The 41,102-nt window shown below is 67.4% G+C and carries 36 protein-coding genes and 1 pseudogene; 14 read left to right on the forward strand and 23 right to left on the reverse strand.

Features of this window, described 5'->3' with window-relative positions:
• Positions 1 to 38 precede the first annotated feature (38 nt).
• The 12 genes from ATO4_RS24335 to ATO4_RS24385 form a co-directional block, all read right to left on the reverse strand.
• On the reverse strand, positions 39 to 317 hold the full coding sequence (locus ATO4_RS24335) for an HK97 family phage prohead protease (RefSeq protein WP_083594376.1): 279 nt from the start codon (positions 315 to 317) through the stop codon (positions 39 to 41).
• A complete protein-coding gene (locus tag ATO4_RS24340) occupies positions 317 to 1,588 on the reverse strand; it encodes a phage major capsid protein (protein ID WP_083594377.1) in 1,272 nt (423 codons plus the stop codon). Before ATO4_RS24340 ends, ATO4_RS24335 begins: the two co-directional genes overlap by 1 nt.
• Positions 1,581 to 1,916, reverse strand: a complete 336-nt coding sequence (locus tag ATO4_RS24345) for an HNH endonuclease signature motif containing protein (RefSeq protein ID WP_083594378.1) — start codon at positions 1,914 to 1,916, stop codon at positions 1,581 to 1,583. Before ATO4_RS24345 ends, ATO4_RS24340 begins: the two co-directional genes overlap by 8 nt.
• Positions 1,907 to 3,487: a terminase large subunit gene (locus ATO4_RS24350; protein ID WP_176223150.1), complete on the reverse strand. Its 1,581-nt coding sequence runs from the start codon at positions 3,485 to 3,487 to the stop codon at positions 1,907 to 1,909. The genes ATO4_RS24345 and ATO4_RS24350 overlap by 10 nt, the downstream gene beginning before the upstream one ends.
• A 17-nt stretch (positions 3,488 to 3,504) precedes the next feature.
• Complete coding sequence (locus tag ATO4_RS24355) at positions 3,505 to 3,861, reverse strand: hypothetical protein (protein ID WP_083594379.1); 357 nt, start codon at positions 3,859 to 3,861, stop codon at positions 3,505 to 3,507.
• Positions 3,862 to 3,906: 45 nt separating this feature from the next.
• The gene (locus ATO4_RS24360; RefSeq protein WP_083594380.1) at positions 3,907 to 4,116 is read right to left on the reverse strand and encodes a hypothetical protein; all 210 of its coding nucleotides are present in this window, start codon (positions 4,114 to 4,116) and stop codon (positions 3,907 to 3,909) included.
• Positions 4,117 to 4,126: 10 nt separating this feature from the next.
• Positions 4,127 to 4,756: a DUF1376 domain-containing protein gene (locus ATO4_RS24365; protein WP_176223151.1), complete on the reverse strand. Its 630-nt coding sequence runs from the start codon at positions 4,754 to 4,756 to the stop codon at positions 4,127 to 4,129.
• A 14-nt stretch (positions 4,757 to 4,770) separates the two neighbouring features.
• Positions 4,771 to 5,013 (reverse strand): hypothetical protein, encoded by a 243-nt coding sequence (locus ATO4_RS24370; RefSeq protein WP_083594382.1) that lies wholly within the window; start codon positions 5,011 to 5,013, stop codon positions 4,771 to 4,773.
• Positions 5,010 to 5,324, reverse strand: a complete 315-nt coding sequence (locus ATO4_RS24375; RefSeq protein ID WP_083594383.1) for a hypothetical protein — start codon at positions 5,322 to 5,324, stop codon at positions 5,010 to 5,012. The genes ATO4_RS24370 and ATO4_RS24375 overlap by 4 nt, the downstream gene beginning before the upstream one ends.
• Positions 5,324 to 5,527 (reverse strand): AlpA family phage regulatory protein, encoded by a 204-nt coding sequence (locus tag ATO4_RS24380; protein WP_083594406.1) that lies wholly within the window; start codon positions 5,525 to 5,527, stop codon positions 5,324 to 5,326. The genes ATO4_RS24375 and ATO4_RS24380 overlap by 1 nt, the downstream gene beginning before the upstream one ends.
• 122 nt (positions 5,528 to 5,649) lie before the next feature.
• Positions 5,650 to 6,417: a hypothetical protein gene (locus ATO4_RS27445; protein WP_139802672.1), complete on the reverse strand. Its 768-nt coding sequence runs from the start codon at positions 6,415 to 6,417 to the stop codon at positions 5,650 to 5,652.
• Complete coding sequence (locus ATO4_RS24385) at positions 6,417 to 7,634, reverse strand: site-specific integrase (RefSeq protein ID WP_083594384.1); 1,218 nt, start codon at positions 7,632 to 7,634, stop codon at positions 6,417 to 6,419. Before ATO4_RS24385 ends, ATO4_RS27445 begins: the two co-directional genes overlap by 1 nt.
• A gap of 492 nt (positions 7,635 to 8,126) precedes the next feature.
• Between ATO4_RS24385 and ATO4_RS27450 the strand changes: the two genes are divergently transcribed.
• From ATO4_RS27450 to ATO4_RS24445, 12 genes are all read left to right on the forward strand, one after another.
• Positions 8,127 to 10,583 (forward strand): calcium-binding protein, encoded by a 2,457-nt coding sequence (locus tag ATO4_RS27450; protein WP_139802673.1) that lies wholly within the window; start codon positions 8,127 to 8,129, stop codon positions 10,581 to 10,583.
• Between the two features lie 126 nt (positions 10,584 to 10,709).
• Positions 10,710 to 11,192, forward strand: coding sequence for a low molecular weight protein-tyrosine-phosphatase (locus ATO4_RS24395; RefSeq protein WP_083594385.1), 483 nt, complete (start codon positions 10,710 to 10,712; stop codon positions 11,190 to 11,192).
• Positions 11,189 to 11,995: a fructosamine kinase family protein gene (locus ATO4_RS24400; protein ID WP_083594386.1), complete on the forward strand. Its 807-nt coding sequence runs from the start codon at positions 11,189 to 11,191 to the stop codon at positions 11,993 to 11,995. The genes ATO4_RS24395 and ATO4_RS24400 overlap by 4 nt, the downstream gene beginning before the upstream one ends.
• 85 nt (positions 11,996 to 12,080) lie before the next feature.
• Positions 12,081 to 12,911 carry a 3-keto-5-aminohexanoate cleavage protein gene (locus ATO4_RS24405; protein WP_083594387.1) on the forward strand — a complete coding sequence of 277 codons (831 nt, stop codon included), beginning with the start codon at positions 12,081 to 12,083 and terminating at the stop codon, positions 12,909 to 12,911.
• A gap of 53 nt (positions 12,912 to 12,964) precedes the next feature.
• On the forward strand, positions 12,965 to 13,732 hold the full coding sequence (locus tag ATO4_RS24410) for a phosphatase PAP2 family protein (protein WP_083594388.1): 768 nt from the start codon (positions 12,965 to 12,967) through the stop codon (positions 13,730 to 13,732).
• 264 nt (positions 13,733 to 13,996) lie between these two features.
• Entirely contained in the window at positions 13,997 to 14,485 is a 489-nt protein-coding gene (locus ATO4_RS24415) for a MarR family winged helix-turn-helix transcriptional regulator (protein WP_083594389.1), read from the forward strand.
• Positions 14,485 to 16,563: an FUSC family protein gene (locus ATO4_RS24420; RefSeq protein ID WP_083594390.1), complete on the forward strand. Its 2,079-nt coding sequence runs from the start codon at positions 14,485 to 14,487 to the stop codon at positions 16,561 to 16,563. The genes ATO4_RS24415 and ATO4_RS24420 overlap by 1 nt, the downstream gene beginning before the upstream one ends.
• Before the next feature lie 9 nt (positions 16,564 to 16,572).
• The gene (locus ATO4_RS24425) at positions 16,573 to 16,782 is read left to right on the forward strand and encodes a DUF1656 domain-containing protein (protein ID WP_083594391.1); all 210 of its coding nucleotides are present in this window, start codon (positions 16,573 to 16,575) and stop codon (positions 16,780 to 16,782) included.
• Positions 16,779 to 17,744, forward strand: coding sequence for an HlyD family secretion protein (locus ATO4_RS24430; protein WP_083594392.1), 966 nt, complete (start codon positions 16,779 to 16,781; stop codon positions 17,742 to 17,744). The genes ATO4_RS24425 and ATO4_RS24430 overlap by 4 nt, the downstream gene beginning before the upstream one ends.
• A gap of 155 nt (positions 17,745 to 17,899) precedes the next feature.
• A complete protein-coding gene (gene ispG, locus ATO4_RS24435) occupies positions 17,900 to 19,168 on the forward strand; it encodes a flavodoxin-dependent (E)-4-hydroxy-3-methylbut-2-enyl-diphosphate synthase (protein ID WP_083594407.1) in 1,269 nt (422 codons plus the stop codon).
• A complete protein-coding gene (locus ATO4_RS24440; protein WP_083594393.1) occupies positions 19,165 to 20,220 on the forward strand; it encodes a lytic transglycosylase domain-containing protein in 1,056 nt (351 codons plus the stop codon). The genes ispG and ATO4_RS24440 overlap by 4 nt, the downstream gene beginning before the upstream one ends.
• Positions 20,221 to 20,358: 138 nt before the next feature.
• Positions 20,359 to 21,405 carry an NAD(P)-dependent alcohol dehydrogenase gene (locus ATO4_RS24445; RefSeq protein ID WP_083594408.1) on the forward strand — a complete coding sequence of 349 codons (1,047 nt, stop codon included), beginning with the start codon at positions 20,359 to 20,361 and terminating at the stop codon, positions 21,403 to 21,405.
• A gap of 91 nt (positions 21,406 to 21,496) precedes the next feature.
• Here ATO4_RS24445 and ATO4_RS24450 read toward each other — a convergent pair whose 3' ends face one another.
• From ATO4_RS24450 to rfbC, 6 genes are all read right to left on the reverse strand, one after another.
• On the reverse strand, positions 21,497 to 22,786 hold the full coding sequence (locus tag ATO4_RS24450) for an amidohydrolase family protein (RefSeq protein WP_083594394.1): 1,290 nt from the start codon (positions 22,784 to 22,786) through the stop codon (positions 21,497 to 21,499).
• A gap of 146 nt (positions 22,787 to 22,932) precedes the next feature.
• The gene (locus ATO4_RS24455; protein WP_176223152.1) at positions 22,933 to 26,820 is read right to left on the reverse strand and encodes a glycosyltransferase; all 3,888 of its coding nucleotides are present in this window, start codon (positions 26,818 to 26,820) and stop codon (positions 22,933 to 22,935) included.
• 28 nt (positions 26,821 to 26,848) lie between these two features.
• Positions 26,849 to 29,281: a glycosyltransferase gene (locus ATO4_RS24460; RefSeq protein WP_083594396.1), complete on the reverse strand. Its 2,433-nt coding sequence runs from the start codon at positions 29,279 to 29,281 to the stop codon at positions 26,849 to 26,851.
• A gap of 681 nt (positions 29,282 to 29,962) precedes the next feature.
• Complete coding sequence (gene rfbD / locus ATO4_RS24465; protein WP_083594397.1) at positions 29,963 to 30,838, reverse strand: dTDP-4-dehydrorhamnose reductase; 876 nt, start codon at positions 30,836 to 30,838, stop codon at positions 29,963 to 29,965.
• Positions 30,839 to 30,860: 22 nt separating this feature from the next.
• Positions 30,861 to 31,913: a dTDP-glucose 4,6-dehydratase gene (rfbB, locus tag ATO4_RS24470; RefSeq protein ID WP_083594398.1), complete on the reverse strand. Its 1,053-nt coding sequence runs from the start codon at positions 31,911 to 31,913 to the stop codon at positions 30,861 to 30,863.
• 11 nt (positions 31,914 to 31,924) lie between these two features.
• Entirely contained in the window at positions 31,925 to 32,491 is a 567-nt protein-coding gene (rfbC, locus tag ATO4_RS24475) for a dTDP-4-dehydrorhamnose 3,5-epimerase (RefSeq protein ID WP_176223153.1), read from the reverse strand.
• 131 nt (positions 32,492 to 32,622) lie between these two features.
• On the opposite strand from rfbC, the gene rfbA reads away from it, so the two are divergent.
• Entirely contained in the window at positions 32,623 to 33,495 is an 873-nt protein-coding gene (rfbA, locus tag ATO4_RS24480; protein WP_083594410.1) for a glucose-1-phosphate thymidylyltransferase RfbA, read from the forward strand.
• Between the two features lie 220 nt (positions 33,496 to 33,715).
• Complete coding sequence (locus ATO4_RS24485) at positions 33,716 to 34,624, forward strand: formate/nitrite transporter family protein (RefSeq protein ID WP_083594399.1); 909 nt, start codon at positions 33,716 to 33,718, stop codon at positions 34,622 to 34,624.
• Between the two features lie 892 nt (positions 34,625 to 35,516).
• On the opposite strand, the gene eno is transcribed toward ATO4_RS24485, so the two are convergent.
• The 5 genes and pseudogenes from eno to ATO4_RS27920 all read right to left on the reverse strand — a co-directional run.
• On the reverse strand, positions 35,517 to 36,791 hold the full coding sequence (eno, locus tag ATO4_RS24490) for a phosphopyruvate hydratase (protein ID WP_083594400.1): 1,275 nt from the start codon (positions 36,789 to 36,791) through the stop codon (positions 35,517 to 35,519).
• A 353-nt stretch (positions 36,792 to 37,144) separates the two neighbouring features.
• Positions 37,145 to 37,969 (reverse strand): 3-deoxy-8-phosphooctulonate synthase, encoded by an 825-nt coding sequence (kdsA, locus tag ATO4_RS24495; RefSeq protein ID WP_083594401.1) that lies wholly within the window; start codon positions 37,967 to 37,969, stop codon positions 37,145 to 37,147.
• The gene (locus ATO4_RS24500) at positions 37,966 to 38,802 is read right to left on the reverse strand and encodes a VOC family protein (RefSeq protein ID WP_083594402.1); all 837 of its coding nucleotides are present in this window, start codon (positions 38,800 to 38,802) and stop codon (positions 37,966 to 37,968) included. Before ATO4_RS24500 ends, kdsA begins: the two co-directional genes overlap by 4 nt.
• Before the next feature lie 53 nt (positions 38,803 to 38,855).
• Positions 38,856 to 40,484, reverse strand: coding sequence for a CTP synthase (locus ATO4_RS24505; protein WP_083594403.1), 1,629 nt, complete (start codon positions 40,482 to 40,484; stop codon positions 38,856 to 38,858).
• A gap of 248 nt (positions 40,485 to 40,732) precedes the next feature.
• Positions 40,733 to 41,102, reverse strand: a pseudogene (locus ATO4_RS27920) (hypothetical protein); the annotation flags it as partial.

The following is a 41,102-nucleotide window of genomic DNA, read 5'->3' on the forward strand; positions in this document are numbered from 1 at the left end:
GGCGCGTTGGAATCCCCAAAGGGATGCTTTTGTCTCGGTTAATCCACTAGTGTGTCGCTGAACGTCAGAGTGCCGTTGTTCTTCGACGCCAGCGGACGGTCGAAGGAATGGCCGACCAGCAGGTGAATTTCGGCTGGAGATTCTAGCGAATAGCTGAAGGCTCCCGGCGCGAATTGCTCTTTGCGCGGCCGTCCGGTTTTGCCGCCGTCCGAAAGCGTTGCCTTGCTCCTGTACGGAAAGCGCCCGCGGATGCGGCGCCCCCCTTTCCGGGAGGCCCGCAGTTCAAGCGTCGATCCTTCGAGGCCGCCGAAGAGCATCAGGAAGCCTCGATCTCAAGGCCGGTGATCAGTTCAAGCTGACCGGGCCGCGCTACGGTGACGTCTGCCGTAGTGAGAGCGGTGATCCGCAAGCCGCCCGACTGCGCATCGGTGTACGGATCGCGGATAAGGTCCACGCCGCCCCACACGCCAACGAAAATCGGCGCCACGCCACCGGCTCCGGTGGTGAGCAGCGCTTGTGTTTCAAGCGGATCGCCGGACGGCGCCGCCAGCGCATTGCTCGACATGGCGATGTTGCCGGCCGGAATGTTCTTGAGCAGGCGATCCCACTCGCTAACGGCCGTGCCTTCGATCAGGGTATCGTCGAGCAGCGCCCATAGTTCCGGCCGGATCAGGCCCCTCACTGCGGCGGGGGAGCCAGCCGCATTCGCGGTCATGAAGCGCACCACAGCGGCGCGAAGCGCCGACCAGGACGCCAGCGCGGCAGCATCCGTGCTCGTGATGCCGTAGGTGCCGGCCCCGGTGATGACGCCAAGCGGCTGGCCGTTGGCGCCCGTGCCCTGGAAAATCGCCTTGTCGAGCGCGGCGGCGATTGCCGAATTCATGTCCCGGCGCACCGCCTGCTCCAGCGCCGCGCCCGACTGTTTCATCGTCTTGCGGGTAATGCGCATGGTGATGCCGAGATTCTGTTCCGGCTTCAGGGCTCGGTCGGTCGTGGCGAAGGCGGTTGGCCCCGCGACGTTGGCGGTTTCGCCATCGGCCCAGCCTGCCGACACGCTGGAGGTGACGACTGGCCACTCGGTCGCGCCACTGTCGATCGTGATCATTTGCGCGCCCATGCGAGACGCCACGCTATCGGGAAACAACCTGTCGATGATCGGGCGCGTGGTGATTGGATCAGGCGCTCCGCTGGCGACGGTCTCTCCAGCGCGACGCTCCAGCGCCATCCACGGCACCGGGATGCCGCGATAGCCGCCATGTGATCGCATCTCCGCGACCACTTCGGCTGTTGCGCCGTCGAGCTGCCGGCCCTCGTCGAGCGCGAGCGCGACCTGACGAAGCTCGAACTTGCCGATCATCTCTGAGAAATCGCGTTCGGAACGAGTTTCCAACTCGCCCTTGGCATCTCGGCGTTCTGCATCCTCGGCGACAAGAGCCGCGCGATAGCGGGTCTCGTTGGTCCGGTATTCCGCATCGAGGGTTTCCATCGAGCGGGTTTCGTCATCGGTCGGGCTGTCCTTCCCGACAACGCCGGCGAGCGCCTGGCGAATCTCGCTTTGGCGCCGCTGGATTCGCACGGAATCAAGCATTGGGTTTCTCCATAGGTGCTTGGGGTTGCGGCGCGTTTCGCACCAGATCGCGCCATGCGCGGCGCTTCGGGTCGATCTCGGCGAGACCGACCTCGATTCGGGTTTTGCGGGCGTGACACGCACCGCAGAGCGTTTGAAGGTTCGATAGATCGAAGGCGAGTTCTGGCGCGTCGCGCACCGGCTTGACGTGATCGACTTCGAGCCGGCCGTTACCGCCACACTGGACGCATTTCCAGCAATCCCGGCGCTTCGCGAGGAAGCGAACCGACTTCCAGCGCGGCGAGCGATATATGGCCGCTCCGGCCCTGTCGTAGCGTCTCAGGCCCATGTCGCAGCCCTTTTCGGTCGGGCCGGTCTCGCGACCTGACGGGCGCCCTCGGCGACGGCGAGGACGGTGGCCGCCGCCGCGTCGATCCGGCCGAGGGAACGGGCCTTCGCCAGCTTGTGATTGCCGGCGGGATCGACCAGCGTGATTGCATCGGAGAAAGCCGAGCGTAGAAGCAGCGAGGGCGTCGTCTTCACGCAACCGTCAAAGAGCGCGCGGCGAAACCGTTCGATGTCCTCGGCGCCGTCCTTCCAGCCGAAGCCCCGCCAGATGAACGGCACGCGAAGGTTTGCCTTTGCCATGGCTTCGGAAAATTCGGCATGGCGGAATCGGTCGCCGACAATGCAAGTGATCGCCGCCCCGTCCGCGATCCTCGCGACCTCGGCGAGCCATGGGCCGGGCGGGACCGTGTTCGAGCCCATCACGGTCAACTCGCCGCGTTCCTGCATTTCCGAGTAGCGCCGTCCAACTCCGTCAGAGGCGCCGCGATCGGCGAGCGATGGAGTCGCGGGGAATGTGCCGAACGCCTCCAGCCGGCCCGTCTGTGGCCAGTAGAATGCCGCTGCCGACATGGACCGGGAACCGCCGAGATCGACACCAAGGATGCACGGCCCGTCACGCTCCGGCATGGCGTCGGGCGCGACCTCGGCGGAAAGCCATTCATCGACGGTGATCAGAACCGACCGATCTTCGGTCGAGACACGTTCGTTGCGATTGAGGTTGCGATAGGATGAGAGCGCCGAGCCGCCGCGTGCGATGGCGCGCCTAGCTTGCGCCTGGAGCCATTCGAGACTCGCACCGATGCCCTCGCTTGCGCCGGGATTGGCAATGAGAAGCGAATCCGCGTCGTCAGCCGGGAGGCCGAAGGGTGGACGATGCTCTTGCACGAAGGTGCCGGCCGGAGGTTCGTCCAGCCATCGGCTGAAGGTGTTCGCATCGTCCGGCGCCGAGGTCGAGATGATCAGCGCCTTGCCGTTCCTCTTGCCGAGGCCCGACAGGATAGCGTTCTCCAGCGTGTCGCCCTTGTCCCGCTCCCACGCCGCCCGCTCGTCCAAGATGGCCAGCGTCGGCGCGCCGCCGAGGATCGAGCGCCCATCGGCCGCAATACAGCGAGCAAGCCCGCCGCCCTTGTCGGGATATTCGACCTCCAGCCGGGAGCCTCGCCGGATGATGAATTTTTCCCGCTTGGCCTTCGGCAGGCTTTCGACGAAACCAACGATGAAGTTGAAGGCGGTCTTCGCCTGATCGCGGTTTCGGGCCGCAAGCAGGATCTCCCGCTTCGGCTGCCGGTCCCATTCGCCGAGAAGCGCGCCGAGAGCGAGGCCCGCCGCCAGCGCCGTCTTGGCATTGCCGCGACCGATCGAGAGCACCGCAACCATGTTCGCCGGATCGAGCGCCCCTTGTACGAACTTGCGCTGGAATCCGGCGAGCTTCAGCCGCTGCCCAGCCTTCGGCCCTTCCGGAATCTTCAGGGTTTCGAGGAACCGGATCGCTTTTTCGGCCGGCGATTTTTCGGGAGAGAGAAAGGAACAGCCCCGCTCCGCGTTGACCGGTTCCCCCCGCGCGCCCGGCATTGGGACCACTCTGGCAGTCATCGGCGCGCCTGGACGATGAAGAGCGCACCCGATGCGTCCCGTGCCGCGGTGATGACCTGATACGTCTCGCCGCCGACGGTGATGGTGTCCTGCTGCGAGGGTATGACGGCAATCGTCGTGACGAGGATCATCACCTTCACGTCGGTGACGCCTACCACTTGCCCGTCACGGTCAGCGTCGGAGTAGAGTTCGATCCATCCACGCCCGGCATAGTCGACAGTCTCGCCCATGTCGTCGGGATCGTAGGGATCGCCCGGCATGGTGCGTGTGACTGTCACGTCGCGCGGGATGTTCGCATCCGTCAGCGCGTCAGTGACGATGGCAGCGAGTTCGCCTTCGAGGATCGAGACCATGCCAACGGTATGCGGGAGCCGGCATGGTTCGTGCCATCGGGAGCTTCAGGCTGCTTTGGGGTTCTTTGGGGTTGCCCGGTTTTCGGCGCTGCGCATCCAGTCCGAAAGCTCGTCTTCGAAGGCGTAGAGCCGGCCGCCGGCCTTGTAGATCGGCGCATCGCTGTCGCGTGCCAGCGCATAGACGCCATCGGTCCCCATTTGCAGGAAACGCGCGATCCCGCCCGCTGTCCAGATGATCGGCAAGGGTGTCGTCATCGCGCTGCCCTCACTGCATCATGATCTGATCGAGGATGGACTGATCGAGCCGACCTTCCATCAGCATGGGCAAGGCCCGTTCAACCTGCCTCGGCTGGAGATCATGGCGGCGAAGGAATGCCCTCGCCTCGCTGTCAGTCTCCGGGATCGAGAAGCATCCGGGCTGGCTTTCGCGCGTGCGCGCGTACGTGCGTGTAGGAGCTAACCTTTCTTCGTAGCGCTCTTCATCTGGCGCTGGTGCTGGTGGCCATTGGTTATCCATTGGTTCTGCCATTGGGGCTGCCATGCGTTTGCTAATGGCATCCGCATTGGTTGTGCCATTGGGTTTGCCATCCTTTGACCATCGCTTGTCGGCGCCCTTCCGTCCGGCTGCGACCTTGCGTTCGCGCTTCTCGGCAGCATCCGCCCTCATCTCGTCGAGCTTCGGCAGACGCCAATGAGGCTCGAATAGATCGCAGATGCCGGAACGAACTTCCTCCCATCGATCGGCACTGACGCCGGTGATCCGCATCAGCCGTGTGTCGTCGTTCGGCAGGCCGCCGTGCTGCCAGTAGTGCCGACGCAGCCGCTCAAAGGCTCCGAACTCCTCGGGAGTGAGGTGGCCCGTCAAGGCCGCCTCGTCTCCGATGTACGTTTTCATCCACGCGAGGTCCGTCATAGCGCCCCCGCATTGAGGCCGATCAGACCTTCGTCAGAGAGTCGGCGCCGTTCGCGGTTCAACGCGCCCTCGGTTTCCACTTGAATCGTTTCAACCGGCTGACCTCGACGGTGAATACTGAGGACGTAGCCCCGGCCGTCCGGCTCGAATGTGAAGTGAGACTTTGCGCCGATCGCCTCGGTTGGGTTGGCGCGCTCGATAGGCTTCCTGCCGCGGGAAAGATCGCGAGGGCCGCTCATTCGCCGTCCTCCGGCTCGCCTTCGTCCTCGACGTTTATCTCGCCGTCAACAATGACGCCGCACGCGTAGCTCGCCGCGCCCTGGTGGATCGTCTCCAGCCGACCGAGCGATGGTTCGTCGTCGGCGTCGTCTCGTTCTAGATCGTGCTGCCACCCGGCGTCAGTGTCGTGGCCATGCCCGCCAAGGTCGGGCTCGTCGTCGGCGCCGTCCTCAAGGTCCGGATCGCCGTCGAGTTCGTCGAGAAGATTGATCAGCGCCTCGATTCGCAATTCGATCTTCTGGCGCTTTTGCTGTCCAAGTCCCGTAACCATCACGCGACCTCACGGTTACGGTCGGCGATGCGGGCAACAATCCAGTCCTCGACCTCGGCCCGGACGAAAGCAACGCGCTTGTCTCCGAGAGGAACAGCCTTCGGGAACTTTCCGAGCCCGCGCCAACGGTTGATGGCGGTTCGGCTCAGCGAGGTCAGCCGGCAAGCGTCATTTAGACTGATCAGGTGGGGGGTGTCGGGCATCTGCCGCTCCATCTTTTGAGCGGCGGGTTTGACTATGCCGCTCGGGTTGAACGGCACTTGTGGTAAGCAGCGACATGCGAGCTGTAGTCAGTCAAATCTCAGGTTTTCAGGCGACTTCTGTACTACTTCCACGTTTGCGGCTCGACTTCTTCGAGAGCGACCCAACGCTTGAAGGCAGACATGGGATCTCCCGTAATCTGAAAGAACTCGAACGCATCGCGGAGGAAGTCGGCAAACGGCGAAGCTGGGTTTAGAGCCCTGCTAGGCGCCGGAGTCTCGGTCATATTTTCCCAGTAGCCTCGCAGGTTACCAACTGCGTGAACAGCTTCCCAGTTGATATTGCGCTGGTCAGGAACGTATTCGGCGGCACTGCGTGCCCAGCCTTCTAAGGCATCCAAGGCTTGAGGAAGGTTTTCATAATGATGTGCCGCATCAGCTATTGTAAGAAGGCAGTAATAAATTGATTTGGCGACACTAGCAGCATCCTCAGGATCGTCGCTCTCCAGATGCAGAGGGACGGTCCCGATACATGCTTTCGTCCCCCATATCGACCAGTCCGAAAGCGCTTCGATCGCTTTGCGAAACCGTTTCAAATCGGCCTCAAAGCTGTTTTTCTTTAGCGTTTCTGGCGGATTAAATTTCAATCCGTCAGTCATTGCTCCATGAACTCTTATTGTCGCATGATCGTTGCCAATTATCCATGGTGCGTAACGTCCAAAAACGGCTTGGAAACGATAAAGCTTTTCGAGATCTTCTAATTTTCTTACATTTGCAAAAGAGTAGATTTTAGAATTTGCTTCCTCAAGCCACCTCCTGCGCGCATTTTCTTCCAGATTTTTTAGCTCTTGAAGCAACTCTGCCTTTCGAGCCTCTTCCGAAGGATCTAGCATCAGACGGCCTTGCTTTGGGTCGAAGTTACATTCTCAATCGGTATGTTTCGACAATATCGTGCCCATGCATCCATCAGCCTGCGGCGCTTCTCCAATGCATCGCCGCGTCGATAGGCGCGCTCCACGGCATCGCCGACCGAATGCGCCAGCGCGGCCTCGGCGACCTCGCGTTGAAAGTTGGTTTCCTCGGCAACCCAATCGCGGAAGCTGGAGCGGAAACCATGGACAGTGAACTCGCCAGCTCCCGCCGATTTGAGCGCCTTGGCAAGAGACATATCGGAGAGCGGACGGCCAGTGCGCTGCCCAGGGAAAACCAGGTCATTGACGGCGGTGGCATTCATCGTCTGGAGGATTTCGAGGACGCGCTCAGAGAGCGGAACGCGGTGCGCCTTGCCGGTCTTCATTCGCTCGGCCGGTACCGTCCAGAGCGCACCCTCTAGATCGATCTCTTGCCATGTTGCGCCCCGCGCCTCGCCGCTGCGAACGGCTGTCAAAACCGTGAACTCCAATGCCCTTGCGCCGACGCCCTGCACGGCGTGTAGCCGCTGGAGAAATGCAGCAACATCGGCGAACGGTATAGCCGCATGATGTCCACGCGATAGCTTTGAAGGCGCTGGAAGGATCTGATCCAGATGTCCCTTCCATTGCGCAGGATTCTCGCCGCTGCGGAGCCCTCGCGCCTTGGCGTGATCGAGGACAAGCTTGGTCCGCTCCCGGACCTTCGTCGCCGTCTCCGGCTTGTCGTGCCAAAGCGGGCGAAGGACACGGAGGACGTCTTCCGTCGTCAGCTTGTCGATCGGCACCATACGAATCGAGGTGACGTAACTCCCGGCGAAGCGCTCCCACGCCGCGACGGTCTTTGCGCCGCGCCACTTCGGGCGCATCGTGGCGATGTATTCGTCCGCGACTTGGCCGAAGGTGATGACGCGAACCGCCGCCTTGCGCTCTGCCATGTCGGTTTTTGGATCGCCGCCGGAGCCGACAATCTCCCGGGCCTCATCTGCTTTCGATCGAGCTGTAGCGAGGGAGACGTGAGCCGTCCCAGAGCCGTAAGGTCCAAGGCCAATTTCACGCCGAGTGCCGAAGCGTCTCCAGATGAAAACCCATGAGCGACGCCCCGTCGCCTGGACGCGCAGAAAGAGCCCATCGCCATCGCCGTAGATGCCCGGCTTGGTTAGACTCCTGATTTTGCTGTCCGTCAGCTTGTGACGTGGCATCCATAACGCCTTTCATAACCGGCTTGGCTGTCACTCGGGATAACCTGTGCGACCACTTTGCCATGGCGGTTATGAAAATCAATATGATGAGTGCAATAAAGTCAGCAGTTTCAGCGGCTTGGATAAGGCCCGGGGAGCCACCGCCCTTCCGACACGAAAAATTCAATCCTCGGCGTCGAGGCCGGATTCTCACGCTTGCGTGACGGCGCGGTGACGCCGGATCGGCCGGTCCTGCAGGGCGATCAGCCTGCCGTCGATCCGGACGCCGGCGCTTCATGACGATCGGATGACGGGCGACCCGCGTCCGGACAAGCCGGTCCGGCCCCCGGCCTGCGGGCCAAACCATCCCGCCGCCATAGTTTCTCCCCGAGCAGCGACACCTGCGGCCAAGCCCGTGCCCGATCCCGCAGGAGACATTCCGCGGCCTGGGGCCTCGGCCTTCGGGCGCCCCGACAGGTCGTCGCATCGTCGCCACCTTCCGGGAGCCGCCCGTTGCAGACGTCCATCCAGTTCTCCACCGCCGCCAGCCTCGACGACGTCGTCCTCCTCAATCGGGCCGTCTATGGCGGCGTCGACGACATGCCCCGCTCGTTCCTGCGCGACTGCGACGAAAGCCGCGATCCCGACGACGTCGGCAATCGCGGCGACCTCAACGTCTACGACCGCTACGACGTCTATCTCGCCCAGTTCGGCTTCGACACGCTCTCCTCGAGCGATCTCGGCTTCGAGGCGTCGGAGATTTCCGCATCCGAGATCACCGACGGCCTCGACCACAATTTCAGCTATGCCGGGGATCTCTGGCGCAACAGCTTCCAGCGGTTCGAGAACGGCACGGAAGTGCCGTTCCCGGCGGCCGGCGCCGTCGCTTTGACCGCGCTGAAGGACAACGACACCGGCAAGACCCTGCATCTCGTCCTGCGCGGCACCGACGCCGACGGCGCGACCGCCGACGGCGAGGCCGGCACGGCCGTCGGCCAGGCCCGCTACTACCGCCAGCTGGAAGCGCTGATCGACCAGATCTACGACTATGTCAGCAATCCCGCCAACGCCGTCACCGAGATCGTCGTCTCCGGCCACAGCCTCGGCGGCTCGATGGTGGATCTCTTCGCCGTCTACGACGCGGCGCGCTTTGCCGCGCTGGAGGGGATCGACCTGCAGCTCGTGGCCCTCGCCTCGGCCGGCATCGATCCCGGCGTCTTCGCCCTGAAGCCGGACTTCGACCGCACCATCGTCTCCCTCGACATCGACGGTAACGGCACCATCAGCCTGCTGCAGACGCCGGACTGGTATATCCAGTACGACCATGCCGACGACATCGTGCGCAATCCATCGCGATACGACTTCCTGCGCCACAGCCAGACCGACCCGGCCCAGGCGCCGATCACCAATTTCGCCATCGGCGCGATCTCCGACCAGCTGCATTTTTCCGGCAACCGCCTGCAGATCGAGGCGCCGCTGGTCGACCAGTACGCGCTCTCGCCGAACTTCGAGACCAACTTCCTCGCCCAGCACTATGCCAGCTTCTACGAGCTCGTCGGCCAGGCCTTCGTGGAGGCCGCGGCGCTTGCCCCCTCCCTCGACTACGACCGCTTCGTCACGCTGCACGGCTTCGACGCCCTCCTTGCGGACACGGTCGGCGACAACAACGTCAATGGCTGGGGCGTGCCGATTGACAATGCGTTCAATGCAGGCGCGTCGAGCGAAGACCTCTTCGTCATGGGCATCGACGGCGACGACCGGATCGTCACCGGCAGCGGAAACGATTTCCTGGCGGGCGGTGAGGGATCGGACAGCCTCTTCGGCGGGGCCGGCGACGACGCGCTGGACGGCGGCGAGGGCAATGACCTCCTTGCCGGCGGCACCGGCGCCGACCGGCTGGCGGGCGGGGGCGGCATCGATGCGGCGAGCTATGCCGGGTCGGTCACCGGCTTTCTCGCCGATCTCGTCGCCGTCGGCCTCAACACCTGGGAAGCGGCCGGGGACGTCTTCGATTCCATCGAGAACCTCATCGGCTCGGCCTTTTCCGACAATCTGCGCGGCGACGACGGGGCGAACGTCCTCACCGGCGGGCTCGGCGACGACCTCCTCTTCGGCCGGGGCGGCAACGACCTCCTGATCGGCGGCGCCGGCGCCGACCTCCTCAACGGCTATTCCGGCAACGATACGGCGAGCTACCGATCCGCCACCGGCGTCCTCGCCGATCTCGCCGTTTGGGCGGTCAACACCGGCGAGGCCGCCGGCGACAGCTATGTCTGGATCGAGAATCTCGAAGGCTCGCGCCTTGCCGACAATCTGCGCGGCGACGATCTCGCCAACCTCCTCGCCGGCGGGGCGGGCGACGACCGCCTGTTCGGCCGCGGCGGCGACGACGTCCTGATCGGCGGCGCCGGCGCCGACCTCCTCAACGGCTATTCCGGCGACGACACCGCCAGCTACCGGACGGCCAGCGCCGGCGTCATCGCCGATCTCGCCGTTTCGACGGTCAACACCGGCGAGGCCGCCGGCGACAGCTATTTGTGGATCGAGAACCTCGAAGGCTCGCGCTTCGCCGACAACCTGCGCGGCGACGATCTCGCCAATGGTCTCGGCGGCGGGGCCGGCGACGACCGGCTGTTCGGCCGGGGCGGCGACGACACGCTCGCCGGCGGCGCCGGCTACGACCTCATCGTCGGCGGAACCGGGAACGACACGCTCACCGGCGGTTTCAACGCCGACGTCTTCGCCTTCGGCAACGGCTTCGGCCAGGACACGATCACCGATTTCGACGCCACCAACGACTTCGAGAAGATCGACCTGACGAACGTCACCGGCATCACCGGCTTCGCCGATCTGGCCGCCAATCATCTCCAGCAGTCCGGCACCGACACGCTGATCGTCGACGGGCCGAACGTCATCACCCTGGCCGGCGTCGCCATCGCCGATCTCGACGCCGCCGACTTCATCTTCTGACAGGGCCGTGCCGGGCGGCAAAGCGCCTCGGCGACGGCGGCGCGAGCCGGCCGGCGGGTCGGAGCGGTTGCGAAGCGAGCATCGTCGCACCATCCTTGGGTCATGTCCAAGCCATCGAGCGATCCCATGACCCGCACCCCCGCCGTCCTGTTCGTCTGTCTCGGCAACATCTGCCGCTCGCCGCTCGCCGAAGCGGCATTCCGGGCGGCGGCGGAACGGGCGGGCCTTGCCGTCCATGTGGAGTCCGCCGGTCTCGGCCGATGGCATCTCGGCTATCCGCCGGATGCCCGGGCACAGGCCGTGGCGCGGCGCAACGGCATCGAGATCGGCGAGCGGCAGGCCCGGCTCGTCACGGCGGAGGACTTCTACCGCTTCGACCATGTCATCGGCCTCGACGCGGAGAACCTTTCGGGGCTCAGACGGCTGGCGCCGGCGGACGGGCGGGCCGAGATCAGCCTGCTGCTCGACCACGTCCCGGGGCGCGAGGGCCAGTCGGTCACCGATCCCTATTACGAGGAGGACGCCGCCTTCGACGACGCCTGGCGCGACGCCTGCGCCGGCGCCGACGCGCTGGTGGAGCGGCTTTCGGCCGAGACCGCCGGCCGATGAGCGGCCTTGGCGAACACGCCGCGCGCCTCCTCGGCTCGCAGGTCGCGCGCTCTTCCCGCTTTGCCGGCGGCTCCCTGTCGGATGTCGATCTGGTGCAGCTCGAGGACGGCCGGGAGATGCTGGTGAAGTCCGGCCCCTCCCCGGTTGCCGAGGCCGCCATGCTGCGGGCGATGAGGGCGGCGGGCGTGCCGGCGCCTGAAGTCCTTGCGGCCGACGAGCACGGGCTCGCCATCGAACGGCTGCCGGACGACGGCGACCTTGCCGCCGCCTGGGGGGATCTGGGGCAGGTGCTGCGGCGACTGCATGGAACGACGGGCGAGCGCTATGGCTGGGACGGCGACTACGCCTTCGGGTCGCTGCGAGTCGCCAACGACTGGAGCTGCGACTGGCCGTGCTTCTTCGGCGAGAGGCGGCTCGCGGTCGCCGCCAAGGGCACGGGTGCGGACGTCGAGCGCCGCGTCGAGGCACTATGCGCGAAACTCCCCGAGATCCTGCCGGGGCAGCCGAAACCTTCGCTCCTCCACGGCGACCTGTGGAGCGGCAACGTCCTCACCTTCGCCGGCAAGGTCTCCGGGCTGATCGATCCGGCCTGCTATTTCGGCGACGGCGAGATCGACATCGCCATGCTCGGCCTGTTCGCCCGGCCGAGCGGCGCGTTCTTCGACGCCTACGGGCCGCTGCCGGCCGGCCACGCCAAGCGGGCGCCGGTCTACGCCCTGTGGCCGGCGCTGGTGCATCTGAACCTCTTCGGCGGCGGCTACCGAGGCATGGTCGAAGGCTATCTCGATCAGGCGGGGTTCTGAGGCGAGGCCTTGCCGCGCCGCTGCTGCAAGCTGTCGCGGCCGGCCAAGCCTTTCCGTCGGCCTTGCGGTGGCCAGATAGGGGAAGATGAGCGAGCCCTGCATCATCACCGTCGCGATCACCGGATCGCTGCCGACGAAGGCCAACAATCCGGCGGTGCCGATCACCGTCGCCGAACAGGTCGAATCCACCCACGCGGCCTTTGAGGCGGGGGCGAGCCTCGTCCACTGCCACGTGCGCAACGACGACGAGACGCCGTCCTCCGACCCGGAGAAGTTCGCCCGGCTGATCGAGGGGGTGCGCAGGCACTGCCCCGGCATGATCGTCCAGTTCTCCACCGGCGGGCGCTCGGGCGCGGGACGCGAGCGCGGCGGCATGCTGGCGCTGAAGCCGGACATGGCGTCGCTATCGACCGGCTCGGTGAACTTCCCGACAAGGATCTACGAGAACGCGCCGGACCTCGTCGACTGGCTGGCCGAGGAGATGCTGCGCCACGGGGTGAAGCCCGAGATCGAGGCCTTCGACCTGTCGATGATCTTCAAGGCCGCCGAAATGGCCGGGGACGGCCGCATCGCCGGGCCGCTGCACGTGCAGTTCGTCATGGGCGTCAAGAACGCCATGCCGGCGGACCGGGAGAGCTTCGGCTTCTTTGCGAGGACCCTGAAGCGCCTCGCCCCCGACGCCACCTTCACCGGCGCCGGGATCGGCCGCAACCAGGCGACGCTCATCGAATGGAGCCTCGAGGAAGGCGGCCACTGCCGCACCGGCCTCGAGGACAACGTCCGCCTGTCGCGAAGCGAGCTTGCCCCCTCCAACGCGGCGCTGGTGCGCCTTGCCGCCGAGGCCTGCCAGAGGCATGGCCGCCATCCGGCGAGCCCGGCGGAGGCACGGCGCCTCCTGTCGCTGCCGCCCGCCTGAGGCGCCGGCCGCCACTTCATCCTCTCTCCTTCCCGTTTCATGGCGTCTCCTGAATGATCGATCCCCGCAAGCTGCCCCCTCGTTTTCAACAGATCCCCCTGCGGCTCTGGCAGATGGTGGAAACCTGGACCCTGGTCGGCGCGCTGGTGACCGCCGGGGCGATCTGGGCGTTCGTCTCCTTGGCCGGCGAGGTGGTCGAGGGCGACACCCAAGGCCTCGACCGCGACATCCTCCTCGCCCTTCGCTCCAGCACCGACGTCTCCGACCCGATCGGCCCGCGCTGGGTGGAGGAGATGGGCCGCGACGTGACGGCGCTCGGCGGCACCGGCATCCTGATCATGATCACCACCTTCGTCGGGCTCTATCTCTGGGTCTCCGGCAAGCGCCGCTCCATGGTGATGGTCGTTGCGGCCATCGGCAGCGGCTTCCTGATGGGCCAGATCCTGAAGCGCAGCTTCGACCGGGCCCGCCCGGACCTCGTGCCGCATGGCGACTACGTCTATACTGCGAGCTTTCCGAGCGGCCACGCGATGATGTCGGCGATCACCTATCTGACGCTGGGGATCCTGCTCGCGAGGGTCGAGCCGCGGCGCCGGGTGCGGGCGTTCCTGCTCGGCCTCGCGGTGTTCCTGACGGTGATCATCGGCGTCAGCCGCGTCTATCTCGGCGTCCACTGGCCGACCGACGTCCTCGCCGGCTGGACGGCGGGCGCCGCCTGGGCGCTGATGTGGTGGCTGCTCGCGACCTGGCTGGAGCGCCGTGGCGCCGTCGAGCCGAGCCCGCAGACCATCGAGGGCGGCTCGGCCCACCCCGGAGACTGAGGCCGCCGCGGCTTCTGCCCGCGCCACTTCCTGCAGCGGACACTCCCTCACGGGAGCGGCTCCGGACGCGGCCGCCCGAGCGGCGGGGGTGTGGCTGCACGCCTGTCGGTGTCGAGTCACGGCACGCCGGGGCGTAGGGCGCGACCCGCCACGAGTGGGCCGCCGGCCGCCCGGCCATTGTCAACGCCTCGTCATCGCAGCGTTCGGAATCCTCAACGGTCATATGCATTGCATCCTATTAGATAGGACACTATCAATAGAGGCATGACACAGGATGCTTCCCTCCAGTTCGACCTGACCACCAACCTGCTGCGCATCGGCCGCGTCTGGCGCAAACAGGCGCGCGCGTCGATCGAGGCTCATGGCGTCTCGGAGGCCTGCGCCCATCCGCTGGTGACGATCGGCCGGCTGGGGGACGGGGTGCGCCAGGGCGCCGTCGCCGAGGAGGTGGGGATCGAGGGACCCTCGCTCGTCCGGCTCCTCGACCAGATGTGCGACTGCGGCCTCGTCGAGCGGCGGGAGGATCCGGCCGATCGCCGCGCCAAGACGCTGTGGCTGACGGAACGCGGCCACGCCGTGATGGCACGCATCGAGGCCGACCTCGTCGCGCTGAGGTCGCGCGTCCTCGCAGACGTTCCCCGCGACGACATCGCCGCGACCCTCCGGGTCTTCGCCGCGTTCGACGCCTACCGGCCCGGCGGGGAGGATGAGCGCGACGACGGCCCGGCGACGCGGTTGCAAGAGACGTCGTGATGTTCGACCTGCCGACGCGGCGGGAGTGGATCTTCGCGGCAAAGACCTTCGCCGCCTCCATGCTCGCCCTCTACATCGCGCTTGCCGCCGGCCTGCCGCGCCCCTACTGGGCGATGGCGACGGTGTTCATCGTCGCCAATCCGCTGGCCGGCGCGACGCGCTCGAAGGCGCTCTACCGGGCGCTGGGCACGGTGATCGGAGCGTCCGCGGCGGTCCTGTTCACGCCGCTCTTCGTCGGCGAGCCGGTGGTGCTCAGCGCCGTCGTGGCGATCTGGACCGGCGGCCTGCTCTTCGTCTCCTTCCTCGACCGGACGCCGCGCTCCTACATGTTCATGCTGTCCGGCTATACGCTGCCGCTGATCGCCCTGCCGACGGTCGGCGATCCGTCCACCATCTTCGACGTCGCCCTCGCGCGGTCGCAGGAGATCATCCTCGGCATCACCTGCGCCAGCCTCGTCAGCGCCCTCGTCCTGCCCCAGAGCCTCGGCGCCGTGGTGGCGGGCCGGGTCGACGGCTGGCTGACCGACGCCAGTTCCTGGATCCGCGACGTCCTCGCCGGAACCGGCGACCGGCTCGCCGAGACGCTGAAGCTCGCGCCGGACGTGAAGGCCGTCGACCAGCTGATCGGCCAGCTGCGCTACGACCCGGACATGGCGGCGGTCGTCGTCCATGCGCGGCAATTGCGCGGCCGGCTGGTGATGCTGCCGGCGCTGCTCTCCTCCCTCGCCGACCGGCTGGCGGCGATCCGCCGCGACGACGGGCGGCTGCCGCCCGAGATCGAGGTGCTGTGCTGGGAGGTCGACGCCTGGATCGCCAGCAGCGGCAGGGCGCAGGAAGACGGCGGCCGGCGGCTGGCGGCGCGGGTCGCCGCGATCCGGGCGGGCCATGCGGGCGCGACGCGGGGCGGCGACTGGACGTCGCTGCTGCAGGACGGCGCCCTGGCGCGGCTTGCCGATCTCGTCGACCTGTGGAGCGACTGCCTCGCCCTGAAGCGCGAGATCCTGGCCGGGCGCAGGGCGCGGCGGACCCTGCCGCTGCGGCTCCAGAGCGTCGCGGCCGAGGTGCCCCACTACGATTTCGGCATGATGGCCTTCGCCGCCCTCTCGGCGATCGGCGGGCTGTTCGTCGCCTCGTTGATCTGGATCCATTCCGGCTGGGACCAGGGCGCGGGCTTCGTGCTGATCGCCGGCGTCGCGGGCTCGTTCTTCGCCTCCCTCGACAATCCGCTGCCGCAGCTGAAGCAGATGGCCGTCCTGACGACGCTCGGCTGCATCGTCGCCGGCATCTACGTCTTCGGCGTGTTGCCGCAGGTGACCACCTTCGCCGGCCTCGTCGTCGTCTTCGCGCCGGTCTATCTCGCTTTGCCGATCCTGATCGGGCGACCGAAGACGATGTTCATCGGCCTGCTGCTGGCCGTCAACAGCGCGACGCTGATGACGCTGCAGGAGGTCTACACGGCCGACTTCACGCAGTTCGTCAACGGCGCCATCGCCGCGGTCCTCGGGGTGATCTTCACCCTGGTCTGGTCCATCCTGACGCGGCCCTTCGGCGCGGCGCTGGCCGCCAGACGACTGGAGAGCCAGGGCTGGCGCGAGATCGCCGACCTTGCCGCCGGGCGGCGGGCGGATGCGGCGCCGGTCTTTGCCGGCCGCTTCTTCGACCGGCTCGGCCAGCTGGTGCCGCGCCTCGGGCAGCAAGGCTCGGACAGCAGCAGCGAAGCCTTCGCGGAGATGCGCGTCGGCCTCAACGTCCTCGACCTCAAGGAGGCGGCAAGGCAGCTCGCCGGACCGCAGCGGGCGTCTGTGGAGGCGGTGCTGGCGGGCGTCGCACGGTTCTACCGGCAGAAGGCCGAGGGGGTCGGCCCGGCCGAGCCCGGCGACGAGCTCCGCGACCGCATCGACGCGGCGATCGCGGCCTGCCGGCAACCCGCAAAGGCGGATGGCCGCGAGCGCGCGATCCAGGGGCTCGTCGGACTGCGGCGGGCGCTCTTCGCCGGCTCGCCGCCGCCGGCCCCGCCGAACGTTCCGGGCGATGTCGCGCCGCCCGCCGAACCCGCCTTCGCCCTCGCGGCGGAATAGGAGTGTCCCATGACCGGTGATCTCGCGATCTTCGGGGTCTTCGTCCCGAAGATCCTCGTCATCCTTCTCGCATCCTACGCGGTGCTGCTGCTTCTCAAGAAAGTCCTCGCCCGCCTCGGCGTCTATCGCGTCGTCTGGCACCCGGCGCTGTTCGACCTGTCGATCTTCATCCTCCTCGCCGCAGCCGCGGCGAATGCCGCCGAATGGTATCTATCATGACCGCCCGTCTCTCCCGGCTCCTCAAGTCAGCCTTCACGCTGACCCTCTTCGCCATCGCCCTCGCCGTCGGCTGGAACCTCTGGCAGGGCTACATGGAGACGCCCTGGACGAGGGACGGCCATGTGCGCGCCGACGTCGTCTCCATCGCCCCCGACATCTCCGGGCCGGTCGCGGAGGTGCTGGTCTCCGACAACCAGACGGTGGCAAAGGGCGAGGTGCTGGTGCGCATCGACCCGGCGCGGTTCCAGATCGCCCTCGCCCTCGCCGACGCCTCGCTGAAGGACCGGGCCGCCGCCCTCACCCAGGCGAGGCGGGAGGCCGAGCGCTATCACCGGCTGGAAAACGGCCCGGCGGTCTCGCAGCAGAACATCGAGCAGGCCGATCTCGCCGTCGAGCAGGCGAGCGCCGCTTATGACGAGGCGAAGGCGAACCGCGACCTCGCCGCCCTCAACCTCGAGCGCACCAGCGTGCGCGCTCCGGCCAACGGCGTGATCAGCAACCTCTCCCTCAATCCCGGCGACTATGTCGCCTCGGGATCCGGCGTGATGGCGCTGATCGACACCGACACGCTCCGGGTCGAGGGCTATTTCGAGGAGAACCAGCTGCCGAGGATCGCCGTCGGCGACGCCGTCTCCGTCGACCTGATGGGGCACGGGCGGAAGCTGCGCGGCCATGTCGAGAGCATCGCCGCCGGCATCGAGGACCGCGAGCGCACCAACGGCTCGAATCTCCTCGCCAATGTCACGCCGACCTTCGCCTGGGTGCGGCTCGCCCAGCGGGTGCCGGTGCGCATCGCCCTCGACGAGGTGCCGGCCGGCACCCGCCTCGTCGCCGGGCTGACCGCCACCGTCACCGTGTATCCCGGCAATGGCCAGGCGGGGACGAACCAAGCCGGCATCGGGCGGGCGGGCCCTTCCGACGAGGCCGCCGCCGAGCCCGTGGCGGGCGCGAGCGGCAGCTGAGCCGTCGCCTTGCGGCGCGGCCCCGGCGTTTCTGCCGGCCGGCTCCGGGCGCCGTCACGGTTGCGTCACGCCGGCAGCCCAGAATTGACAAGCGGCGGCGAACGCGCCACCTCGAAGCCGACATGATGAATTTTCCTCCGACGAGGACCGACGCGATGACCATCCAGACGCCGATCGACACCATCGAGGCAGATCCCGCGCCGCGGCGAGCGACCGTCGGCGTCGATGTCGGCGGCGTGCTGGTGGGCGGCGGCGCGCCGGTGGTCGTCCAGTCGATGACCAACACCGACACCGCCGACGTCGATGCCACCGTGGCGCAGGTCGCAGCGTTGTCGAAGGCCGGCTCGGAAATCGTCCGCATCACCGTCGACCGCGACGAGAGTGCCGCCGCCGTGCCGAAGGTGCGCGAAAGGCTGGAGCGGCTCGGCCTGAACGTGCCGCTGGTCGGCGACTTCCACTATATCGGCCACAAGCTCCTCGCCGACCATCCGGCCTGCGCCGAGGCGCTGGCGAAATATCGCATCAATCCCGGCAATGTCGGCTTCCGGGACAAGCGCGACAAGCAATTCGCGGCGATCGTCGAGATGGCGATCCGCTACGACAAGCCGGTGCGCATCGGCGTCAACTGGGGCTCGCTGGACCAGGAGCTCCTGACCCGGCTGATGGACGCCAACACCGCTCTGGCGCAGCCGCGCTCGGCAAGGGCCGTGACCCGCGAGGCGATCATCCAGTCGGCGCTGATCTCGGCCGAGCTCGCCGAGGAGATCGGCTTGCCGAAGAACCGCATCATCCTGTCGGCCAAGGTCAGCCAGGTGCAGGACCTCATCGCCGTCTATCGCGACCTCTCCCGGCGCACCGACCACGCGCTGCATCTCGGCCTGACCGAGGCGGGCATGGGCTCCAAGGGCATCGTCGCCTCGGCCGCCTCGATGGGCATCCTGCTCCAGGACGGCATCGGCGACACCATCCGCGTGTCCCTCACCCCGGAGCCGAACGGCGACCGCACCCGGGAAGTCCAGGTCGCCCAGGAACTGCTGCAGACCATGGGGTTCCGGCAGTTCCTCCCCGTCGTCGCGGCCTGCCCCGGCTGCGGGCGCACGACCTCGACGGTGTTCCAGGAACTGGCCGAGACGATCCAGAACGACATCCGCGTCAACATGCCGGTGTGGCGGGAGAAATATCCGGGCGTCGAGGCCCTCAACGTCGCGGTGATGGGTTGCATCGTCAACGGGCCGGGCGAATCCAAGCATGCCGACATCGGCATTTCGCTGCCTGGCACCGGCGAGACGCCGGCGGCGCCCGTCTTCGTCGACGGCAAGAAGACGGTGACGCTGCGCGGGCCGAACATCGCCGCGGAGTTCCAGGTGATGGTCGCCGACTATATCGAGAACCGCTTCGGCCGGGGGCGCGCCGCCGCCGAATGAGCTTTTCCGCAACCGCCCCCGCAGCATCGCGACCGCGCCGCCGCCGCGGTGACGCGGCGATCCGCCGGTGGCTGCGGGGCGTGGTCGAAGCCGGGCTCGCCGGGCTCTCGATCGGCGTGCTCGTTGCGGCACTCGCGGGGCCGGCGCCTGCCGACACCATCCGCCCGGCGGGACGGTCCGGCAGCGTCGCGATCGCTTTGCCGGCCCTCCCCTATCCGCCCTCGCCGCCGCGCTTCGAGCCGGCGGGCGACATTCCGGGCCAGGCCGAAGCGGAGGCCGCCGAGGAAGCCCCCGTCGACCGGATCTGCCGGCTGATCGCCGAGAATGCCGACGCCGTCGGCATGCCGCGGGACTTCTTCGCCCGGCTGATCTGGAAGGAAAGCCGCTTCGACGCCAAGGCGGTCTCGCCCGTGGGCGCCCAAGGCATCGCCCAGTTCATGCCCTATACCGCCGCCGAGCGCGGCCTCGACGACCCCTACGACACCGCCGAGGCGATCCGGCATTCGGCGCTCTATCTCGCCGACCTTCGGGCCGAGCTCGGGAACTGGGGCCTTGCGGCCGCCGCCTACAATGGCGGGATCAACCGGGTGAAGCGGTGGATCGCCAATGGCGGGCGCCTGCCCTATGAGACCGAGAGCTACGTGCTTGCCATCGCCTTCCAGCCGGCCGTCTGGTTCCAGGAGGACGGCCGCGAGGTCGGGGAGCGGCCGCTGGAAGACGGCACGGAATTCCGCGACTCCTGCCGCCGCCTGCCGGTCATCGCGACCCGTGCCTTCGCCTCCCTCGACACCGGCGCGCCGGCCAAGCCCTGGGGCGTCCAGGTCGCCGGCAACCCGAACCAGGGCGTCGCGATGGCGGCGTTCCGGCGCGTCCAGGCGGCCTTCCCGGCAATCCTCGGCGACACCAAGCCGCTCGTCCTGCGCGAGCGCGCCCCGGGGATCGGCCGCATCTACGCGGTCAGGATCGGCGCCGACAGCCGGGGCGAGGCGAACCAGCTCTGCGTGAAGCTGAAGCGGGCCGGCGGCTCCTGCATCGTGTTGAAGAACCGCTGAGCGCACCGGCAGATGGCCGGTGACGCCGTCGCCGGCGCTGCCTGCGCCCGAAGATGGCTGTTGCCGCGCTCGTCGATGACGCGCTATCTCCACCGGAACGGGCCCGCCGAAGAGCCCGCAATGAGGGAGAGAACGGCCATGCAAGCCCTGGTGCTCGAAAAGATCCACGAACTCTCGCTGCGCGACTTCCCGCTCGAACGGCAGGAGGAGACGCTCGGACCGAGAGACGTCAGGATCAAGCTCCACACCGTCGGCATCTGCGGCTCGGACGTCCATTATTACACCCATGGCCGCATCGGCCCCTTCGTCGTCGAGGCGCCGATGATCCTCGGCCACGAGGCGTCGGGCACCGTCATCGAGACCGGATCCGAGGTGACGACGCTGAAGGAGGGCGACCGGGTCTGCATGGAGCCGGGAATCCCGGATCCGAATTCGCGGGCGACACGGCTCGGCCTCTACAACATCGATCCGGCCGTGCGCTTCTGGGCGACGCCGCCGGTGCACGGCATCCTGCGGCCGACCTGCGTCCATCCGGAAGCCTTCACCTTCAAGCTGCCGGACAATGTCTCCTTCGCCGAGGCGGCGATGGTCGAGCCGCTGGCCGTCGGCGTCCATGCCGCGACCAAGGCGCAGGTGAAGCCCGGCGACGTCGCCCTCGTCATGGGCGCCGGGCCGATCGGCCTCGTCACCGCGCTGTCGGCGCTGGCCGCCGGCTGCGCGCGGGTCTACGTCTCGGACCTCGACGACGCCAAGCTGGAGATCGCAGCAGGGCTCGGCGCGATCACGCCGATCAACGTCACCCGGGACGACCCGGCCAAGGTGATCCTCGCCGAGACAGAGGGCTGGGGCGCCGAGATCGTCTTCGAGGCGACCGGCAGCCCGAAGGCGGCGGCGAGCGTCTTCGAACCCCTCTCCCCCGGCGGACGCGTGGTGATGATCGGCGGCCAGGCCGAGCCGATCTCCTACGATGCCGGCGCGGCGATGGTGCGCGAGGCGCGGGTCGAGAACATCTTCCGCTACGCCCACGTCTTCCCGCGCTGCGTGAAGATGCTCGCCTCCGGCGCGATCGACGTGAAGCCGCTGATCACCCGGACCTTCGGTTTCGAGGACAGCGTGCGGGCCTTCGAGATCGCCGCCTCGGCGCCGAAGGGCGACGTCAAGATGCAGATCGAGCTGCCGCAGTAGCCGGGCCGCCAGAGCCGGAGGACGTTCCGCCGGCTCCTCCCCGAGGACAGACCTCGGCCGGGCTCCGGCGCCCTGCCCCCGGCGGCGGTTTTCAGTCTCCCGGCGCGTAGGCGGCGGGATCGACCGTCAGCTGGCGGCCCGGCAGGTCGAGCCGGCTCTCGCGGCGGGGCGTGCGGGCGATGATCGTGCCGCCCCTGACGACGAAGAGGCGGGCGGCCTTCAGCCGGATCGCCTCGATCGGGTCGCGGGCCTGCAGCACCACCATGTCCGCCGCCCTGCCGACCTCGAGACCGTAGTCGTCGAGGCCCACGGCCCTCGCGGAGTTCACCGTGACGGCGTCGAAGCACTGGCCGATCGCCGCCCGCGAGGTCATCTGCGCCACATGCACCGCCATGTGGGCCACCTCCAGCATGTCGCCGGAGCCGAGCGAGTACCAGGGGTCCATCACGCAGTCATGGCCGAAGGCGACGTTGACGCCGGCGGCCATCAGCTCCGGCACCCGGGTCATGCCGCGGCGCTTCGGATAGCTGTCGTGGCGGCCCTGCAGCGTGATGTTGATCAGCGGGTTGGGGATGGCGTGCAGGCCCGCCTCGGCGATCAGCGGGATCAGCTTGGAGACGTAGTAGTTGTCCATCGAGTGCATCGAGGTGAGGTGCGAGCCGGCGACCCTCCCCTCGAGCCCGTGCCGCATCGTCTCGGCCGCCAGCGTCTCGACATGGCGGGACAGCGGGTCGTCGCTCTCGTCGCAATGGATGTCGACGCGCAGGCCGCGATCGGCGGCGATCCGGCAGAGGGCCGCGAGCGAGGCGGCGCCGTCGGCCATCGTCCGCTCGAAATGCGGGATGCCGCCGACGACGTCGAGGCCCATGTCGAGCGCCCGCGCCAGCGAGGCGGCGGCACCCTCGCTGCGATAATAGCCGTCCTGGGGGAAGGCGACGAGCTGCAGGTCGATCGTGCCCTTCACGCGGTCGCGGACTTCCAGGAGCGCCTCGGCGGTGACGAGGCGGGGGTCGGAGGTGTCGACATGGCTGCGGATCGCCAGCAGCCCCTGCGAGACGGCGAGATCGCAATAGCGCATCGCCCGCTCGACCACCGCCTCGCGGGTCAGCGTCGGGCGAAGCTCGCCCCACAGCTGGATCCCCTCGAGCAGCGTGCCGGACATGTTCATGCGCGGCAGGCCGAGCGACAGCGTCGCGTCCATGTGGAAATGCGGATCGACGAAGGGCGGCGAGACGAGGCAGCCGGAAGCGTCGATCGTCTCGCCCGCCTCGGCCGCGATACCGGCTTCGATCGCCGCGATGCGCCCCCCGGAGACGGCGATGTCGACGCCTGAGCGACCGTCCGGGAGGTTGGCGTTCCTGACGAGGAGATCATGGCTCATGGGGATGTCCTCATCCTGGCAATCCGTTCGCGCTCGCCCGCCGGCTCACGGGACGCGCCCGCCACGAGGACCCGCCGCCCGACCCGAAGACGTTCGAGCGGTCGCAGGCGCGACCGCTCCGGGCCCGCCTCCGAGCCGCTCCGGGCTCAATCGGCGAGGATCTCGCGGATCCGGGCCGCCTCGGCGTCCGGGATCTGCGACGCAGGCTCGGGCACCGCCTTCATCTGCAGCTCGGGATCGTTCGGGTCCCTCTGGGCCTCGAGGCCCAGCACCTCGCGGTAGATCCCGATCAGATCCTCGGCCTGGTCCGACGCATGCCGGAGCCTCGTCGGCACCTCCGGCGACTTCAGATAGCGCTCCGGATTGCGGTCGATCTCCTGCAGCGCCTTCAGGATGCCCTCCTCGCTGGTGACGTCCACCTTGAAGCCGTTCAGCCCGTCGACCACGTCCTCGCCGACGGCGCCGCGATCGGAGGACAGGACCCAGCAGCCGCACATCAGCGCCTCGCGGGTGACGAGGCCGTAGGCCTCCGGCCAGACCGACGGCGCCACCAGGACGTCGAGTTCGGCATAGAGCTCCGGCACCCGGCTCTGCGACACCTTCGGCCGGATGTCGAGTTCGGTGGTGCCGAGGACGCCCCGCCGGCGGGTGCCGATCGGCATCGAATGGTCGATCAGCAGGAAGCGCAGGTTCTTGAAGTCGCCGCGCATCAGGGCGTGCTGGATCAGGTGGTAGCCCTTGTGCCGGGCAAGGCCGCCGATGAAGCCGAGGCGCACCTTGCCGTCGGGCGACGGCACCCGTGGCAGCGGCTCGAGGTCCGAGCTGCCGTTGGGCACGGCGATGACGTTCGGCAGGCCGACGTCGCGATGGATCTGGGCGAAGGCCTCGGAGACCGCCATGACCTTCTGCGCCCCGAGCAGGCACTCGCGCAGCTGCATGCGCGCGGCGAACTGCTCGGCGGGGATCCGGCCGAGCTGCGAGGCCGGGTTGCCGTGGTCGTAGAGGACGATCTTGTCGTCCTTGCCGAGCAGGAACTGCTCGTCGGAAATCCACCAGCCGTCATGCACGGTGAGGACATAGGGAATACCCCGGCGCCGCGCCTCGAGCACGATCGCCGCCGTCAGCCGCTGGATGCAGTGGAAATGGATCATGTCCGGCTGGCAGACGTCGAGATAGTCCCCGAAGGCCTTGGCCATCTTCTCGTCATAGACGATCCGGTCGATGTCGGGCAGATCCGGCGTGGTGATGCCGACGACGCGGATGCCGTCGGCGGCGTGGCTCGACACCTTGTAGGGCTCGCTGCCGCCCTCGATGGAGCAGAACACCTCGAAGGCGAACTCGTCCCGGTGATGGGCGGCGTAGTGCTTGACGTTGTCGTGGACGACCCGGGTCGCGCCGCCGATCGCCTGTGGCGGGTAGAAGACGTTGACGATCAGGACGCGCTTGCGCGGATCGGGCGCCGGCAGGCTCGCCGAGCGGATGATCCCGGTGATGTTCTGCGCCATGGCGGGGATGCTGTATTCGCGCAGCGCCTTCTCGCGGGCCTTGGCACCGATGCGCGCGCGCAGCTCGGGATCGCGGATCAGCCGGTCGAGCGCCTCTGTCCACTCCTTCGGATTGCGGGCGAGCAGGCCGTCGACGCCGTCCTCGATCACCTCCGCATAGAGCGCGGTCTCGCTGATCACCGAAGGGATTCCCAGCATTGCGGCTTCCAGCCACTTGATCTCGCTCTTGACGTCGGTGGTCGGCGTCGGCTGCAGCACGGCAAGGTTGATGTCGGCCGCAGACAGCGTCGACCAGTACTGATGCACGTCCCAGACCGGCGGCAACAGGACGAGATTGTCCCCCAGCTCCCGAAGTTTCGGGCCGGGCGTCATGTAGCCCGCCAGGACGATGGAGATCTTGTCGCCGTATTTCTTCGCCATCGCCACCAGCGCCGGCTCGACCAGTTCCTGGAAGTCCTGCTTGTGGGCCTTGGTGCCGGAGCCGTAGAAGATCGTCACCCGCCCCTTGGGCTGGGCGTGCATGCCGCGCCCGACATGCTGGGCGTGCGGGCTGTGCATGGCGTTGGCATGGATATAGGCCGGCTTGCCCGGGTCGACGCGCTGCACATGCTCGGCCAGCGGCCGGGTGGAGACGAGGGCGTTCTCGGCGTAGCGCAGGGCCGTGCGGAACAGCGGCACGCCGAGCGCCAGGCCGTCATGCTCCTTCTGGCTGATCTGATTGTCGTAGGATTCGATCGGCGGCGGGAAATATTGCGGGTCGAAGATCAGGTCGTCGATCTCGTAGAAGGTGGCGCAGCCGACCTCCCGCGCCTTGTCGATGGCCCGGATCATCTCGTAATAGCCGGGCACGCGGAAGAAGATCGCGGCGTCGAAGCAGTGGACCTTGCTGATGAAGGCGTCGATGCTGTCCCTGAAGTCGAAGACCTCGACGACGAAGCCGGCCGCCTTGAGCTGCTCGATCTTCTGGTCGATGCGGTAGAAGCGGCACTGGGGCAGGTCGAAATTGCCGACCAGGGCGACCGAACGCACGAAGCGCTTCTCGGCCGCGGTCTCGGCGCGCATCAGATCGTAGACGAAGTCGCAGTCGGCCTCGATCCGCTTCAGCGCGGCCGGGAGATTGCCCTGGCTCGCCTCGGCGTTGGCGAGCAGCCAGGAGGCGGTGAGAAGGCGCGGCGCCAGATCGTGGAAGCGCCGCCGGATGCCGAGATCGGAAGGGAACTGCTCGATGCCCTTCTTCAGCCATTCCAGCGCCATGTGCTGGTCGCCCACCTGGTCGGCGCAGTGGGCGACGTTGATGTAGGTCCACAGATTGGCGTCGTTGCCGTCGGCGAGCTTTCCGTAGATCGCCGCGGCCTCGCGGTAGCACTGGCGTCGCAGCAGGGCATCGCCGTAGTGGCGAAGGGCCGGGCCGAAATCGGGCACTTTCTGGAGAAGCTTCTGATAGGCGACCATCGCCTGGTCGTCCTTGCCCTCCAGCACCAGCCGGTCGGCGACCATGACCAGCAGCCTCGCATGCTGAGGCTCGATCACCACCGGCGTGGCGTTGTTGACCATCACCTCCTGCATCAGGAGCTTGAAGCGCTCGGTGTAGCTCTCGACGGCATCGGAGCCGGCAAACACCGGGAGATCGAGGGACGGCAGCCCGCGCACGCCGGGGCCGAGCAGGCTTTCCAGCCAGAGCCGGCGATTGGGCCAGCGATTGGCCTCGATGCCCTCCCGCAGATAGTGCCGGTAGACGTCGGCCGCGTCGGTCGAGGTGATCTCGCGCGCATAGGTCTCGACGTAGAATTGCGGCTCGAAGTCGTAGCCGTCGCGGATCGGCGCGAGCGCGTCGATCCCGTTGGCGACGAAATGGCGGACCGCGGCCTCCTTGTCGAAGCTCTTCTGCCGGGTATGAAGCGCCTTGGTCGAGTAGTAGTAGAATTCGGCGTCGAATTTCTGCAGGAAGGCGAGGCCGATGTGATTGTCGACCAGCAGCCGCTCCAGCGGACTCCTGACCGCCGCCTTTTCCGGCGACGGCAGGCGGAGCATGGCGTTGCGCGTGCGCGGATCGGTTCCGGAACTCTTGGCGTAGAACTCGGCGATCTCCTCCTCGCTCGGCACCGGCGCCCCCATGTCGCGCAGTTCGTTGGCGGCGTGGGGCGAGGCCGGATCGAGCATGCAGGAGCGGCGGTAGGAGGCGATGGCCTCGCTGCGCTTGCCCTGCAGCTTGAGGGCGTGACCCAGTTGCAGATGGGTGTCGGCATTGTCGCCGCGCAGCGCCACCGCCTGACGGTAGGCATCCTCGGCGCGACTGGTGAAGCCCTGTTCCTTGAGGGCGTGGCCGTACTGCACCCAGACCGCCTCGAGCTTGGGACTGCGGCGCAGCGCCTCGGCATAGGCCTTCTGCGCATCGTGCCAGCGGCGCTCGGCATTCGCCCGGTCGCCGGCCTTGATCAGCGACCGCGTGCCATTGAGGAAGGCCGCCGTGCGGGACAACGGCCCGTCGGAGCGGCCGCCGCTCTCCTCCCGATCCCGCAGCGAGCGCATCAGTCGATCGAATGGCGAAGTCGAGATCTTAGACATGTCGGGTACACTCACGAGACAAGGACGACCTGGCGGTGCCGGTTACGCACCGATCCGCAGACGCGCTGGACCGGGCGAATTCGAGGGCGCGTCGAGGTGAAGGGAATGAGATCAGCCGGAAAGGTAACGTCGCGTCAACCCATAACGGGTTCACGAAGGGATCGCGACAAAATAGTTCGCGCCCCCAACGCTCTTCGATGACCCTGCGCTCGGCGCTGCTGCGGGCGGAACGTTCGGGGTCGAGATGGTCGAGGCCGCGGGATTTGGATTCGTGATGGGTGAGCACGACGTCCGGCGTGAAGACCACCGCTTGGCCCCTCGCGCGCAGCTTCAGACAGAGGTCGAGGTCGCTGTATCCGATCGGCAACCGGGCCGCGTCGAAGCCGCCGAGCGCTTCGAAATTCTCCCGGCGAACCGCCAGGAAGGCGCCGGTCACGGCGCTGACGCGGCGGGTCTTCAGCCAGCGGCCCGACGGCCCGCCGGCATCGGCGGGCTCGTAGAGGCCGTCATGGATGACCGACCCCTTCCAGCCGAACAGCACCCCGGCATGCTGGACCGTATCGTCCGGATAGAGCAGCTTCGCCCCGACCGCGCCGACGTCGCCGCGCTGCAACTGCCCCCGCAGGCGGTCGTCCCAGCCCTTTGTCCGCATCTCCATGTCGTCATTGGCGAAGACGAGGATCGGCGCATCGCTCTCCGCTGCCGCGCGATTGTTCAGTTGCGACCAGTTGAACGCTTCGTCCCGTCTGACCAGGCGCACGCCCGGCCGCCGGGCCGCGGCTTCGAGCCGCTCGATGTCGTTGCCGGACCGCGTGCCATTGTCGACGATCAGGCAGTCGACGGCTTCGGGATGCGCCGCCTGGGAGAACAGGCTGGCGACGAAGGCGGCGCAATCGGCGCCATTGTCGCGGGTCGGCACGATCACCGTGATCGCCTCGGATGGGGTCGTCGGCAGCCAGGTGAGATGCAGGCATCCATCGGCGCTGCCGCCCGAGACCGCCACCCTTTCCGCCAGGCCGAGAATCTGCAGATGCCGCTCGACCGCCCGTCGGTGGCCCGGACGCGCGCCGCGCGATGCACGTTGACGGGCCGCCTCGTCGGCGACGAATGCGGCGAGCGGGAACGGGACATGGCCGACAGGAACGCCTGCCCGGACCGCGGCGAGCAGGAGGTCGCTCGTCAGGAACGCGCCGTCCTCACCGTCAGCGGCCGGACCGAGGGCGGCGAGCGCCTCATTGCGCAGCGCGAGCGTCTCGCCCCAGCTGTTCTCCTGGAGCAGCATGTCCGGATCGAAGCCGCCGCGGGCCTCGAAGGCCGACGGTTCGCTTTCGCCGGGCAGCCGCCATTCCTCGTCGCAGGTCAGGAGCCCGGCCTCGCTTGCCGCAAAGACGGCCGCGAGCCAGGCGACGCAGTGCCGGTGGATCGCCGCCCCCGGCGCCGGCAGGAGCACGGCGTCCGCCGCCGCTTCCCGGGCGATCTGCAGCGCGCCGGCGCGCCCGGGCAAGGCTGCGCCGGCGAGCGCCAGCCGCGGCTCGGCGCCAGACAGCCGCTCGACCGCCGGCGCCAGCGCCGGGTCGACACCTACGACGACGGCCCGCCAACGCGGCGACGACTGGTCGAGGATCGAGCCGAGAAGGCGGTGGAGCCCGTCGGCGTCGAGGCCGCCGGCATCGGCGACGATCAGGACTTCGGGGGCGGACATCCCTTCGGCAACGGGCGGCGGCGGCACGTCGTAGATCTGCCGGAACAGGCGGTAGGCGTTGGCGGGAAAGGCCGTGAGGCTGGCCACGTCCGGCAGTTCCGCCGCGATCTCGGAGAGCCGGCGCTGCATCGTCTCGACCTCGCCGGCCAGCGACAGCATGGTCTCCAGCCCGTGCCCCGTCATCTGGGCGGCCATCCCCCGCACCTGCTCGTCGATCTCGCCGGCCTGGATCAGCTCCCAGCTGGCGTGGCGATGCGTCGGTTCGATCTCCAGGACCCGGCGATAGGCCGCGAGCGCTTCCGAGCGCCGACCGAGGAGCTTCAGCGCATGGCCCGTCTGCAGGTGGATGTCGGCATCGTCCGGGCGCTCGCCGAGCGCCGCGCGGTACCAGCCGAGGGCCTCGTCGAGCCGGCCGGCGTCCTTGAGCATGTTGCCGCACTGGATCATCAGGCCGTCACGCCATGGCGCGACCTCGAGGGCGGCCTCGTAGGCGGCTGCGGCCTCGAGGTGGCGGCCCTGGTCGCGAAGCGCGTCCGCACGGGAGATCATCGGCCGCAGGCGCAGGCCGACCTTCAGCCGGCGGAGCATCCGGGCCGCGCTCGTCCGGCGCCCGGCCGTCCCGCCTTGCGCTCCTTTCCCGGCCGTCCGCATCCCGCCGGTCGCGGGGGAGGACAGCACCTTGCGCGCCGCATGACGGATCGAGGGGACGAAACGGTCGAACATTATGCCGCCCTTCGCCCGCACGTCCCGGCATGGCCGGCCGATCGCAGCTGCGGGCGCAACGATACCGCCGCAACGCACAAGGCTTGGGCCCGGCGGACGGCGCCAGCCGCAAAGGCTGCCGGGGCGCGATCCCGGCGCAGGCGAGGATGAGCCATTAGTGCCGACATCGCCCCCCCTTCGTCGAGCGGCCCTCTCCTGCCGTCGATTCCGATTGCTGCAACAGGGACGTCTCCAGACTGCGAAGGTTCAACACCGCCGTTCACGCCGGCCCGTCGCACTCGTTGAACCAAGATCGTGTCCGAAAACTGGCCCGGCGACGGCGGATTTTCTCGCGCCACGGCGGCGGGCCGGCGATCGTCGGGGCGCAGTGAATCTGTCGATGGCTTGCGAGACGAGGCAGAAATAAGAAAGACCTCCCGTATCAGCCACTTGCATGAACCAATCATGCCATTGAGCGCTCGCTGCGGCGGGCGCCTCCCCGCACCAGCGGGGCGATGCAAGGAAGCCTGACGGATTTCCCGTAGCACCGTTGCATTTCAGCACCATTTCGCACCTGCGAAAACGACCATGCCGAAAGGCGCAGGATCCTGGAGCGGGATGAGATCCGCTGCATCCCGCTCCATTCTCCGAGTGCCGCATGATCTCTTCCGAAAACCGGTTCAAACTTTTCGGGATCATGCTCTACCCGTCGAGCGCCTCGAGGCAGCGGGCGATGCCGCTCTGCCAAGACGGCAGCCGGTGGTCGAAGCTTGCCGAGAAGCGTGCCGTGTCGAGCCGCGAATTCTTCGGCCGCCTCGCCGGCGTCGGGTAGTCGGCGGTGGTGATCGGCTCGACGCCGGCACCCGGACCGCCCCGCTCCCGGGACGCCGCGAAGATCTCCTCGGCAAAGCCCGCCCAGGTGGTCTCGCCCTCGGCGACCATGTGATAGACGCCGGGCCAGCCTCCCTCGGGATCGGCCAGCGCGCGCTCGCAGACGGCGAGGATGCCGGCGGCGATGTCTGGCGCGTAGGTCGGCGTGCCGTGCTGGTCGGCGACGACGCGCAGGACGTCGCGGTCGCGCGCGACCCGCAGCATCGTCTTCAGGAAGTTGTTGCCATAGGGGCTGTAGACCCAGGCCGTGCGCAGGACGACGGCCTTCGGGTTGGCGGCGAGGACGCGGGTCTCGCCTTCCAGCTTGCTGGCGCCATAGACGCCGGTCGGCCCCGTCGCGTCGGTCTCGACATAGGCACCGTCCTTGTCGCCGGCAAAGACGTAGTCGGTCGAGATGTGGACGATCGGCACGCCCGCCTCGGCCGCCGCGAGAGCGACGCTCTCCGCGCCGGCGGCATTCACCGCAAAGGCGGCGTCCGGCTCGCTCTCGGCCTTGTCGACGGCCGTGTAGGCCGCGGGATTGACGACGATGTCGGGACGGACCGTCGCAACGGCGGCGGCGATGGTGGCCGGGTCGGTCAGGTCGAGGTCGGGCCGCCCGAGCGCGACGATCTCATGGGACCCGCCGGAAAGATCGGCAAGGCAACGTGCCACCTGGCCGTCACGGCCGGTCACCAGAATCCGCATCGTGGTCTCTCCTCTCAGAGCTTCAGGACTTGCCGAGGCGCTGTCCGGAATAGCGCTCCCGCAACGGGCGCCACCAGGCTTCGTTGTCGAGGAACCAGGAGATGGTCTTTTCGAGGCCCGTGTCGAAGTTCTCCTCGGCTTTCCAGCCGAGCTCGGTTTCCAGCCGCGTCGCGTCGATGGCGTAGCGCAGGTCGTGGCCCGGCCGGTCGGTGACGAAGGCGATCTGCTCGCGCCGGCTCTTGCCGTCGTCGCGGGGCTTCAGCCGGTCGAGCGTGTCGCAGATGGTGTGGACGACGTCGAGATTGGAGCGCTCGTTGCACCCTCCGACATTGTAGGACCGGCCGGGCTCGCCGCCCGTCGCGATCATCTCCAGCGCCCTCGCATGGTCCTCCACATAGAGCCAGTCGCGCACGTTCTCGCCCCGGCCGTAGACCGGCAGGTCCCGGCCTTCCAGGCCGTTGAGGATCATCAGCGGGATGAGCTTTTCCGGAAAGTGGAACGGCCCGTAATTGTTGGAGCAGTTGGAAAGGACGACCGGCAGCTTGTAGGTGTGGTGCCAGGCCATGGCGAGATGATCCGAGGCGGCCTTCGACGCCGAATAGGGCGAGGACGGCGCATAGGGCGTCTCCTCGGTGAACAGCCCGCCATCGAGCGGCAGGTCGCCATAGACCTCGTCGGTCGAGACGTGATGGAAGCGGAAGGCGTCACGCCGCTCGCCGGAAAGCTCCGACCAGTAGCTGCGCACGGCCTCCAGGAGGTCGAAGGTGCCGACGACGTTGGTCTGGATGAATTCGCCCGGCCCGTCGATCGAGCGGTCGACGTGGCTTTCGGCCGCCAGATGCATGACCACGTCGATCTCGTTGTCGCGCAGGAGCGTCCCGATCGCCTCGCGGTCGCGGATGTCGACCTTGGCGAACTGGTAGCGCGGATCGTTGGAGATCGGCTCCAGCGAGGCGAGGTTCGCCGCATAGGTCAGCTTGTCGACATTGACGACGCTGTGGGCCGTATTGCGGATCAGGTGGCGGCAGACCGCGGACCCGATGAAGCCGGCGCCGCCGGTGACGAGAAACTTCATGCGGCAGCCCCTCAGGCGTCGTAGGTGAAGATGACCGTGGTCTCGGCAAGCGTCGGAGCGACCTTGTCCTTCTCCGACAGGATCGGCGCCTCGCCGCCGAGGGGCCAGTCGACGCCGATCGCGGCGTCGTTCCAGGCGATGCCGCGGTCGTGGTCGCCCGAATAGGGCGCGGACACCTTGTAGAACACCTCGGTGTCGGGTTCGAGGGTCAGGAAGCCGTGGGCGAACCCCTTCGGCACCAGGATCTGGTTGAAGGCCTTCGCCGAGACCTCGAGCGCCACCCACTGGCCGAAGGTCGGCGAGCCGTGGCGGATGTCGACCGCGACGTCGAGGATCGCCCCTTTCAGGACCCGCACAAGCTTGTCCTGGGCGAAGGGCGGCGCCTGGAAATGCAGGCCCCGCAGCGTGAACTTCGCCGCCGAGAAGGACTGGTTGTCCTGGACCCAGGGCATGGTGATGCCCGCTTCGGTGAAGCGCTGGGCGCTGAAGGTCTCGCTGAAGAAACCGCGATCGTCGCCGAACTTGCGCGGCCTGATCTCGAGGACGTCGGGGATGGCGAGGGGGATGACTTCCAGCATGACGATCCTTCTTGGAGCGGCCTGAAGCTCACGCCCGGAAGCACCGGGCACGTCGGACGCGACGTCATGGTGGCGCCCGGAGCCGGGATATATTAAGCGGGCTCCATCGGCAATCGCGAATGGAGACCATCGTGAAGGGCATCATCCTGGCCGGCGGAAGCGGTACCCGCCTTCATCCCATGACGCTGACCGCGTCGAAGCAGCTGCTTCCCGTCTACGACAAGCCGATGATCTATTATCCGCTGTCGACGCTGATGCTGGCCGGCATCCGCGAGATCCTGCTGATCTCGACCCCGCACGACCTGCCGCGCTTCAAGGCGCTGCTCGGCGACGGCGAGCGCCTCGGCCTGAAGCTCGCCTATGCCGAACAGCCGAGCCCGGACGGCCTCGCCCAGGCCTATCTGATCGGCGAGGACTTCGTGAACGGCGAGCCCTCCGCCCTGATCCTCGGCGACAACCTGTTCTACGGCCACGGCATGCCGACGCTGATGCAGAAGAGCGTCAAGCACGAGGACGGCGCCACCGTCTTCGCCTACCACGTCAACGATCCGGAACGTTACGGCGTGGTCGCCTTCGACGCCGACTTCCACGCCACCTCGATCGAGGAAAAGCCCGAAAAGCCGCGCTCCAACTGGGCGGTGACCGGCCTCTACTTCTATGACGGGCGGGCCAGCCGCTTCGCCAACACGCTGAAGCCCTCGCCCCGGGGCGAGCTGGAGATCACCGACCTCAACCGGATCTATCTGGAGGAAGGAACCCTCGAGGTCTCCCGCATGGGCCGCGGCTATGCCTGGCTCGACACCGGCACGCCGGATTCCCTTCTCGAGGCGGCGGAGTTCGTGCGCACCCTCGAACATCGCCAGGGCTTCAAGATAGCCTGCATCGAGGAGATCGCCTACGAGATGGGGCTGATCGACCGCGACCAGCTGATGACGCTCGGCAAGGAGCTCGGCAAGAGCAACTACGGCCAGTACATCCAGCGCATCGCCCGTACCGAGCGCTGAGCCTTCGCCCGGCCCGGCCGAGGGCGAACGGCGCGGGGGGCACCCGGCCGCCTTGCGAGCGGGAACACGCGCTCGCAAAATCACTTATCGTTCATGCAACCGGGTTTTCTGGCCGCTCCGGGGAGATCGCGACGGAACGGCCTTTATATGACGTCAGCCTTGCACGGATTTCGTCTCAGGAACCTTGCAGCGACCCGTTTCAGACGACAAGGCCAGACGCATGGATGCACCGAACACCGATCTCGAGAAACGCCACGTCAATCCGCGTCGGCACTCCAACGACGTCACCGAGCAGCGCATCGAGGAGGAAGGCTCGACGCTGACGGCGACGGAGCTGAGCGAGATCGAGCGCCGGCTGAGCCTCAGGCCGCTGGCGATCTACGAGCTGGTGCGCCAGGAGGGCGAGGACGAGCTGACCCGCCCGGTGTCGAGCCTGTGGTGGTCGGGCCTTGCGGCGGGGCTGTCGATCGGCTTTTCCGTCTTCACCCAGGCGGTGCTGCGGGCCTATCTGCCGGACACGCCCTGGCGCCCGCTGATCGAGTGCTGGGGCTATTCGGTGGGCTTCCTCATCGTCATTCTCGGCCGCCAGCAGCTGTTCACCGAGATCACCCTGACGGCGACGCTGCCGGTCCTCGCCCGGCCGAGGTGGATCGGAGTGAAGGCGCTGCTGCGGCTGTGGTCCGTCGTCTTCGTCGCCAACATGGTGGGCACGGCGGTCTATGGCGCCGGCCTCGCCTTCGACGTGCTCGACACGCCCGACATCACCGCCGCGGCCTTGGCGATCTCCCGCGAGGCCATGGCGGCCGGACCGTGGACGACGCTGTTGCGGGGTATCGTCGCCGGCTGGCTGATCGCCACCGTCGTCTGGGTGCTGCCGTCGGCCCAGAACTCCGGCTTCTTCGTCATCGCGCTCCTGACCTATCTGATCGCGCTGTTCCACCTCTCCCACATCGTGGCGGGCTCGGTGGAGGCGATGGCGCTGATGTTTTCCGGCGAGCTCATGCCGCATCACGCCATCTGGACCTTCTACCTGCCGGCCCTCGTCGGCAATGTCCTCGGCGGCTCGGCGCTGTTCGCGCTGATCAGCTACGGCCAGGTGGCCCCCGAGCTCGATCGGCGGGGGAATTGAGGGCTGAGCGAAGGCGGCGCCGTCGCCTTGCCACCGGCCGCTACCCGTCAGGCGTCGTCATTGCGGCCGCAGAGCCGGGATCCATTCCCCTGCGCGGCAATGGTGCGCAAAACGCAATCGGCATTTATTCAAGAGTCCACCTGTTCATATCCTGATGTCCAGGACTTGCGTGGGGTGGATGGCAATGCATAGACTCTTACTTTTTTGCTTGTTTATTTTAACGGCTTCTGTACTAGCTTCATGCAGCCAAGAACAAGAAGAGACCGTCGAACATATCGCTACGGGTAAATGCACTCACCTCGCTGACGCGTCAAATGCGGCTGCCGCGATCCGAGATTCAGTCATTAGAGACTCTATACGATTTCCTTCGATGTATAGAATATATGACATTGAAAAACAAACGAGATGGTTTCGATGGGTTGAGCTTAACAATATGACTCCCCCAGAGTATCTCGTTTCTTTCCAGTTTGATACGGGAAACGGTCAGTTCCGACGGGCGTTGGCGACAATTTCGCCAAACTGCACCAACGCTCACATAGAATCAATAGATCAAAAATAGATCCAATAGGCCGTGCCTCATTATTCTCATGCTTTTCCAAAAAGAGATGATAAAGAACATTTAATGCTAAACGGACGAGAGGCGTCGCAATGTTACCGCAGGCGTGGCATCGCCGATTTGGAATGGATCCCGGGTCAAGCCCGGGATGACGATGTCTTGGGGCCTGGCGCTCTTACCTTCAATGACGGGCTGCGCCCGGCACGAGATTCCGCCGAGTTGCTGCCGCAGGGCGGCGCCGAGAGCCGTGCAACGCCCCTCGCCCTTCGAGGCCCAGCCGGCTCGAAGAGCCGGCCGAGCACCTCAGGATGAGGGGAAACGGAGAGGCTTGCGCCATTACCCCCGGAGGATCGAGCGGCCGGCGAACACCGCCTGATCGCCGAGTTCCTCCTCGATGCGCAGCAGCTGGTTGTACTTGGCGAGCCGGTCGGAGCGGGCCAGCGAGCCGGTCTTGATCTGCCCGCAATTGGTGGCGACGGCGAGATCGGCGATGGTGGAATCCTCGGTCTCGCCCGAGCGATGCGACATCACGGCGGTGTAGCCGGCCCGGTGCGCGACGGAGACGGCGTCGAGGGTCTCCGACAGGGTGCCGATCTGGTTGACCTTGACCAGGATCGAATTGGCGACGCCCTTGGCGATGCCTTCGCGCAGCCGCTCGGAATTGGTGACGAAGAGATCGTCGCCGACCAGCTGGACCTTCGCGCCGATGTTGTCGGTCAGCGCCTTCCAGCCCTCCCAGTCGTCCTCGGCCATGCCGTCCTCGATGGAGATGATCGGATAGGCGCTCGCGAGCTCGCCGTAATAGGCGGCCATCTCGGCCGGCGACAGCTTGCGCCCCTCGCCTTCGAGGTCATAGACGCCGTTCTTGAAGAACTCGGTCGAGGCCGGATCGAGGGCGATGGCGATGTCCTCGCCGGGCTTGTAGCCGGCCTTCTCGATGGCCTTGACGACGAAATCGAGGGCTTCGGTGGCCGAGCCGAGATTGGGGGCGAAGCCGCCCTCGTCGCCGACATTGGTGTTGTGGCCGGCGTCCTTCAGCATCTTCTTCAGCGTGTGGAACACTTCCGCGCCCCAGCGCAGCGCTTCGGAGAAGCGATCCGCGCCGACCGGCATGATCATGAATTCCTGGAAGTCGATCGGATTGTCGGCATGGGCGCCGCCATTGATGATGTTCATCATCGGCACCGGCAGGACATGGGCCGAGGCGCCGCCGACATAGCGATAGAGCGGCAGGCCGGAGGCATCCGCCGCCGCCTTGGCGATGGCCAGCGACACGCCGAGGATGGCGTTGGCGCCGAGACGGGACTTGTTCTTCGTCCCGTCGATCTCGCGCAGCGCCATGTCGATGCGGATCTGGTCCTCCGCCTCGAAGCCGGCGATCTCCTCCAGGATCTCGCCATTGACGAAGTCGACCGCCTTGCGGACGCCCTTGCCCATGTAGCGCGACCCGCCGTCGCGCAGTTCGACCGCCTCGTGGGCGCCGGTGGAGGCGCCCGACGGCACGGCGGCGCGGCCCATCGAGCCGTCTTCGAGGATGACGTCGACCTCGACGGTCGGGTTGCCGCGGCTGTCGAGGATCTCGCGGCCGATGATGTCGATGATGGCGGTCATGGGGTGCCCCTGTCGTGACGAACGAATGGTTCGGGTGGGGTTCTAGACGATGAATGCGGGACTGGATAGCGGGCGAGGATCGACAGAGTCGGTGGGCGGTGTCAGAAGCCCAAGCTCGCATCGTCGGCGGCAGCTCGCCCCCCTCTGCCCTGCCGGGCATCTCCCCCTCAAGGGGGGAGATCGGCGGCGGCAGGGTTTGCGCCTAGCCCTCATCGCCGAGAGTGCCGCGAGGTTTCGAAGCGTGGCGAGGCTTTCAAACGCGGTCGATCTCCCCCCTTGAGGGGGAGATGCCCGGCAGGGCAGAGGGGGGTGACCCAGGCTCGGCGGAGCAGGCTACCCGCCCCGACCACGCTTCACCCCTTCGTCAGCGCATCCAGCGCCTTGAGCCGCTTCAGCATCTCCGCCATCTGGTCCAGCGGCACCATGTTCGGCCCGTCGGACGGCGCGTTGTCCGGGTCCTCGTGGGTCTCGACGAACAGCCCGGCGACTCCCACCGCCACCGCCGCCCGGGCCAGCGTCTCGACGAAGCGGCGCTCGCCTCCGCTAGAGCCGCCCTGGCCGCCCGGCTGCTGGACAGAGTGGGTGGCGTCGAAGACCACCGGCAGGCCGGTCTCGGCCATGATCGGTAAGCTGCGGAAATCGGAGACCAGCGTGTTGTAGCCGAAGGAGACGCCGCGCTCGGTGAGGAGGACGTTGGGGTTGCCGCTCTCGGTCACCTTGGCGGCGACGTTCTTCATGTCGTGAGGCGCGAGGAACTGGCCCTTCTTGATGTTGATCACCCGGCCGGTCTTCGCCGCGGCGATCAGGAGGTCGGTCTGGCGGCAGAGGAAGGCCGGGATCTGCAGGATGTCGCAGACGGCGCCGACTTCGCGGCATTGCTCCTCGGTGTGAACGTCCGTCAGAACCGGCAGGTCGAAGGTTTCGGCGACTTCCTGGAACACCGGCAGGGCATCGGCGAGGCCGATGCCGCGCTTGCCGGTGAGGCTGGTGCGGTTGGCCTTGTCGAAGCTCGCCTTGAAGACATAGGGGATGCCGAGATCTGAGGTGATCCGCTTCATCCTCTCGGCGATCATCATCGCATGGTCGCGGCTCTCCATCTGGCACGGCCCGGCGATCAGCGCGAAGGGCAGCGCGTTGGAAAACGAGGCGGATTTGGCGGAGACGGTGCTGGCGGTCATGTGCGGTCCTCGATGAAGCGGATGACGCCCCGGCCGTTGGGGCAGGCGATGGCGACGCCGTCGCCGTCCTTCGAATGGGCAATGTTCCGGCTCTGCCAGAAGTCTTCAGCGAAAGCGAGATCGGCGACCGTGAGGGTCAGGCTGGCGATCGCCAGCGGGCTCGTCCCGCCGGCGAAGACATCGAGCCGGCCGGCCTCCAGCGGGATCGCCAGCGAGCCGTCGCCGCGCTCGTCGGCAGGACTGTCGGCGACAGCGGAGAGATAATCGCGGAAGTGTTGCGGGTCGGGGGCCGAGAGCGTGACGCCGGCAATGCCCGTGGCGCCGTTCGGATGCCGCGTCAGCGCCGAGCGGTCGGGCTTCACCTGGTGCCGCGCCTCGCAATAGAAGAAGCTCGGCGCGTCGGCCGAATGGATCGCCGCGAAGGCAAGGCGGAACGACAGCTGCGTCGTGCCGCCGTCCGGCAGGCGCAACGCCCGTTCGAAATCGACGAGCCCCTCCTCGCCGGCTTCCTCTTCGAGCAGTTGCTCACGGTCGGCCAGCGCATCCTGCGAGCGGAAGCCGAGACCGGAAATCGCCGGTCGTTCGGCCAGATCCCGCAGCGCCGCGTCGCGTTCGACGAAGAGATGCCCCTCGTCCTTCGCCGCAGCATAGGCCGCTTCCTCGACGACCGACAGCGGCTCCAGATAGCGCCCGTCGGCAAAGAAAACGCAGGCATTGCCGGTGCCGAAGGGATGGACCGCATCCGGGGCGACGACAAAGCCGAGGCTCTCGAACCACTGCCGCGCGGCGGGCAGCGTCTCGAAGGGCATCACCAGATGATCGATCGAACGCATCGGCGTCTCCAGTCGGTTCGAGCGGCGTCGGCCGACGCTCGTTTCGATCGCCGTCAGACCAACCTGCTCTGCTCCAGCGCCGCGGCGACGAAGCTCGCGAACAGCGGATGCGGCTCGAAGGGGCGGGACTTCAGCTCGGGGTGATACTGGACGCCGATGAACCACGGGTGGTCGGCAAGTTCCACGGTCTCCGGCAGGAGGCCGTCGGGCGACATGCCGGCGAAGATCATGCCGGCCTCTTCCAGCACCGGCCGGTAGTCGCGGTTGACCTCGTAGCGGTGGCGGTGCCGCTCCTGGATCTGCGTGCCGCCATAGATGCCGGCGATCTTCGAGCCGGCCTTCAGCTCGGCCTTGTAGGCGCCGAGCCGCATGGTGCCGCCGAGGTCGCCCTCGGAGGCGCGGCGCTCCAGCTCGTTGCCCTTCAGCCATTCGGTCATCAGGCCGACGACGGGCTCGGGCGTCGCGCCGAACTCGGTCGAGCCGGCCTTCTCGATGCCGGCCAGCGAGCGGGCCGCCTCGATCACCGCCATCTGCATGCCGAAGCAGATGCCGAAATAGGGAACGTTGCGCTCTCTCGCGAAACGGGCCGCGTGGATCTTGCCCTCCGAGCCGCGCTCGCCGAAGCCGCCGGGGACGAGGATGCCGTTGACCCGTTCGAGATAGGGGGACGGATCCTCCTGCTCGAAGACCTCCGCCTCGATCCAGTCGAGCCGCACCCGCACCTTGTTGGCGATGCCGCCGTGATAGAGCGCCTCGATCAGCGACTTGTAGGCGTCCTTGAGGCCGGTATATTTCCCGACGATGGCGATGGTGACCTCGCCCTCGGGATTGCGGATGCCGTCGACCACCTGGTGCCAGCGCTGCAATTGCGGCTTCGGCGCCGGGTCGATGCCGAAGGCGGCGAGCACCTCGGTGTCGAGGCCCTCATGGTGATAGGCGATCGGCACGTCGTAGATCGTCGCGACGTCGAGGGCCTGGATCACCGCCGTCTCGCGGACGTTGCAGAAGAGGGAAAGCTTGCGGCGCTCCTCGGCCGGGACCGGCCGGTCGGCGCGCACCAGCAGGATGTCCGGCTGGATGCCGATGGCGCGCAGCTCGCGGACCGAATGCTGGGTGGGCTTGGTCTTCAGTTCGCCCGCCGTCGGGATATAGGGCATCAGCGTCAGATGGACGTAGATCGCTCCGCCTCGGGGAAGATCGTTGCCGAGCTGGCGGATCGCCTCGAAGAAGGGCAGGCCCTCGATGTCGCCGACCGTGCCGCCGATCTCGCAGAGGACGAAGTCGTAGTCCTCGTTGCCGTCGAGGACGAACTCCTTGATCGCGTCGGTGACGTGGGGAATCACCTGGACGGTGGCGCCGAGATAGTCGCCGCGCCGCTCCTTGGCGATGATCTGCTGGTAGATCCGCCCGGTGGTGATGTTGTCCATCTTGTTGGCCGAGCGGCCGGTGAAGCGCTCGTAATGGCCGAGATCGAGATCGGCCTCGGCGCCGTCGTCGGTGACGAAGACCTCGCCGTGCTGGGTCGGGCTCATCGTGCCCGGATCGACGTTGAGATAGGGATCGAGCTTGCGAAGCCGGACCCGGTAGCCACGGGCCTGCAAGAGAGCACCCAGAGCCGACGAGGCGACGCCTTTCCCCAGAGAGGAAACCACGCCGCCGGTGATGAAGATGTATCGCGCCATGGGCCTTCCCGATAACCGCGCGGGCGCGATTCTGCCAGTCACAATTCGCGCCGCGTTCCGATTGGTCGCATCCCGTCAGGAACGCGCGAGGGAGAAGAAAGTCGCGGGCCACCCGGCCAGGCGCACCAAAGCGCCGCGCCGTCGGGGGCCACGAGCCTGCCTCGCCCCATCCACAAAAATCGATCGTCCAAAAAGTCGCGGGGCGCCGTGGGGCGCCCCGTCGGTTCGGCCGTCCTTCGACGAAGGCCTTACTGCGAATTCGTCGCCCCGGCGGCGGGCGGAACCTCGGTCGCGCCGCCATTCGCCGCCGCGCCATCGGTCGAACCGGCCGGCGTCTGCGGCTCGGCAGGCGTCGTCGCGGGCGCGAGTTCTGCCGGCTCGGCGGCCGAAGGCGCAGCTTCGCCCAGCGTCGCGGGAGCGGCATTCGGGGCGGATGATTCGCCGCCATTCACCGCGCCGTCCGGCGTCGAGGGCGTGGCGGTACCGGCTGCCGGCGCCGCGTCGTCCTCGGGCCGCTCGGTGCCGGCGGGCGGCGCCTCGACGGGCGGAACCGTCGTCTCGTCGGCGCCTTCCGGCGTGTCGCCGGCCGGATTGGCGGGGATCGTCTCCACCGCTGGC

Origin of the sequence: Aurantimonas sp. 22II-16-19i, from assembly GCF_002088275.1 — a bacterium.
Classification (GTDB): Bacteria; Pseudomonadota; Alphaproteobacteria; order Rhizobiales; family Rhizobiaceae; genus Jiella.

What these genes read in the sequence shown, in the direction of transcription:
- ATO4_RS24370 (WP_083594382.1), bottom strand. Translation starts at nt 5,013, where the DNA reads ATGAGCGGCCCTCGCGATCTTTCCCGCGGCAGGAAGCCTATCGAGCGC.
- rfbC (WP_176223153.1), bottom strand. Translation starts at nt 32,491, where the DNA reads ATGCTGGAAGTCATCCCCCTCGCCATCCCCGACGTCCTCGAGATCAGG.
- ATO4_RS27445 (WP_139802672.1), bottom strand. Translation starts at nt 6,417, where the DNA reads ATGCTAGATCCTTCGGAAGAGGCTCGAAAGGCAGAGTTGCTTCAAGAG.
- ATO4_RS24445 (WP_083594408.1), top strand. Translation starts at nt 20,359, where the DNA reads ATGCAAGCCCTGGTGCTCGAAAAGATCCACGAACTCTCGCTGCGCGAC.
- ispG (WP_083594407.1), top strand. Translation starts at nt 17,900, where the DNA reads ATGACCATCCAGACGCCGATCGACACCATCGAGGCAGATCCCGCGCCG.
- ATO4_RS24450 (WP_083594394.1), bottom strand. Translation starts at nt 22,786, where the DNA reads ATGAGCCATGATCTCCTCGTCAGGAACGCCAACCTCCCGGACGGTCGC.
- ATO4_RS24410 (WP_083594388.1), top strand. Translation starts at nt 12,965, where the DNA reads ATGATCGATCCCCGCAAGCTGCCCCCTCGTTTTCAACAGATCCCCCTG.
- rfbB (WP_083594398.1), bottom strand. Translation starts at nt 31,913, where the DNA reads ATGAAGTTTCTCGTCACCGGCGGCGCCGGCTTCATCGGGTCCGCGGTC.
- ATO4_RS24415 (WP_083594389.1), top strand. Translation starts at nt 13,997, where the DNA reads ATGACACAGGATGCTTCCCTCCAGTTCGACCTGACCACCAACCTGCTG.
- ATO4_RS24505 (WP_083594403.1), bottom strand. Translation starts at nt 40,484, where the DNA reads ATGGCGCGATACATCTTCATCACCGGCGGCGTGGTTTCCTCTCTGGGG.
- ATO4_RS24355 (WP_083594379.1), bottom strand. Translation starts at nt 3,861, where the DNA reads ATGGTCTCGATCCTCGAAGGCGAACTCGCTGCCATCGTCACTGACGCG.
- ATO4_RS24340 (WP_083594377.1), bottom strand. Translation starts at nt 1,588, where the DNA reads ATGCTTGATTCCGTGCGAATCCAGCGGCGCCAAAGCGAGATTCGCCAG.
- ATO4_RS24345 (WP_083594378.1), bottom strand. Translation starts at nt 1,916, where the DNA reads ATGGGCCTGAGACGCTACGACAGGGCCGGAGCGGCCATATATCGCTCG.
- ATO4_RS24375 (WP_083594383.1), bottom strand. Translation starts at nt 5,324, where the DNA reads ATGGTTACGGGACTTGGACAGCAAAAGCGCCAGAAGATCGAATTGCGA.
- ATO4_RS24385 (WP_083594384.1), bottom strand. Translation starts at nt 7,634, where the DNA reads ATGCCACGTCACAAGCTGACGGACAGCAAAATCAGGAGTCTAACCAAG.
- ATO4_RS24365 (WP_176223151.1), bottom strand. Translation starts at nt 4,756, where the DNA reads ATGAAAACGTACATCGGAGACGAGGCGGCCTTGACGGGCCACCTCACT.
- ATO4_RS24430 (WP_083594392.1), top strand. Translation starts at nt 16,779, where the DNA reads ATGACCGCCCGTCTCTCCCGGCTCCTCAAGTCAGCCTTCACGCTGACC.
- rfbD (WP_083594397.1), bottom strand. Translation starts at nt 30,838, where the DNA reads ATGCGGATTCTGGTGACCGGCCGTGACGGCCAGGTGGCACGTTGCCTT.
- ATO4_RS24460 (WP_083594396.1), bottom strand. Translation starts at nt 29,281, where the DNA reads ATGTTCGACCGTTTCGTCCCCTCGATCCGTCATGCGGCGCGCAAGGTG.
- ATO4_RS24420 (WP_083594390.1), top strand. Translation starts at nt 14,485, where the DNA reads ATGTTCGACCTGCCGACGCGGCGGGAGTGGATCTTCGCGGCAAAGACC.
- ATO4_RS24400 (WP_083594386.1), top strand. Translation starts at nt 11,189, where the DNA reads ATGAGCGGCCTTGGCGAACACGCCGCGCGCCTCCTCGGCTCGCAGGTC.
- ATO4_RS24335 (WP_083594376.1), bottom strand. Translation starts at nt 317, where the DNA reads ATGCTCTTCGGCGGCCTCGAAGGATCGACGCTTGAACTGCGGGCCTCC.
- ATO4_RS24405 (WP_083594387.1), top strand. Translation starts at nt 12,081, where the DNA reads ATGAGCGAGCCCTGCATCATCACCGTCGCGATCACCGGATCGCTGCCG.
- ATO4_RS24485 (WP_083594399.1), top strand. Translation starts at nt 33,716, where the DNA reads ATGGATGCACCGAACACCGATCTCGAGAAACGCCACGTCAATCCGCGT.
- ATO4_RS24500 (WP_083594402.1), bottom strand. Translation starts at nt 38,802, where the DNA reads ATGCGTTCGATCGATCATCTGGTGATGCCCTTCGAGACGCTGCCCGCC.
- ATO4_RS24455 (WP_176223152.1), bottom strand. Translation starts at nt 26,820, where the DNA reads ATGCGCTCGCTGCGGGATCGGGAGGAGAGCGGCGGCCGCTCCGACGGG.
- eno (WP_083594400.1), bottom strand. Translation starts at nt 36,791, where the DNA reads ATGACCGCCATCATCGACATCATCGGCCGCGAGATCCTCGACAGCCGC.
- ATO4_RS24395 (WP_083594385.1), top strand. Translation starts at nt 10,710, where the DNA reads ATGACCCGCACCCCCGCCGTCCTGTTCGTCTGTCTCGGCAACATCTGC.
- ATO4_RS24425 (WP_083594391.1), top strand. Translation starts at nt 16,573, where the DNA reads ATGACCGGTGATCTCGCGATCTTCGGGGTCTTCGTCCCGAAGATCCTC.
- ATO4_RS24360 (WP_083594380.1), bottom strand. Translation starts at nt 4,116, where the DNA reads ATGACGACACCCTTGCCGATCATCTGGACAGCGGGCGGGATCGCGCGT.
- ATO4_RS24440 (WP_083594393.1), top strand. Translation starts at nt 19,165, where the DNA reads ATGAGCTTTTCCGCAACCGCCCCCGCAGCATCGCGACCGCGCCGCCGC.
- kdsA (WP_083594401.1), bottom strand. Translation starts at nt 37,969, where the DNA reads ATGACCGCCAGCACCGTCTCCGCCAAATCCGCCTCGTTTTCCAACGCG.
- ATO4_RS24380 (WP_083594406.1), bottom strand. Translation starts at nt 5,527, where the DNA reads ATGCCCGACACCCCCCACCTGATCAGTCTAAATGACGCTTGCCGGCTG.
- ATO4_RS24350 (WP_176223150.1), bottom strand. Translation starts at nt 3,487, where the DNA reads ATGCCGGGCGCGCGGGGGGAACCGGTCAACGCGGAGCGGGGCTGTTCC.